Origin of the sequence: Megamonas sp. Calf98-2 (assembly GCF_900110235.1) — a bacterium.
Classification (GTDB): Bacteria; Bacillota; Negativicutes; order Selenomonadales; family Selenomonadaceae; genus Megamonas; species Megamonas funiformis.
On sequence record NZ_FOCY01000013.1, the window covers coordinates 1 to 57,671 of the forward strand.

General features: G+C 32.0%; 53 protein-coding genes, 1 tRNA gene and 2 pseudogenes (1 of these 56 running past the window's edge). 39 read left to right on the forward strand and 17 right to left on the reverse strand.

Going from position 1 to position 57,671, the window contains the following annotated elements:
* On the reverse strand, positions 1–160 hold a 160-nt coding region (locus BMX03_RS05145), incomplete at its 3' end, for a transposase (protein ID WP_177159361.1).
* Between the two features lie 137 nt (positions 161–297).
* Here BMX03_RS05145 and BMX03_RS11520 point away from each other — a divergent pair.
* The 5 genes and pseudogenes from BMX03_RS11520 to BMX03_RS05170 form a co-directional block, all read left to right on the forward strand.
* Positions 298–471, forward strand: a pseudogene (locus BMX03_RS11520) (EamA family transporter); the annotation flags it as partial.
* A 98-nt stretch (positions 472–569) separates the two neighbouring features.
* Positions 570–1,391 (forward strand): hydroxyethylthiazole kinase, encoded by an 822-nt coding sequence (gene thiM / locus BMX03_RS05155; RefSeq protein WP_091694217.1) that lies wholly within the window; start codon positions 570–572, stop codon positions 1,389–1,391.
* A 5-nt stretch (positions 1,392–1,396) separates the two neighbouring features.
* A complete protein-coding gene (gene thiD, locus BMX03_RS05160) occupies positions 1,397–2,185 on the forward strand; it encodes a bifunctional hydroxymethylpyrimidine kinase/phosphomethylpyrimidine kinase (protein WP_022227579.1) in 789 nt (262 codons plus the stop codon).
* 77 nt (positions 2,186–2,262) lie between these two features.
* The gene (locus BMX03_RS05165; protein WP_091694218.1) at positions 2,263–3,444 is read left to right on the forward strand and encodes an MFS transporter; all 1,182 of its coding nucleotides are present in this window, start codon (positions 2,263–2,265) and stop codon (positions 3,442–3,444) included.
* A gap of 83 nt (positions 3,445–3,527) precedes the next feature.
* Complete coding sequence (locus BMX03_RS05170) at positions 3,528–3,908, forward strand: YbaN family protein (RefSeq protein ID WP_225091019.1); 381 nt, start codon at positions 3,528–3,530, stop codon at positions 3,906–3,908.
* Between the two features lie 50 nt (positions 3,909–3,958).
* On the opposite strand, the pseudogene BMX03_RS05175 reads toward BMX03_RS05170, so the two are convergent.
* Positions 3,959–4,300 (reverse strand): annotated as a pseudogene (locus BMX03_RS05175) (DMT family transporter); the annotation flags it as partial.
* A gap of 15 nt (positions 4,301–4,315) precedes the next feature.
* Positions 4,316–4,837 (reverse strand): DMT family transporter, encoded by a 522-nt coding sequence (locus tag BMX03_RS05180; RefSeq protein WP_091694224.1) that lies wholly within the window; start codon positions 4,835–4,837, stop codon positions 4,316–4,318.
* Positions 4,838–4,920: 83 nt separating this feature from the next.
* Here BMX03_RS05180 and BMX03_RS05185 point away from each other — a divergent pair, with 83 nt between their 5' ends.
* Entirely contained in the window at positions 4,921–5,595 is a 675-nt protein-coding gene (locus BMX03_RS05185; RefSeq protein ID WP_019000029.1) for a uracil-DNA glycosylase, read from the forward strand.
* On the opposite strand, the gene BMX03_RS05190 is transcribed toward BMX03_RS05185, so the two are convergent.
* The gene (locus BMX03_RS05190; RefSeq protein WP_075554965.1) at positions 5,585–6,451 is read right to left on the reverse strand and encodes an RluA family pseudouridine synthase; all 867 of its coding nucleotides are present in this window, start codon (positions 6,449–6,451) and stop codon (positions 5,585–5,587) included. The two genes, BMX03_RS05185 and BMX03_RS05190, sit on opposite strands and share 11 nt — an antisense overlap.
* A gap of 9 nt (positions 6,452–6,460) precedes the next feature.
* Complete coding sequence (locus BMX03_RS05195; protein WP_091694226.1) at positions 6,461–6,673, reverse strand: AtpZ/AtpI family protein; 213 nt, start codon at positions 6,671–6,673, stop codon at positions 6,461–6,463.
* 52 nt (positions 6,674–6,725) lie between these two features.
* Here BMX03_RS05195 and BMX03_RS05200 point away from each other — a divergent pair, with 52 nt between their 5' ends.
* On the forward strand, positions 6,726–7,208 hold the full coding sequence (locus BMX03_RS05200) for a hypothetical protein (RefSeq protein WP_022227685.1): 483 nt from the start codon (positions 6,726–6,728) through the stop codon (positions 7,206–7,208).
* Between the two features lie 90 nt (positions 7,209–7,298).
* Here BMX03_RS05200 and yidA read toward each other — a convergent pair whose 3' ends face one another.
* The 3 genes from yidA to addB are packed head-to-tail and all read right to left on the reverse strand — an operon-like array spanning position 7,299 to position 15,392.
* The gene (gene yidA / locus BMX03_RS05205) at positions 7,299–8,111 is read right to left on the reverse strand and encodes a sugar-phosphatase (protein ID WP_022227684.1); all 813 of its coding nucleotides are present in this window, start codon (positions 8,109–8,111) and stop codon (positions 7,299–7,301) included.
* A 58-nt stretch (positions 8,112–8,169) separates the two neighbouring features.
* Positions 8,170–11,853, reverse strand: coding sequence for a helicase-exonuclease AddAB subunit AddA (addA, locus tag BMX03_RS05210; protein ID WP_091694229.1), 3,684 nt, complete (start codon positions 11,851–11,853; stop codon positions 8,170–8,172).
* Positions 11,820–15,392, reverse strand: a complete 3,573-nt coding sequence (addB, locus tag BMX03_RS05215) for a helicase-exonuclease AddAB subunit AddB (RefSeq protein WP_091694231.1) — start codon at positions 15,390–15,392, stop codon at positions 11,820–11,822. Before addB ends, addA begins: the two co-directional genes overlap by 34 nt.
* A gap of 192 nt (positions 15,393–15,584) precedes the next feature.
* On the opposite strand from addB, the gene nadA reads away from it, so the two are divergent.
* The 12 genes from nadA (at position 15,585) to BMX03_RS05270 (ending at position 29,998) form a co-directional block, all read left to right on the forward strand.
* Complete coding sequence (gene nadA, locus BMX03_RS05220) at positions 15,585–16,493, forward strand: quinolinate synthase NadA (RefSeq protein WP_091694234.1); 909 nt, start codon at positions 15,585–15,587, stop codon at positions 16,491–16,493.
* A 13-nt stretch (positions 16,494–16,506) separates the two neighbouring features.
* On the forward strand, positions 16,507–17,820 hold the full coding sequence (locus BMX03_RS05225; protein WP_091694237.1) for an L-aspartate oxidase: 1,314 nt from the start codon (positions 16,507–16,509) through the stop codon (positions 17,818–17,820).
* Positions 17,817–18,668, forward strand: coding sequence for a carboxylating nicotinate-nucleotide diphosphorylase (gene nadC / locus BMX03_RS05230; RefSeq protein WP_075554959.1), 852 nt, complete (start codon positions 17,817–17,819; stop codon positions 18,666–18,668). Before BMX03_RS05225 ends, nadC begins: the two co-directional genes overlap by 4 nt.
* Positions 18,669–18,691: 23 nt before the next feature.
* Positions 18,692–20,005, forward strand: a complete 1,314-nt coding sequence (locus tag BMX03_RS05235; RefSeq protein WP_015561914.1) for an MFS transporter — start codon at positions 18,692–18,694, stop codon at positions 20,003–20,005.
* A gap of 438 nt (positions 20,006–20,443) precedes the next feature.
* Entirely contained in the window at positions 20,444–22,267 is a 1,824-nt protein-coding gene (kdpA, locus tag BMX03_RS05240) for a potassium-transporting ATPase subunit KdpA (RefSeq protein WP_091694239.1), read from the forward strand.
* Positions 22,268–22,284: 17 nt separating this feature from the next.
* Positions 22,285–24,351: a potassium-transporting ATPase subunit KdpB gene (gene kdpB / locus BMX03_RS05245; RefSeq protein ID WP_091694242.1), complete on the forward strand. Its 2,067-nt coding sequence runs from the start codon at positions 22,285–22,287 to the stop codon at positions 24,349–24,351.
* Between the two features lie 16 nt (positions 24,352–24,367).
* On the forward strand, positions 24,368–24,958 hold the full coding sequence (kdpC, locus tag BMX03_RS05250; protein ID WP_091694244.1) for a potassium-transporting ATPase subunit KdpC: 591 nt from the start codon (positions 24,368–24,370) through the stop codon (positions 24,956–24,958).
* A 100-nt stretch (positions 24,959–25,058) separates the two neighbouring features.
* A complete protein-coding gene (locus BMX03_RS05255; protein ID WP_022227676.1) occupies positions 25,059–27,761 on the forward strand; it encodes a sensor histidine kinase in 2,703 nt (900 codons plus the stop codon).
* Positions 27,754–28,452: a response regulator gene (locus tag BMX03_RS05260; protein WP_015561908.1), complete on the forward strand. Its 699-nt coding sequence runs from the start codon at positions 27,754–27,756 to the stop codon at positions 28,450–28,452. Before BMX03_RS05255 ends, BMX03_RS05260 begins: the two co-directional genes overlap by 8 nt.
* A 186-nt stretch (positions 28,453–28,638) precedes the next feature.
* A complete protein-coding gene (locus tag BMX03_RS05265; protein ID WP_218138526.1) occupies positions 28,639–29,253 on the forward strand; it encodes an ATP-binding protein in 615 nt (204 codons plus the stop codon).
* A gap of 69 nt (positions 29,254–29,322) precedes the next feature.
* Complete coding sequence (locus BMX03_RS11245; RefSeq protein WP_022227674.1) at positions 29,323–29,499, forward strand: hypothetical protein; 177 nt, start codon at positions 29,323–29,325, stop codon at positions 29,497–29,499.
* Between the two features lie 31 nt (positions 29,500–29,530).
* The gene (locus BMX03_RS05270; RefSeq protein ID WP_091694248.1) at positions 29,531–29,998 is read left to right on the forward strand and encodes a low molecular weight protein-tyrosine-phosphatase; all 468 of its coding nucleotides are present in this window, start codon (positions 29,531–29,533) and stop codon (positions 29,996–29,998) included.
* 48 nt (positions 29,999–30,046) lie between these two features.
* Here the strand turns inward: BMX03_RS05270 and BMX03_RS05275 are convergent, their stop codons facing one another.
* Positions 30,047–30,418: a RidA family protein gene (locus BMX03_RS05275; protein WP_008539343.1), complete on the reverse strand. Its 372-nt coding sequence runs from the start codon at positions 30,416–30,418 to the stop codon at positions 30,047–30,049.
* Between the two features lie 209 nt (positions 30,419–30,627).
* Between BMX03_RS05275 and BMX03_RS05280 the strand changes: the two genes are divergently transcribed.
* The 3 genes from BMX03_RS05280 to BMX03_RS05290 all read left to right on the forward strand — a co-directional run bounded on the left by BMX03_RS05280 (position 30,628) and on the right by BMX03_RS05290 (position 34,677).
* Positions 30,628–32,427, forward strand: a complete 1,800-nt coding sequence (locus tag BMX03_RS05280; RefSeq protein ID WP_022227672.1) for a peptidoglycan D,D-transpeptidase FtsI family protein — start codon at positions 30,628–30,630, stop codon at positions 32,425–32,427.
* A gap of 134 nt (positions 32,428–32,561) precedes the next feature.
* Positions 32,562–33,842 carry a serine--tRNA ligase gene (gene serS, locus BMX03_RS05285; RefSeq protein WP_022227671.1) on the forward strand — a complete coding sequence of 427 codons (1,281 nt, stop codon included), beginning with the start codon at positions 32,562–32,564 and terminating at the stop codon, positions 33,840–33,842.
* Between the two features lie 82 nt (positions 33,843–33,924).
* Complete coding sequence (locus BMX03_RS05290; protein WP_015561895.1) at positions 33,925–34,677, forward strand: hypothetical protein; 753 nt, start codon at positions 33,925–33,927, stop codon at positions 34,675–34,677.
* Positions 34,678–34,744: 67 nt separating this feature from the next.
* Here BMX03_RS05290 and BMX03_RS05295 read toward each other — a convergent pair whose 3' ends face one another.
* Complete coding sequence (locus BMX03_RS05295; RefSeq protein ID WP_015561894.1) at positions 34,745–36,208, reverse strand: ATP-binding protein; 1,464 nt, start codon at positions 36,206–36,208, stop codon at positions 34,745–34,747.
* A complete protein-coding gene (locus tag BMX03_RS05300; protein ID WP_075554944.1) occupies positions 36,192–36,878 on the reverse strand; it encodes a response regulator transcription factor in 687 nt (228 codons plus the stop codon). The genes BMX03_RS05295 and BMX03_RS05300 overlap by 17 nt, the downstream gene beginning before the upstream one ends.
* 216 nt (positions 36,879–37,094) lie before the next feature.
* On the opposite strand from BMX03_RS05300, the gene BMX03_RS05305 reads away from it, so the two are divergent.
* Together BMX03_RS05305 and BMX03_RS05310 are read left to right on the forward strand one after the other, a co-directional pair.
* The gene (locus BMX03_RS05305; RefSeq protein WP_015561891.1) at positions 37,095–37,445 is read left to right on the forward strand and encodes a NirD/YgiW/YdeI family stress tolerance protein; all 351 of its coding nucleotides are present in this window, start codon (positions 37,095–37,097) and stop codon (positions 37,443–37,445) included.
* Between the two features lie 142 nt (positions 37,446–37,587).
* Complete coding sequence (locus BMX03_RS05310; protein WP_015561890.1) at positions 37,588–38,949, forward strand: NAD(P)-dependent oxidoreductase; 1,362 nt, start codon at positions 37,588–37,590, stop codon at positions 38,947–38,949.
* A gap of 77 nt (positions 38,950–39,026) precedes the next feature.
* On the opposite strand, the gene BMX03_RS05315 is transcribed toward BMX03_RS05310, so the two are convergent.
* Together BMX03_RS05315 and BMX03_RS05320 are read right to left on the reverse strand one after the other, a co-directional pair.
* Positions 39,027–39,614: a LexA family protein gene (locus BMX03_RS05315; RefSeq protein ID WP_022227666.1), complete on the reverse strand. Its 588-nt coding sequence runs from the start codon at positions 39,612–39,614 to the stop codon at positions 39,027–39,029.
* Positions 39,615–39,630: 16 nt separating this feature from the next.
* Positions 39,631–40,590, reverse strand: a complete 960-nt coding sequence (locus BMX03_RS05320; protein ID WP_015561888.1) for an NAD(P)H-dependent glycerol-3-phosphate dehydrogenase — start codon at positions 40,588–40,590, stop codon at positions 39,631–39,633.
* Between the two features lie 224 nt (positions 40,591–40,814).
* On the opposite strand from BMX03_RS05320, the gene BMX03_RS05325 reads away from it, so the two are divergent.
* From BMX03_RS05325 to BMX03_RS05350, 6 genes are all read left to right on the forward strand, one after another.
* On the forward strand, positions 40,815–41,183 hold the full coding sequence (locus BMX03_RS05325) for a VOC family protein (protein WP_018999893.1): 369 nt from the start codon (positions 40,815–40,817) through the stop codon (positions 41,181–41,183).
* A gap of 193 nt (positions 41,184–41,376) precedes the next feature.
* Positions 41,377–42,660: a hexokinase family protein gene (locus BMX03_RS05330; protein ID WP_075554942.1), complete on the forward strand. Its 1,284-nt coding sequence runs from the start codon at positions 41,377–41,379 to the stop codon at positions 42,658–42,660.
* 18 nt (positions 42,661–42,678) lie between these two features.
* A complete protein-coding gene (gene rpoN, locus BMX03_RS05335) occupies positions 42,679–44,031 on the forward strand; it encodes an RNA polymerase factor sigma-54 (protein ID WP_022227664.1) in 1,353 nt (450 codons plus the stop codon).
* A 72-nt stretch (positions 44,032–44,103) separates the two neighbouring features.
* Positions 44,104–45,609 carry an SGNH/GDSL hydrolase family protein gene (locus tag BMX03_RS05340; RefSeq protein WP_091694251.1) on the forward strand — a complete coding sequence of 502 codons (1,506 nt, stop codon included), beginning with the start codon at positions 44,104–44,106 and terminating at the stop codon, positions 45,607–45,609.
* A gap of 26 nt (positions 45,610–45,635) precedes the next feature.
* Complete coding sequence (locus tag BMX03_RS05345; RefSeq protein WP_008539362.1) at positions 45,636–45,827, forward strand: hypothetical protein; 192 nt, start codon at positions 45,636–45,638, stop codon at positions 45,825–45,827.
* A gap of 13 nt (positions 45,828–45,840) precedes the next feature.
* Positions 45,841–46,782, forward strand: coding sequence for an asparaginase (locus BMX03_RS05350; protein ID WP_015561883.1), 942 nt, complete (start codon positions 45,841–45,843; stop codon positions 46,780–46,782).
* 70 nt (positions 46,783–46,852) lie between these two features.
* On the opposite strand, the gene BMX03_RS05355 is transcribed toward BMX03_RS05350, so the two are convergent.
* Together BMX03_RS05355 and BMX03_RS05360 are read right to left on the reverse strand one after the other, a co-directional pair.
* Complete coding sequence (locus BMX03_RS05355) at positions 46,853–48,187, reverse strand: MATE family efflux transporter (protein ID WP_075554939.1); 1,335 nt, start codon at positions 48,185–48,187, stop codon at positions 46,853–46,855.
* Positions 48,188–48,477: 290 nt separating this feature from the next.
* Positions 48,478–48,566 (reverse strand) — tRNA-Ser (locus BMX03_RS05360).
* A 317-nt stretch (positions 48,567–48,883) separates the two neighbouring features.
* On the opposite strand from BMX03_RS05360, the gene BMX03_RS05365 reads away from it, so the two are divergent.
* From BMX03_RS05365 to BMX03_RS05405, 9 genes are all read left to right on the forward strand, one after another.
* Entirely contained in the window at positions 48,884–49,837 is a 954-nt protein-coding gene (locus tag BMX03_RS05365) for a magnesium transporter CorA family protein (RefSeq protein ID WP_008539365.1), read from the forward strand.
* Positions 49,838–49,852: 15 nt separating this feature from the next.
* Positions 49,853–50,083: a hypothetical protein gene (locus BMX03_RS05370; RefSeq protein WP_022228349.1), complete on the forward strand. Its 231-nt coding sequence runs from the start codon at positions 49,853–49,855 to the stop codon at positions 50,081–50,083.
* Positions 50,084–50,133: 50 nt separating this feature from the next.
* The gene (locus BMX03_RS05375; protein ID WP_008539369.1) at positions 50,134–50,322 is read left to right on the forward strand and encodes a type II toxin-antitoxin system prevent-host-death family antitoxin; all 189 of its coding nucleotides are present in this window, start codon (positions 50,134–50,136) and stop codon (positions 50,320–50,322) included.
* Positions 50,323–50,334: 12 nt separating this feature from the next.
* Entirely contained in the window at positions 50,335–50,685 is a 351-nt protein-coding gene (locus tag BMX03_RS05380; RefSeq protein ID WP_008539371.1) for a metal-sensing transcriptional repressor, read from the forward strand.
* A 198-nt stretch (positions 50,686–50,883) separates the two neighbouring features.
* The gene (ispE, locus tag BMX03_RS05385; protein WP_091694253.1) at positions 50,884–51,753 is read left to right on the forward strand and encodes a 4-(cytidine 5'-diphospho)-2-C-methyl-D-erythritol kinase; all 870 of its coding nucleotides are present in this window, start codon (positions 50,884–50,886) and stop codon (positions 51,751–51,753) included.
* Positions 51,754–51,766: 13 nt separating this feature from the next.
* Complete coding sequence (locus BMX03_RS05390; protein WP_008539373.1) at positions 51,767–52,453, forward strand: GntR family transcriptional regulator; 687 nt, start codon at positions 51,767–51,769, stop codon at positions 52,451–52,453.
* Positions 52,454–52,701: 248 nt separating this feature from the next.
* Positions 52,702–54,072 carry a bifunctional UDP-N-acetylglucosamine diphosphorylase/glucosamine-1-phosphate N-acetyltransferase GlmU gene (glmU, locus tag BMX03_RS05395; protein ID WP_091694256.1) on the forward strand — a complete coding sequence of 457 codons (1,371 nt, stop codon included), beginning with the start codon at positions 52,702–52,704 and terminating at the stop codon, positions 54,070–54,072.
* 125 nt (positions 54,073–54,197) lie between these two features.
* The gene (locus BMX03_RS05400; protein WP_008539375.1) at positions 54,198–55,172 is read left to right on the forward strand and encodes a ribose-phosphate diphosphokinase; all 975 of its coding nucleotides are present in this window, start codon (positions 54,198–54,200) and stop codon (positions 55,170–55,172) included.
* A 148-nt stretch (positions 55,173–55,320) separates the two neighbouring features.
* Positions 55,321–56,145, forward strand: a complete 825-nt coding sequence (locus BMX03_RS05405; protein WP_015561875.1) for an undecaprenyl-diphosphate phosphatase — start codon at positions 55,321–55,323, stop codon at positions 56,143–56,145.
* Positions 56,146–56,245: 100 nt separating this feature from the next.
* Here BMX03_RS05405 and BMX03_RS05410 read toward each other — a convergent pair whose 3' ends face one another.
* The gene (locus BMX03_RS05410) at positions 56,246–57,085 is read right to left on the reverse strand and encodes a YitT family protein (protein ID WP_015561874.1); all 840 of its coding nucleotides are present in this window, start codon (positions 57,083–57,085) and stop codon (positions 56,246–56,248) included.
* A gap of 136 nt (positions 57,086–57,221) precedes the next feature.
* Positions 57,222–57,671, reverse strand: partial view of a MurR/RpiR family transcriptional regulator gene (locus tag BMX03_RS05415; RefSeq protein ID WP_015561873.1) — the 3' portion only. 402 nt of this gene lie beyond the right edge of the window; 450 of the gene's 852 nt are visible here — the last part of the coding sequence; the start codon falls outside the window, past its right edge; its stop codon occupies positions 57,222–57,224.

Consider the following 57,671-nt stretch of genomic DNA (forward strand, 5'->3'; position numbering starts at 1 on the left):
ATTCTTGCAAAGTTATATTATATTTAGGAGATATATACTCAAATATTTCTTTAGCTCGTGAAGAAATGTTGTCATCAAAAACTTTTCTTCTATATTTTATGACTAATACTAAATGATAATTTAGCAAAAATACTGAATGAGCATTGTTGTCTAAATTCATTATAATCACCACATTTTTTTATATTCGACCAATAAGATTATCTCATAAAATATATATCCATTCAATCTCCTAAGGAGCAATTCATCTCACTACCTTAGAGGTAGGAGACTTCTTGCTCAGTATGGTTAAAAAAATTAGAAGCAGGAAAAGCTTCAATATTAGCTACGATTGAACCTATTGTATCAGCTATAGTGGGATTGATATTTTTTCAGGAAGTATTTGATTTAACAAAGATATTAGGTATGATATGCATTATTTCGGCAATATTAATACTTAATTTAAATTTAGTAAAAGCTAAATCTATAAATTAAGTTAATTTTAATGGAGTCAAGTTAAACAAAAAGCTTTTTCATTGCAGGCATTTTGTGAATATTGTAGAATGAAAATAATAAAAAGGAGGCTGATTATTTTGTTGAAAGAATGTTTAGAGAATGTGCGTAAAAATTCTCCATTAATACATAATATTACTAATTATGTTACTGTAAATGATTGTGCAAATATTTTATTAGCTTGTGGAGCATCACCTATTATGGCTGATGATATCAATGAAGTAGAAGAAATCACCAGCATTTGTAATGGTTTAAATATAAATATTGGTACGTTGAATTCAAGAACAATTAATTCTATGCATAAAGCAGGTTGGATGGCTAATAGATTAAGTCATGCAGTTTTATTAGACCCTGTAGGTGTAGGAGCGTCAGAACTTCGCACTCGCACTGCTGTTGAATTAGTAAAAAATATAAAATTTGATGTAATTCGCGGTAATATTTCTGAAATAAAAACTTTAGCAAATGGCAGTGGTTCAACTCGTGGTGTAGATGCTGATATAAGAGATAGCATTACTGAAGAGAATTTAACAGAATATGTAAAATTTGCTAAGCAATTATCTAAAAATATGGATGCTATTATTGCTATTAGTGGTGTCATTGATATTGTGGCTGATAGTAAAGATGCTTATGTGATTTACAATGGTCATAAAATCATGAGTAAAATTACAGGTAGTGGCTGTATGTTATCAGCATTTACTACAGCTTATTTAGCAGCAAATAAAGATAATAAATTAATAGCTACAGTAGCAGCTTTTTGTGCTATGGGTGTAGCAGGTGAAATCGCTCAAAAACGCATGGGCGAATTAGATGGCAATGCAAGCTTTAGAAATTATTTAATTGATGCTATTTATAATATGACTGGTGAACAGTTAGAAGCTATGGCTAAATATGAAAAGAGATGATAGAGATGAATGAAATGAAAAAAGTTTTGACAATAGCAGGTTCAGATTGTAGTGGTGGAGCAGGTATTCAAGCGGATATAAAAACAATTACTGCTCATAAAATGTATGCAATGAGTGCAATTACAGCACTGACAGCTCAAAATACAACTGGTGTTTATGGCATTTTAGATGCAGGGGCTGACTTTGTTGGCAGACAATTGGATTGTATTTTCCAAGATATTTATCCTGATGCAGTTAAAATCGGTATGGTAGCAAATAAAGAAATCATTGAGATGATTGCTCATAAATTAGTAGAATATAAAGCTAAAAATATCGTTGCTGACCCAGTAATGGTTTCTACAGCTGGTAGTCGTTTGATGGAAGAAGATGCGGCAAATACTTTAATTGAAAAATTATTGCCATTAGCTACAGTGATTACACCAAATTTAGCAGAAGCAGAAGTTTTATGTGGTTTTGCTATCAAGACGAAAGAAGATTGCATAAAAGCAGCACAGACTATTTCACAAAAGATACCGACAGCTATTTTAATTAAAGGTGGTCATTTGGAAGATACAGCAGATGATTTGCTTTGGGACCATGGAGAAATTCATTGGTTTGAAGGTAATCGCATAGACAATCCAAATACTCATGGTACAGGCTGTACTTTATCATCAGCGATTGCTTCTAATTTAGCTGCTGGTCATGATTTAGTTACAAGCATTAAAAATGCTAAAGATTATATCACAGGAGCATTAAAAGCTAATTTAGATTTAGGAAAAGGCAGTGGCCCTTTAAATCATATGTATAATTTATAAATAAAAAAATCGCCTTAATCTAAGGCGATTTTTATTTTAAAATTTTAATCCAAAATGAAAGGAGTAAAAGATTTTTCATGGACAAAAGTAAATTAAATTACCAGAAAAATTTGTTGTTGGTAATAGTTGTACTATTTTGGTTTGCTCAATATGTATATGTGCCTTTTCAAACACCATATTTATTAACTATGCAGGTTTCTTCTAGCATGATTGGCATAATCATAGGTATATATGGTTTTTCGCAAATGGTATTGAGAATGCCCATTGGCATTATGGCAGATAAAAATGGTCGTCATAAATTATTTATCATTTTGGGAGTTACAGCTTCAGCACTAGCTTCTGTATTTCGCATTATTTTAGAACCGCAAACAGGTTTTTTAGTGGGAAATATATTATCTGGTTTTGCTTCAGCTATGTGGATTTCTTTCATGGTTTTATATGCTAGTTATTTCACTTGTGAAAATCTACAGCGAGCAATGGGCCTTATCATGGCTGCTAATAATATAGGCGTTTTAGGTGGTTTTGTTTTAAGTACCTTGAGCTATAATCATTTAGGTATGAATTTTTTATGTTTATTGAGTATCTGTAGTGGAGTGCCAGCGATATTATTATCGTTTGGTATTAAAGAGCAAAAGACAAAAACAGTAAAAATAGTGCCGAAAACATCAGATTTAATAAAAGTTTATGCAGATAAAAGATTGATTTTCTTTTCGATATTGGCATTAGTTCAACAAGGTATCTTAATGGCTACTTGTATGAGTTTTACAACGCAGATTGCTCATGAAATAAATGCGAGTGCATTTCAAATTGGTCTACTATCCATCGTATATATTATTGTAGCAGTGCTAGCTTCTTATTTTTCAGCAAGTAATTTTGCTAGACGATTGGGGTCATCACTTTGGATACCTTTTATTTTATTCGTTTTAGCTATATATTGTTTTGCTGTACCTAATATTTTTTCACCTAATTTATTGATTGCTATTCAAATATTAGCGGGATTATCTACAGGGATTGTTTTTTCTTTTTGCACTTCAGAAGCAATGAAAAATGTCCCTATCGAAAAACGTTCTACAGCTATGGGATATTATCAAGCTATTTATGCAGTGGGAATGACGATAGTACCAATGATAGCTGGTAATATTGCGGAAATATATAATCTAAATATAGCTTTTTATCTTGAAGGTATTATAGCTGTAATAGCTACTGTAGCAAGTATGATTTATTTTAAATACGATAATAGAAAAACAATTAAAGGATAATTGCTAAATAATAGAAGATAATTCCAGTATATTATGATATAATTTTATTGAAAATTGTTATCATTTATTTAATGAGGTGCAAAGTGGAATTATCAAATAAAATTTTGATGCGATATTTTTGGATAAGCTTAGGTTGTATAAGCTTTATATTAGGAACTATAGGGATTATATTGCCATTATTACCAACAGTGCCTTTTTATTTGTTAACTCTATATTGTTTTTCTAAAGGTTCACAGAGATTACATCAATGGTTTAGGCAAACTGATTTATATAAAAAACATTTGGCAGATTTTGTGCAAAAGCGAACAATGAGCATAAAGGCAAAATTCAAAGTGCTTTTTATGGTAACAGTAATAATGAGCATAGGTTATTATTTTATGCCAGCTGAATTCTTTTGGGTACAATATGTGATGCTTACCGTTTGGATAATACATATTATTTATTTGTTTTGGGGTGGGGCATAAAAACAGAAAAATATAGATGAAAATAAAAATAAGAGGCTAAAATTAGCCTCTTATTTTGCTTTAGCTAAGATAAATACTGTACTTAAAATTAATACTGCTCCCATAAGTTCGATAGAGGAGAAAGTAACATTTAAGAAGATTAAAGAGAGAATAATAGAACAAAGTGGTTCGCCCACAGTTAATATACTGGCTTCAGTTGGACTCAAGTAATCAAGGCTTTTTAAGTAAAAGCAAAAGGCTAATACAGTACCAAATAAAATCATGCTTAAAATTGCACTTAATGTATATAAATTTATCTCTCTTGGTATATCTAGTGGATTATTAAAACAAGAAATAAATATTCCACCAAAGAGCATACTCCATCCCATTACATTTGTAGAGGAGTATTTAGATAATACTTTGCGAGGTTAAAGCGTATAAAATACACAATAAAGTGCAGAAGTGATACCAGCCATAAAGGCTATAGGGGAAAGAATAATTGAAGAAAAATCTCCTTTAGTAACTATTAAAGATGTACCTGTTATAGCGAATAAAATAGAAATGAGTTCAAGACCGGAAGGTCGTTTATGTTTTACTAATAAAGTGTAGAGCATGATGAATACAGGTAAAAGAAATACTAAAATAGTGGCAGTAGGAGCATTGCTGTGATTTATGCAGATATAAAAACCATATTGTGAACCTAATAGCCCAATTACACCTAATATTAATAAAGACATAAAATCTGTTTTTAATACTTGAAATATATTTCGTTCATAGAAAAAATAAGTGATGATTAAAAGGATTAAACCGCTGGCAAGTAAGCGTGTATTTACAAGCCACTCAGGTGTGAAATGTTCTCTACTTATTAAATATTGAACTAAAATTCCCACAAGACCCCACATCGCAGTAGAAGATAATACCATTAAAATACCTTTTAAATGATTATTCATTGAGTGCCTCCGTTGTTTTTCCTATTGTTAATATTTTGGTATAATAAAAATAATGATATTTAAATGAGAAAGAGGTGTAATTCATGGAGATTTTTCATAATGATTGGGCTGAATTTTTAAATCCAGAATTGAAGAAACCATATTATTTAGAACTTCGTAAATTTTTAGTAGATGAGTATAAAACGAGACAGATATTTCCAGACATGTATGATATTTTCAATGCTCTCCATTACACAAGTTATCATGATACAAAAGTTGTGATTTTAGGTCAAGACCCTTATCATGGTGATGGTCAGGCACATGGACTTAGTTTTTCTGTAAAACCTGGAGTAAAAGCTCCACCTTCACTTGTGAATATTTTCAAAGAGTTAAAAGAAGATTTAGGCTGTGAAATACCGAATAATGGATGCTTAAAACCATGGACACAGCAAGGTGTATTATTATTAAACACTGTACTTACAGTGAGAGCACATCAAGCGAATTCTCATCGTAATATGGGGTGGGAAAAATTCACAGATAGAATTATTGAAATCTTAAATGAACGTGAAAAACCTATAGCTTTTGTTTTATGGGGAGCACCTGCTCGCAAAAAGAAAAAAATGATTACGAATCCGAAACATTTCATCGTAGAGTCTGCACATCCAAGTCCATTATCTGCATTTAATGGATTTTTCGGCAGTAGACCATTTTCTAAAGTAAATGCCTTTTTAGAAGCTGTGGGTGAAAAACCTATAAATTGGCAAATTCCTAATCTATGATTAATTTTGCCATATCATCTGGCAGGGAACTGGAGAGACAAATTTCTTCATGGGTAAAAGGGTGAGTGAATTTTAATTTATAAGCATGAAGAGCATGGCGAGCGATTAAATTTAATTTACCACCATAGAGGTCATCTCCTAATAATGGATGACCAAGATAAGACATATGCACACGTATTTGATGTGTTCGCCCTGTTTCTAGCCATAGCTTGATTAAAGAATAATTTTCAAATTCTTTGATTACGCGATAATTGGTGATGGCATGTTTGCCTTCATCATTGACTTCATGCAGAATGATACTATCTTTTTTTCTGCCAATAGGTGCATTTATCTGCCCTTGTTTTTGTGAGAGTTTTCCATGAACTAGGGCATAGTAATATCTTTGAAATTTTTGGTGGTTATTGGCTAATTGATGTTGTAATTGTGGCATTTTAGCAAAAACGACGAGGCCAGAAGTATTTCTATCAAGGCGATAAAGTGGATGACAGCCTACATTTTGATTAGTTTTCGCAAAATGATACATCACGCCATTAGCTAGAGTTTGAGTATTTTCAAATGTCAATGGGTGAGTGAGCATACCAGCTATTTTATCCACGATTAAGAAATAATCATCTTCAAAGACAATATTTAAGGGTATTTGTATAGCTTCTACTTTGGAAGTTACAGGAAGATTGTATTCAATGATGTCATTTGGTTTTACTATTGCCTGTGTAGCACGAACTTTTTGACCATTTACGAAAAATTCATCTTGTCGCTTGATTTTTTTCCATAATGTAGAAGATATATTTTCATGGCGTTTTAAGTAATCTTTAGCTAATTGCTCTTTGACATCTGCTTTGACGATATATTTAATCATAGATACTCCTTAAGATTTATTTACATCTTTGATTTTTTTATAAGCAGTGTAAACAGCGGTGATTACACCTAAGATGATGCCAATTAAAGTGAAAATAGGTGTAGAGTTAAAGTAGATATCAGCTTTTTGCCCTAAGAAAATACAAACGCCAATAGTGATTACAAAGTGAAAACCAATGCCAGATACAAAGGTAAAAGTTTCCCAAGTTGATTTTGGTGCCATAAAATACCTCTTTTCTAAGTTAATAAATTTAAATAAAAGGTTGTGATTTTTAATGAATAAAACAATAAAAGTAATTTATTTATTGATGATGTTATTGATTGTAAATACTTGTGTAGCTTTCGCTCAAAGTGAAGAAAAAAATACACAAACATATAATTGGCAAGCCTTTGATATTGGACCTGCAGAAGATTATAATTATGATTTTGATGCAAATAGCATAAAATATGCAAGAAATGAAGACGGTTCTATCAATAAGAATATCATTATTTATCAGGAAAAGAAAATAAATAATGTGCCAATGTCTTCAGAATTTAATTATTACACAATCACTCAATGTAAGTTGAATATAGAACAGACTTCTATTTGTTTTGGTGATGAATCTTATTATACGAAAAAGGATAAATTCCGTTGGACTGATACACCAATGTATTTGACATGGATTACAGTTAGCCGTGATTCTATAGGTGGATTACGCTTTATACAAATCGTAGAATATGCTAGAGCTCATGATGATATTTTAACAAGTAGAGCATAATTATGAATTTATAATTTAATAATTAATAGAAAATAACCCTCAATAGTTGTTTTATTGATAACTGTTGAGGGTTATTTATTTGGAGCTATTTTATTTATTTAAAACAAATTTTTCAATGGCTTTAGCTACACCATCATTATCGTTTGTATCAGTTACATAATCGGCGATAGCTTTTACTTTATCAATGCCGTTTTCCATAGCAACACCAAGACCGGCAGCTTTGATCATAGTGTAGTCATTGCCTTGGTCGCCACATGCCATAGTTTCAGATTGTTTGATATTTAAATAATCAGCAAGATGTAATAATCCAGCACCTTTATCTACATCTTTATGAGTGATTTCTAAAAAGAAAGGAGCGCTTTTAAATACATTGAAATCTTCTTTAATCCATGCAGGAAGTTTTGCGATAGCCTCATCTAAAATTTCTGGTGGATCAATGAACATAACTTTGATGATATCTTCTTCATCTGTAATATCTGTTAAAGGATTGATGATGTTGATATCAATTTGATTGATACTAGCTTCATGTTCTGTATATTGGCTAGTTTCGTTAGTAATTAAGCCACGACTAGGAGAGAAGGCTTGACAATGTACGCCTAATTCTTGAGCTAATTTAAATAATTTTTTATAATCTGAGCCTTTTAAAATACATTTAGATACTGCTTCACCAGTTTTTGCATCAACGATTAAAGCACCATTAAAGCTTAAAACATATTCGCCTTCATGAATTAAATCTAATTCTTTAAGTGGTGGTTGAAGTCCAGCAAGTGGTCTACCAGAAGCAAGGACAATTTTTACACCTAAAGCTCTAGCTTGAGCTAAAGTTTCTTTTGTTCTATCAGTGATTTGCTTGTCAGAATTAAATAAAGTGCCGTCCATATCAAGGGCTATTAATTTATACATTAAAAATCTCCTTTTATACGTTTATAATTATTCGATTTAGTTAATTGTATAACTAAAGTTACATTTTTATCAAGCTAGCATCATGAAAAAGATAGAGATATTTTTCTTTAATCGGTTTTCGCATGATTTCACTGGCTGCTTGAGCATAAAGTTCTATTTGCATAGCATATTTTGCTTTAGCTTCTATTTGTGTGCAATTATCTGTTTTATAGTCTAATAAAATCAAGCCATCATCTTCTTCTACTAATAAGTCGATAATACCTTGGATAAAGATAGTATCATTATCTTCAGCTTGAGGATAATAGACTTTAGCATTAATCATGCGGTTAAAAGCCAATTCTCTTTGTAGTGATTTTGCTTTTTGAATGCGTAGACCTAGCGGTGAAAATAGAAATTCACGGATATTTTTGCGGTAGATTTTATTTATATGTTGTTTATCGATTATTTCTCTATCAGCTAAATTTTGTAGTTGGGCTAATATGCCTTTATCGGATAAATCGCCGTGGAAATCTAAATGTTGCATCACTGTATGCATTAAACTACCGTATTCTGTAGCAGTCATTTTCGTTTGTTTTTGCAAAAATTGTGGTCGTTTAAAACTGGTTTCCGCAAATAGCGTTTGAGCATTATCATCTTGAGGAGCATAATCGGTTGAAGCAAATTGCTGTTTGATTTCAGTAACGGACAATTTTGCAGGAATGGACAATGCCTCTTGATGAGGATAAGACCAATTCAATAATTTATCAATATTGTCTTTTTGCTTTGTAGCTGGCAATGGCTGTAATTTTTTTACTTTATTGATGATATCTTCATTTACAGTGGAAATTATAGTTTTATCTGTGATATCTAATGAGTTGATTAGAGAAATTTGCCACTGTGAAGGATCATCTAATAAAATAGCACTTTCATTTGTAGCTGATTGACGTCGTAAGACTAAGCCGTCTTTATGGCGAGCAATAGCAGGAGCTAGCCAATCTAAATATGATTTTGCCTGCATGATGAAATAATCAGGTAGAGTTTTTGTCGTTGTTTGCAATTGAGAACAAGTATATTGAATAAATTTTTCCATATTGCGAACAGTACCTGTGAGTATGAGTTTTTCACGAGCTCTAGTCATAGCTACATATAATATACGCATTTCTTCAGCTTTGTACTCTTTGACGATTTGCTGAATGATAGCTTGGCGAGATAAATTTTGATAGCGATAGTGATGTTTGACATCATTTACATAAAGACCTAAGCCGAGTTTTTTATGAAAGAGAACACTTTCTTGAATATCTTTGAGATTGAATTGTTTGCCGATATCAGCAAGAATTACTATAGGAAATTCAAGACCTTTGCTCTTATGAATACTCATGATACGCACTACATCTTCACTATCACTTAGATTTCTAGCTACGGCTAAATCATTTCCCATATGTTGCATTTTATGGATAAAACGCAAGAAGCGGAAAAGACCGCGGAAAGAAGTCTGCTCATAATTGAAAGCTCGATCATAGAGCGCTCTTAAATTTGCTTGGCGTACAGAGCCTTCAGGCAAGCCACCTACATAATCATAATATCCTGTATCATTGAGCAATAGCCAAATCAATTCAGGTACGCTATGACTGCGGGCATAATCTCGCCAATAGTGCAATTTAGTGAGAAAATCATTTACTTTAATCTGCAATTTAGCAAATACTTTTTTATCTATAGGGAGTAATTGTTCTTGTAGCTCATTAATAGATGTCATGAATAATAAAGTTTCATACATATTTAATTGTGGATTGATAAGACGGATATGAGCTAAATCTTCAACAGTGAAATTAAATATAGGTGAGTATAAAATCGCAGTCAGTGGTATATCTTGTTGCGGATTGTCGATTATCTGCAATAATGAAAGCATGATGCGAACTTCTGTTTCTTGGAAATATCCCGTTTCGATAGTAGCATATACAGGAATATTATCTTCGCGAAGTACATCAGCTAATATCTTAGCTTTATCTTGAACAGAACGCAGTAGGATAACGATATCTTTCCATTTTATAGGGCGATAAGTCTTTGTATGTTTATTAAAGACTAAAGGCTGTTTATTCATCAATTCTTTTATGCGAAGAGCAATATATTTAGCTTCAGCTTGAAAGCCTTGTACAGTGTCTTCGTTATCACTATCATCATTATCAGTTAAAGTTAATTTTTGCTGTTTATCCAATAATGTTAATTCAATTGGTGATTTTAAAGTCAAAAATTCACTTTGAGGATAATCAAAACCGCAGTATAAGGCTTCATCTTTGCCATAAGATAATTCTCCAGCTTTTGTAGTCATGATTTGGGAAAAGATGAAATTGACGCCATCAAGGATTTCCTTGCGACTGCGGAAGTTTTGGGCTAAATCAATGCGAAGACAATCTTCTTCATGAGGATATTGATGATATTTAGCTAAGAATAATTCTGGCTCAGCTAAACGGAATTTATAAATGCTTTGTTTTACATCGCCGACAAAAAATAAATTTGGTTTAGTGCGTGAAGCGATTAGATTTAAAATAGCTTCTTGAACTCCGTTTGTATCTTGGTATTCATCGACCATGATTTCTACATATTTTTCCTGTAATGTCTGAGCGATTGATGAAGGTATCAGCTTTTCAGCAGTGGAATTTTCTTCAGCGAGTAATTTCAAAGTGAAATGTTCAAGGTCAGAAAAATCGACTAAAGAGCGTTCGTTTTTAGCTTTACTAAAAGCTTGAGAAAATTCTATGGTTATATTACATAAGCTATTGGCTTGTTTATACAATTGAGGCATATCGGAGAGTGTATCTTCAATAGTTTGCGTAAAATAATGCTCTTTTAATTGTTTGATGATTTTCTTGGTTTCATCACGAAGAGCGGAAATGGTAGCTTTATCTTCTTCACTTACAGAGAATTTTTTAGAAATTCGCAGAGCTTTAAATTTAAATTCATTGATTAAATTAAAAAATTCTTGCCATGAAGTGTCGATTAAATTATTTAAATCATAAAGAAAAGCTAAATCTTCACTGGCAATATCTGCATAAGGTGGTAAGTTTAAATCTGTAGCTAATTGATACATCTTCTGGCTATTGTCTATGGCTATATTTAAACCATCTTTGACATTGTCTTTGATTATCTGTAGCCATGGGCAATCATTGAGTTCATCAGCATTATTGATTTGAAAATATGAAGGTAGAGCTTTCAGCCATTGTAAAGGAAAAGGCTGACTGCGAGAGTATTCATATAGCTTTAAGATGATATCATAGGTGCTATCATCGCCACGTTCATTGCCATAGGTGTCAGTAAATTCTAGAAAGTCTTCATTATCATCTTTGTCATAATTCGTTTCAAAGAGTTCTTCAAGTACATCGAGTTTTAATAATTCAATTTCTTGAGGATTAGCAAGACGAAATTTAGGATCTAAGCCTAATTGATGAAAATATTGGCGAATGATATTTTGACAAAAAGCATGAAGTGTGGAGATTGAAGAAGCGTTTAATAATATGAGTTGACGCTCTTTATCTTTATCGGATAATTTCTCTGTGATGGCACTGGCGATACGTTCACGCATTTCAGATGCAGCTGCATTAGTGAAGGTAACGACTAGTATTTGATTGATGTCGCATGTTTTATTTACAATGCGTTGAATTACACGCTCTACTAATACAGAGGTTTTCCCTGAGCCAGCAGCTGCGGCTACGAGGATATTTTTATCATAAGTATTTATAGCTTGTTGTTGCTGTGCTGACCAAGGCATGGAATTCCTTCTTTCTGTTTTAATTTTTCAATGATTTCTTCATCATTGAGTTGATTTATTTCTCGATAATTATAGCCGGAGATATATTTATCAAAACGACAGATGGCGATATATGGGCAGTATTTGCAGGCTGTTTCATCTTTTAATTTATACGGTGCGATATCAGCATTGCCCTTTAAAATTTCACTGCCAGCTTCTTTTAAAGTATTTTCGATATGTTTCATCAATAAATCGAATTCTTCTGCTGTTTTTACATAGGAACGACTTTGAGCGGAGATATCATCTTGATTTTTATTTAAACGCACTTTGATAAAATTAGAAGAGTCATCAATTTTTTTGATGATTTCTGGATCTGCCAATACCCAGCCAGGCATACGCATTTTCTTTTCAATTTCTGTTTTAATTTGTTGAACGGATAATTTATTAGTACCTGTGATGATAGGCGTTTTTAAAAAGCAATATAAAATACCAGCAGGAATGGCATTTTCCATATTATATAATTGCAAAGTAGTATTTTGAGCCACTAAAAGATAAGTCAAAAGCTGTAATTTCAAGCCATAATATACTTGTAGTAGATTAATAAAAGCATTGCCTGATTTATAGTCAATGACTAGATAGTAATTATCATTGAAATCAATGCGGTCAATCTGCCCAATGATTTCTATTTTGTGATTATCTTCATCTGTGAACAATAAAGGAGACATAGAGCTATTAGCACCGAAATCTTGCTCTAGAGCTTTAGGTGAAAATTCACTGTGTTTGGCAAATTCCACTAGACGCATCAAAGAATCAATGGATAATTGCTCAATTCTCTGCAAAAGATGTCTATAGCGATTGGAACTTAAGAGAATTTCATTTTGCAATTTAGGAGCAATCGTTTTGATGATTTGTTTGCAAATTTGTTGACATTGTTCATGAGTTACATCTTGCCATGATATTTGTCGTTTTACGAGGATTTCTCCAAATTGGTGCATGATGGCGTGGAGTAAAATCCCTAAATCTGGAGCGGCAAATTTAAATTCTTTGCGTTCTTGTAGATTTAAGGCATAATGAGCAAAATGTTTGAATGGGCAATTAAAGAATTGTTCAAAGCGTGTTACACTGCCACGAAGTGTTTTGCGTTTCGTATATAATTTACTAGCTAAATCAGATGGCAATACAGGTTTTGGTGCTTGGGCGAAAATACTTTGTAGTGCCGTAGATAAAGGCACATCAGCAGTTAAGAGATAATTATAAACATCTTGCCAAAATGACGCTAAATCTTCACCATCACGAGCTTGGCGAAGAGCTGAAGTCAAATGACTAAGCGTCTTTCTTGTTGTAGATACTTGCATGGTCTTTATTGCAAATGAGCTATCTAAAGGATTTTCTTTTAGCGTAAAATCACTTGGATAAGAGATTATTTTATCTAGAGGAATAGCTGTGAACTTTGCTTTAGGCAAAATTTTTTGCAATCTAGTTATCAAGATGGATTTATTCAGTCCAGCTCCTTCACCATCGGCTAGAGCATAAGATACCCAAAGATAATCTGTAGCTAAGGAAAAGCCTTTGTAGAGAAGATATCTTTCGGCAAAATTATCTTCCATTGTACCACTAGAGATATTTAGCCCTAGACTTGCCATCAATAAACGTTCAGCATCACTTAAGATACCTTCTGTTTTACTATGGCGAGGCATGATTTTTTCATTAGCACCTAAAATATAAATAGTTTTTTTATTGTTTAAAGTATTATGTTCAAATGGTGCAAGTGTAACATAATCATAGCCAGGTGGTATCAAAGCAATCTGTATACTATCTAAGCCATCATTAATTAATTTTAAATAATTTTCAAGATTGATATAATCCTTGCCACATATTTGCACTAATTGATCCATCAATTCAATGATATTATCCCAGATTTGATGATGTTCTTTGGCAAGGGCAATATCATTTTGTTCTTGGGCTATTTTTTCCCATAATTGCAATTGAGTCGGTATTTGTAAATCGAGCAGAAAATCATATAGGGCAAGCGTATATTCCTCGATAGTCTGCGAATTTTGGCAAGCAGTGTAGAACTTCTCTAAAGGAGCGACTAAACTGCGTCTAGTTAAATTTATAGCAGTGAAATTAGCTTCTTCTTCCAAATCTGTGCCCATAGAGTCAATCTGTTTATGGTGAGAAAAACGCCAATCATTTTCTTCACACCAGCGATTGCGACCGCGAAGACCAAAAGCTAAGACGTAATTTTCCAATTTATCAATGGCTTTACGAGCGATAGCTTTTTGTTCTGTTAAATTTAATTCTATTTTATCTGTATTTTCTTCGAGGTTTTTAAGTGATTGTAAATATTTGTCATTGAAGAAATCAGTCTTAAAAGCTCGAAATAATGGTTCGTATTGCCATGTAGAAATAGCCTCTAGGCTAGAGCGGATTAATTCAGCTAGAGGATGATGAGCAGTTTGTCGCTTGCTATCGCTGAAATAAGGAATATTAAAATCATTCAAGACTGCTTGTAATAATTCGCTATAATCTTCACTACTGCGGATTAAAATACCGATATCATAATGGCGATAATTTTCTTCGCGACATAGACGCAAAATATCGCAGGCGACAGCTTCACATTCTAAACGGCGATTAGGTGCTTCGACTATTTGAAGACCGCCAGTATAATTTCTTTTCGTTAAAGGAAATTTAAATAATTGCTCTTCAATAAAGGCTAAATCTTGTTGTTTATGGCGGTGATTTTTTGTAAGTGTAGTTATCTTTGTAGGTAGAGCTAATTTTTTAGCCATATTATTTATCTGTTGAAATACATTGAATTGGCGATGAAATAAAGCAGTAGGTGCTTCATGTTCAATATCATTTAAATTGTTGATGCATAATGTTAAATGAATATCACTAGCTAATGCTAATAATTGTTCAACTACGCGAACATGTTGAGGATTGAAAGCATCAAAACCATCTATCCAAATTTCAGCATCTTGGAGCCATGTACATTCAGGTAATTTTTTGATCGCAAGTTCCATCATATCCTCGCTATCGTGATAGCGACCAGCCATCTGTTCATCAAGACCAGCGTAAATAGAAGTTAAATCACTTAATTTTTGTTTGAGTGAATCATTATCGATAAGCGTTAGAATATCTTGCAAAGTAGTAACGCTGATACCAGAAGTTTTGAATTCTTCAATGATTTGTGATACAGAAGCTGTGAAATGATGTTGGCGAGCAGCCTTGGCTAAGATAGAGAGTTTTGTAGAACTTAAAACTCTAGATAATAATAATTCTTTGCCGATTTCATTGAGATGTGGATGGAGTATCCCACCGCAACGCATTAATACTTGATAGGCAAGTCTACTCATGCCCAAGACATAAGCTCTAGTAAAACCGCCATAATCTTTTAATTCTAAAGCTAATTGACGTTCAATCGCAAAAGTCATATGGTCAGGCAATAATATAACTAGAGGTTTCCCTGTCGGTGAATGGATTAATTTTTCTTTAATGGTATTTAAACAAGCTGTGGTTTTTCCACTTCCTGCTCTGCCAATGATGAATTCTAACATAAGATTACCTCACAAATTTATCAAAAATATATTGGCTTAATTATATCATAATCGAGTAAAATCACTGTTTCGTTTAGCAGTAAAAACGACTTCTTATTGACAATTGAAAAATATTTGTATACATTGATGTCTTGTCAGTTGTTAATATTTGATGTATAATATCAAAAAATATTCCATGAAGGAGAAATCTTGATGTTGTCTTTAAAAGAAGAAGTAGAGCAATTAAAAAAAGAAAAAAATGCTGTTATTTTGGCACATTATTATGTTCCTGATGATGTTCAAGAAGTCGCAGATTATATAGGAGATTCGTTTTATTTAAGTAAAATTGCTAAAAATATTGGTGCTGATTTAATCGTATTTGCAGGAGTATCTTTCATGGGTGAAAGTGCAAAAATTTTAAATCCTAAAAAGAAAGTATTATTGCCAGATAGATATGCAGATTGTGCTATGGCACATATGGCAAGCGTAGATAAAGTAAAAAAAATGCGTGAAGAAGTCGAAGACTTAGCAGTAGTTTGTTATATAAATTCTACAGCTGAATTAAAAGCAGTCTCTGATGTTTGTGTAACTTCTTCTAACGCAGTTGAGATTGTGAAAAAATTATCAAATAAAAATATTTTCTTCATTCCAGATGGTAACTTAGGAGCATATGTAGCGAGCAAAGTTCCTGAAAAGAATATTATCTGCAATGATGGTTATTGTCCAATACATAGAAAAATAAGTGCAAATTTAGTGATTGAAACGAAAAGAGCACATCCAAATGCGTTATTTTTAGTTCATCCAGAGTGTAGTGAAGAAGTAACGAATTTAGCTGATTTTGTAGGCAGTACATCAGAAATTATAAAGTTTGCCACTAATTCTGAGGAAAAAGAGTTCATCATTGGTACAGAAAATGGTGTTATGTATGAATTGAAACAAAAAAATCCAGATAAGTTATTTTTGCCAGCAATACCTAGACAATATTGTGATGACATGAAAAAAGTTACTTTAACGAAAGTTAAAGATAGCTTAGTGAATGAAAGATATGTGGTAGAAGTTGATGAAGAGTTAAGTATCAAAGCGATGAAACCACTTGAAAAAATGTTAGAATTAGCAAAATAATGAAGGTGTAAATATGCAAAATTATAAAACAGATATATTGATTGTAGGTACTGGTGCTAGTGGCTTATTTGCAGCACTACATTGTCCTATTGATAAAAATATATTGATGATAACAAAAGATGCTGTAGAAAATAGTGATTCTTTCTTAGCACAAGGTGGTATTTGTGTCTTAAGGGACGAAAATGATTATGATAGTTTTATGGAAGATACATTGAAAGCTGGTCATTATGAAAATAGAAGAGAGTCTGTAGATATAATGATACGTTCTTCTCGTGAAGTCATAAATGAATTGATTGGCTATGGTGTAGATTTTGCTAAACAAGCAAATGGCGAATTGAATTATACAAGAGAAGGTTGTCATTCTAAAGCTAGAATTTTATTTCATGAAGATATCACAGGTAAAGAAATCACTAGAAATTTATTAAAAGCAGTACAGAAATTACCTAATGTACATATTTTAGAATATGTCACTATGTTAGATTTAATTGAACAAGATAATACTTGTTTTGGTATTTTGGCTAAGGATAAAAATGATGAGTATTTAACTATTGAAGCAGATAATACAATTTTAGCTAGTGGAGGTATAGGTGGATTATATGAACATTCCACAAATTATCCTCATTTGACAGGTGATGCTATAGCGATAGCACTTCGCCATAATATAAAACTTGAAAATCCAGACTATGTACAAATTCATCCAACTTCATTATATACAAATAAACCAGGTAGAAGTTTTTTAATCTCTGAATCTGTAAGAGGTGAAGGAGCAAAATTATATGACAAAGATGGAAAGCGTTTTGCAAATGAAGTTTTGCCTAGAGATTTAATGACAGCAGAAATCAAAAAACAAATGGCAAAAGATAATATGCCTTATGTTTGGTTAGATATGACAGTTCTTGGTAAAGATGTGATTTTAAATCATTTTCCTCATATCTATGAAAAATGTCTTGAAGAAGGTTTTGATGTAACTAAACAATGGATACCGATTGTACCAGCACAGCATTATTATATGGGTGGTATTCATGTAGATAAATACAGCAAAACTACAATGAACAATCTATATGCCGTTGGTGAAACAAGTTGTAATGGAGTTCATGGAGCAAATAGATTAGCTAGTAATTCATTATTAGAAGGATTGGTCTTCGCCAAAAGAGCAGTTAATAAAATCCATGATGGTGAAAATGCACAACATAAAAAATACGATATAGATTTTGCTCAATTAGCAAATAATGTACAACAAAATATAGATAGAGAAAAAATAATCTTAGCTCAAGAATATAAAAAAGCTATTTTCAATGAAATGGATAAAGTGAGAAGTGCAAGATGAATGAAATAACAATGAAAATGAATGCAGATAAATTGATCTTGATGGCATTGCAAGAAGATATTACTAGCGAAGATGTAACAACTAATGCCATTATGCCAGAAAAAGTTTTGGGCGAAGTGGATTTAATCTGCAAAGGTGAAGGTGTAATAGCGGGTTTAAATGTATTTGCTAGAACCTTTGAATTATTAGATAAAGATACCGAAATTATATTTATGGCTAAAGATGGCGATAAAGTGAACAAAGGCGATTTACTTGCCAAAGTAAAAGGCGATATCAGAGTATTATTGTCAGGAGAACGCGTGGCATTAAACTATTTGCAGAGAATGAGTGGAATTGCCACATATACAAATCAAGTAGTAAATTTATTAGCAGGCAGTAAAACAAAATTATTAGATACGAGAAAGACCACACCGAATATGCGTATTTTTGAAAAATATGCTGTTACAGTAGGTGGAGGAAATAATCATCGTTATAATCTATCTGATGGTATCTTATTAAAAGATAATCATATTGGAGCTGCTGGCAGTGTAAAAAAAGCTATAGAATTAGCTAGAGCATATGCTCCATTTGTACGCAAAATAGAAGTTGAAACAGAAAATTTAGATATGGTAAAAGAAGCTCTAGAAGCCAGAGCAGATATCATCATGCTTGACAATATGAGCATAGATATGATGGAAGAAGCCATAAAACTCATAGACGGAAAAGCTCAAACTGAATGTTCTGGAAATGTAACTAAAGAAAATATACAAGCATTAGCTAAAATCGGTGTGGACTTCATTTCTAGCGGTGCATTGACTCATTCAGCACCAATTTTAGATTTATCGTTAAAACATTTGCATAGAATTTGATTATAAATTAAGGAGTGTAAATAATGTTATTACAAAGATTGGAAGCTTTGCCAGTAGGTAGTTTCCATTATAAATTATTAGTTATCACAGGTCTTGGTTGGTTATTTGATGCAATGGATACAGGGCTTATCGCCTTTGTATTACCTGTACTTGGTAAAGAATGGGGCTTGTCCGCTGGACAGATGGGGGCTATCGGCTCTATTGGTCTTGTGGGTATGGCAATAGGGGCAGTAATTGCAGGCTCTATCGCTGATAAATTCGGTCGTAAAGCTGTATTTTCCGCAACAGTAATTTTGTACAGTATAGCCACAGGACTTTGTGCAGTTTCATGGAGTTATGAATCCTTGTTGATTTTCCGCTTCTTCGTTGGTTTTGGTCTAGGCGGTGAACTTCCTGTAGCTGCAACACTTATGTCTGAATATGCACCAACAAATTTACGTGGTAGATTTATCGTCTTATTAGAAAGCTTCTGGGGCGTGGGCTGGATAGCAGCTGCTTGTATCGCTTACTTATTCATTCCTGTTTATGGTTGGCATTATGCTTTTATCATTGGTGCTTTACCTGCTATTTATGTATTTTTCATTCGTTTGCATATGCCTGAATCTGTAAGATATTTATTATCTAAAGGCAAAGTAGAAGAAGCTCAAAAAATTGTAGATGATTTGGAAATGCGTCTTGGTGTTAAATATAAAGGCGATTTAAAAGTAACAACTGATGATACACCTACAGAAAAACCAAAATTAAAAGATTTATGGTCTGGTAAATATTTAGCAAGAACAATCATGCTTTGGATTGTATGGTTTGGTATTGTTTATAGTTATTATGGAATTTTTACATGGCTGCCTGCTATCGTTTATCAGCAAGGTTTTGCCTTTGTAAAAACTTTTGAATATGTGCTTTTAATTACCTTTGCTCAGCTTCCTGGATATTTCTGTGCGGCATGGCTGGTGGATAAATTAGGCAGAAAATATACATTATCTTTATTTTTATGTATGAGTGGTGTAGCAAGTTATTTCTTCGGACAAGCTCAAAGTGCAGAATTGATTATCTTCTGGGGCTGTGTGATGTCCTTCTTTAATCTTGGTGCATGGGGTGTTGTTTATACTTATACACCAGAACTTTATCCAACAGCTATCCGTGCTATGGGCAGTGGTTGGGCAGCAGGTGTCGGTCGTATCGGTGGTATGGCTGCTCCACTTGTTGTAGGTATGATGATAGAAGCTGGAAGAGATATGCATACTGTTTTCTATATGTTTGCTAGTGTATTTATCATTATTGCTGTAGCAGTATTTGCTTTAGGTGTAGAAACTAAACAGAAAAACTTGGAAAATATTTAAATATAGTCTAAATAAAAATAGCAGGTACAAATGTATCTGCTATTTTTTTATCGGCAAATTAAAGATAATTATTAGATAAATTAGGTATTGAAGCAGAAAGTGATAAAATTGCTTATGGTATCAGCTATGAATATCAAGATAGTGATTCCACAACAGCTAATAAATGGCTTGCGAATGTAACATTTAAATTCTAAAAAAATAATTTTTATTTAAAACTGCACTTTAAAGGTAAAAAGCCTTTAAAGTGCAGTTTTTTTATCTTAATACAATCTTAATATAGTAGCTATATTTCATAACACTATTTTTATTTTTCCTGTAGTAAGATATAAAAATGCAAGGAGGAATAAAAATGGAAATTTGGATTTGGATAAGTGGCATAGTAGCTACATTGTTGCTTATCTATTATTTTTACATACTTATGAAGGGGGATGAACAATAATGAGTGCAGATATTATTATGCAATATATTGTATTTTTAGTTGTACTGGTTGTTCTTTCTATTCCATTAGGTACTTATATGGCAAAAGTTATGAATGGTGAACATGTATTTTTGTCAAAAATATTATTACCAATTGAAAATCTTATTTATAAAATTATAGGTGTAAAAAAAGATGAAGAAATGACTTGGAAAACATATTTATCATCTGTAATATGGTTTTTCTTTATTGGCTTAGGATTTTTATATATTTTTCAATGTTTCCAGGATAAATTGCCCTTCAATCCGCAAAATATTGACCCTATGAGTTGGCACTTATCTTTTAATACAGCAGCAAGTTTCGCTACAAATACAAACTGGCAATCATATAGTGGTGAAGCACAATTGAGTTATTTTTCTCAATTTATGGGACTTACTACGCAAAACTTTGTTTCAGCCGCGACTGGTATAGCTGTTTTATTTGCTTTAATTCGTGCATTTGTTAGAGCAAAATCACATACTATTGGTAACTTTTGGGTGGATTTAACGCGTTCTACAATTTATATTTTATTACCATTAAGTGTGGTAGTTACTATGGCCTTAGTTTCTCAAGGTGTAGTACAGAATTTATCTCCAGGACAAGAAGTACAATTAGTTGAACCTATTGCTGTAGATAGTGAAGGTAATATCATTGAAAATGCTACTATTGATAAAGATAATAACATAGTATTTGTTGATGGCGAAAAAGTAGAAGGTGCGACAATTGTTACAAAACAATTCGTGCCAATGGGACCTGGTGCAAGCCAGATTGCTATTAAACAATTAGGTACAAATGGTGGTGGATTCTTCGGTGTAAATTCCGCGCATCCATTAGAAAACCCTAACTCACTTACAAATATGATTGAATGTACTGCTTTATTATTAATTCCAGCAGGATTATGTTTTACATTTGGTCGTAATATAAGAGATAAAAAACAAGGTATTGCTATTTTTGCAGCTATGTATATCATGTTGATAGCATTTTTATCAATTATAGCAATAAATGAACAGAATGGTACTCCACAGCTTGCTCAAAATGGTGCTGTAGATATTGTTAGCACGGATTATCAAGCTGGTGGAAATATGGAAGGTAAAGAAGCTCGTTTTGGTATAGTTCAATCTTCTACTTGGGCAGCTTATACAACAGCTGCATCAAATGGTTCAGTAAACTCTATGCATGATAGCTATACACCACTTGGTGGTTTAGTTACAATGCTTCAAATGCAATTAGGAGAAGTTATTTTTGGCGGTGTTGGTTGTGGTTTATATGGTATGTTAGCATTTGCTATATTAACTGTATTTATTGCAGGATTAATGGTTGGTCGTACACCTGAATATCTCTGTAAAAAAATAGAGCCATTTGAAATGAAATGGGCTGTACTTGTATGTTTAGCAACACCAATTGGTATTTTAGTAGCAAGTGGTATTGCAGCTATAGTGCCTAGTGTAGCAGACAGTTTAAATAATGTAGGAGCTCATGGTTTTTCTGAGGTATTATATGCTTATTCTTCTGCTGGTGGTAACAATGGTTCTGCATTTGCTGGCTTTAATGCGAATACACCATTTTTAAATACTAGTATTGGTTTAACTATGATTTTTGCACGTTTATTACCTATTGTTGGTATTTTAGCTATAGCAGGTAGTTTAGTACAGAAGAAAAAAGTGGCAGTTACCGCAGGTACTTTATCTACAAGTAATGCAATGTTTGTGTTCTTGTTGATATTTATTGTAATTTTAGTAGGTGCGCTAAACTTTTTCCCAGCGTTATCTTTGGGACCTATTGCTGAATATTTCAGCATGATTTCATAAGGGGAGTGCTAAAAATAATGATAAAAACTAAATCAGCTCTCAGTGATAATCAAATGGTTGTAAGAGCTATTAAAGATTCATTTGTAAAATTAAGTCCAAAAGTGCAAGCTGAAAACCCTGTAATGTTATTAGTATATATTTCAGCAATTTTGACTTCTTTACTTTGGGTAGCATCACTTAGTGGTGTACAAGATGTTTCATCTGGTTATACTTTAGCAATTGCTATAATTTTATGGTTAACTTGTATTTTTGCTAATTTTGCTGAAGCCATTGCTGAAGGCAGGGGCAAGGCACAAGCTGATGCACTTCGTGCAGCTAAAAAAGATGTAGAAGCGTATAAACTTCATGATGCAAATAATAAAGAAAATTATGAGGTAGTAGTATCTTCTTCATTAAAAAAAGGAGACATTGTTATTGTTAAAGCAGGTCAACAAATTCCTGCTGATGGTGAAGTAATTGAAGGGGCAGCATCTGTTGATGAATCAGCAATAACAGGTGAATCTGCTCCAGTTATTAGAGAAAGTGGTGGCGACCGTAGTGCTGTAACAGGTGGTACGACTGTTACTTCTGATTGGCTTGTAGTTCGTGTTACTTGTGATAGTGGCGAATCTTTCTTGGACAAAATGATTTCTATGGTTGAAGGCGCTGCGAGAAAGAAAACTCCAAATGAAATGGCTTTGCAGATTTTCTTAATAGCTCTTTCTATTATTTTCATTTTAGTAACAATGTCTTTATATACTTACTCTGATTTTTCTGCTAAACAAGCAGGTATGGAAAATCCTTCTTCAATAACAACTTTAGTCGCTTTACTTGTGTGTTTAGCTCCTACGACAATTGGTGCTTTGCTTTCAGCTATTGGTATAGCTGGTATGAGTAGATTAAATCAAGCTAATGTATTAGCAATGAGCGGTCGTGCTATTGAAGCTGCTGGTGATGTTGATATTTTAATGCTTGATAAAACAGGGACAATAACACTTGGAAATCGTCAAGCTTCTGAATTTATTCCTGTAGATGGAATTGATGAAAAAACTTTGGCAAATGCTGCTCAGCTATCTTCTTTAGCTGATGAAACTCCAGAAGGTCGTAGTATTGTAATTTTAGCTAAAGAAAAATTTGGCATTCGTGGCAGAAATATTGAGGAAAATCACATGGAATTTATACCGTTCACTGCTAAAACTAGAATGAGTGGTGTAAATTATGATGGTCATGAAATTAGAAAAGGTGCTGCTGATGCAGTAAAATCTTATGTAATAGAAAATGGTGGTACTTATTCTGCTCAATGTGAAGAAGCTGTGAAACGTGTAGCTCAAATAGGTGGTACACCATTAGTTGTAGCTCAAGATTATAAAATATTAGGTGTTATTAATTTAAAAGATATTGTAAAAGATGGTGTAGCAGAAAAATTTGCTGACCTTCGTAAAATGGGTATTAAAACTATTATGATTACAGGTGATAACCCATTAACAGCAGCAGCTATAGCCGCTGAAGCAGGTGTAGATGACTTCCTAGCAGAAGCTACACCAGAAGGTAAATTAGCCATGATACGTGATTTTCAAGCTAAAGGTCATTTAGTAGCAATGACTGGTGATGGTACAAATGATGCTCCAGCACTTGCTCAAGCAGATGTAGCAGTAGCAATGAATACAGGTACTCAGGCTGCTAAAGAAGCTGGTAACATGGTAGATTTAGACTCTTCACCTACAAAATTAATTGAAGTAGTTCGCATTGGTAAACAATTATTAATGACTCGTGGTAGTTTAACTACATTTAGTATTGCTAATGATTTAGCAAAATATTTTGCGATAATACCATCATTATTTTTATCTTTATACCCTGGATTATCGGCATTAAATATCATGAATTTGCACAGTCCTCAATCTGCAGTTTTATCAGCAATAATTTATAATGCACTTATTATTGTGGCATTAATTCCTTTGGCTTTAAAAGGTGTAAAATATCGTGAAGTTCCAGCAGGAGAATTATTAAAGAGAAATCTTTTGATTTATGGTTTAGGTGGTATTATAGTACCATTTGTATGTATAAAAATTATTGATGTTATATTAGTTGGTCTGGGCCTAGCTTAAGAAAGGTGAGTTTGTAATGGATAATTTCAAAAAAGCATTGCTATCAGTAATTACTTTTACTGTTTTTTGTGGATTTATTTATACGATGGTAATGACAGGCATTTGTCAAGTATTATTCCCAAATTCTGCAAACGGTAAAATTATTGAAGTAAATGGTGTAAAATATGGTAGTGAATTATTAGGCCAACAATATACAAGTGATAGATATATGTGGGGTCGTATAACAAAAATTGATGTTAGTACTTATAAAGATACTGAGGGAAATCAGTTAGCATATGCAGCTCCATCAAATTTAAGTCCTGCAAGTGAAGATTATGAAAAATTAATAGCACAGCGTGTAGAAAAAATCAGAAAAGCTAATCCAGAAAAAGGTAATGAGCCTATTCCTGTAGATTTGGTTACTAATTCTGGTAGCGGTTTAGATCCAGATATATCTGTAGTTGCAGCTAAATACCAAGTGGATAGATTAGCTCGTGAAAATAATATGAGTAAAGAAGAAGTAAATGATATTATTGAAAAATGTACTAATCATAAAGTATTAGGATTTTTTGGTGAAGAAACTGTAAATGTTTTAAAAGTTAATCTAATGTTAGATAAAATAATTTAATATTTTTAAATTGATAACCTCCACGTCAAATATATATCAAATATATTTTGATGTGGAGGTATATTGGTTTATAACATATATGCAATTGGGAGGGGCTTATATGCCAATTATACGAAAATCGCCAGAGAAAATTTTGGAACAAATTCATATAGAAGAGCATGAATCAAAACGAGGAAAATTAAAAATATTTTTTGGCTATGCAGCAGGTGTTGGTAAAACTTATGCTATGTTAGAAGCTGCACATGAAGCCAAAAAGCAAGGAATTGATGTAGTAGCAGGCTATATAGAACCTCATGCAAGACCAGCAACTGCAGCTTTAGTTAATGGTTTAGAAGTAATTTCACCATTAGTGATTAATCATAAAGATATAACTTTAAATGAATTTAATTTAGATGCAGCTATAAAAAGAAATCCACAACTAATTTTAGTTGATGAATTAGCACATACAAATGCAGATGGTTGTCGTCATATCAAACGTTATCAGGATATTGAAGAATTATTGAAAGCAGGTATTGATGTATATACAACAATTAATGTACAACATATAGAAAGCTTAAATGATATTGTGGCTTCAATTACCAAAATAATTGTGAGAGAACGTATACCAGATAGAATTTTTGATGAAGCTGAGCAAGTGGAATTAGTAGATATAGAACCATCGGATTTAGTAACACGTTTATCAGAAGGAAAAATTTACCAAAAAGAACAAGCTGATAGGGCATTAGGCAATTTTTTTACTGTTGAAAATTTAACAGCGCTTAGAGAAATTGCACTTCGTCGCATGGCTGATAGAGTAAATAAAATATCTTTAAAGGTTAAGAATGAAAATAATAAAGATTATTATACGAATGAACATATTTTAGTATGTTTATCATCATCGCCATCAAATTCTAAGATTATTCGTACAGCGGCAAGAATGGCAAATGCTTTTAAAGCTCAATTTACAGCTTTATTTGTGCAGACATCAAGTTTTGAAAAAACTTCATTAGAAAATAAAAAAAGATTGAAGGAAAATATTCATTTAGCAGAGCAATTAGGAGCAAAAATTGAAATGGTAGTAGGAGAAGACATACCGTTTCAAATAGCAGAATTTGCAAGACTTGCTGGTGTATCAAAATTAGTCATAGGAAGAAGTATTGCTAGAAATGGATTTATGCGTTTAATGCGTAAATCTTTTACCGATAAATTAATTGAACAATTACCGAATTTAGATATACATGTAATTCCAGATAATAAAGCTTTATTTTATAAAAATTTTTGGAAGAAATCAGTAAATGAAAGAGAGATATGTAATACTTCAGATATTATAACTATATTAGTTATTTTAATAATAACTAGTATGATTGGTATGTTATTTTATTCAATGAATTTAGGCGAAGCTAATATCATGACAGTATATATCTTAGGTGTATTAATTGCTGCCTTAAAAACATCGAAGAGATTATATAGTGTAGTATTATCTGTTTTGAATGTATTAGCATTTGATTTTTTATTTATTGAACCTAGATATACTTTTACGGCATATGACCCAGTATATATTATTACGTTCTCTGTAATGTTTGTATCAGCTTTTGTTACAGGTGGTCTCACTAATAAAATAAAAAAACAAGCTATACAGTCTGCTAAATTAGCTTATCGAACTAAAATATTATTAGAGACAAATCAATTATTGCAACAAGCAGGCAGTGATGCAGCTATAGCAACCGTTACATCTCATCAACTTTTAAAATTGTTAAACAAAACAATAGTGTATTATAGTGCGGATAAAAAAGGTTTATTGCCACCTGTTGTTTATAATGTAAAAAATGATGTTCATACAGAACAATTGATAAATAGTAATGAAAGAGCTGTAGCACAATGGGTTTATAAAAATAATAAACGAGCAGGTGTAAAAACAGGTACATTAAATAATGCTAAATGTCAGTATTTGGCAATTCGTTCTAAAGATAATGTATATGGTGTTGTAGGTATAGCTATTAATAATGAAGATTTAGATGTATTTGAAAATAATTTGGTCTTATCTATTTTAGGTGAATGTGCATTAGCTTTAGAAAAAGAAATATATAGTAAAAAGCGTCAAGAAATTTATTTACAAGCAAAAAATGAACAGCTTAGGTCAAATTTGTTGCGTTCAATTTCACATGATTTAAGAACACCACTTACAAGTATTTCTGGTAATGCTGACTTTTTATTGAGTAATAGCGCTAAAATAGATGATGTTAAACGACAGGAATTATATAATAATATTTATGATGATTCAATGTGGTTGATTAATTTAGTAGAAAATATTTTATTTATTACACGTATAGAAAATAAGACGATGAAGATTAACTTACAAACTGAGTTATTAGACGATATTATAAATGAAGCTTTAAAGCATTTATATCGTCGAGGAAAAAATCATCATATAGTTTTTGAAGAAACAAAAGATATAATGATGGTAAAAGTTGATGCACGTTTATTAGTACAAGTATTTATAAATATAATAGATAATGCCATAAAATATACCCCAAAAGGTTCAACTATTACTATTAGTGCAAAAATAAAAAGTGATAAAATTGAAGTTTCTATCGCAGATAATGGTCAAGGTATTAGTAATGAAGCAAAAGATAAGCTTTTTGAAATGTTTTATACAGCAAATTCTACTGTAGCTGATAGTAGAAGAGGAATTGGTATAGGTCTTAGTTTGTGTAAATCTATTATTATGGCACATGGTGGAGAGATAAAAGTAAGAGATAATAAACCACAAGGAACAGTTTTTATATTTACGTTACCAAAAGAGGAGATTAATTTTAATGAATAAGCCAATGATATTAATTGTTGAAGATGATGCAGCAGTTAGAAATTTAATATCTACTACATTAAAAATGCAAAATTATAAATTTCACGTAGCAACTACAGGCTCACAGGCTTTATTAGAAGCAGTATCAAATCAACCAGATATTATGCTATTGGATTTGGGGCTTCCTGATATGGATGGGGTAGAAATTATAACAAAAGTTCGTTCGTGGTCAAATATGCCAATTATTGTAATTAGTGCTAGATGTGAAGATAGAGATAAAATTGAAGCTTTAGATGCTGGGGCAGATGATTATATAACAAAGCCTTTTTCTGTAGAAGAATTTTTAGCTAGACTTAGAGTTACTATTCGTAGAATAAATTATGTACAAACTCCGCATAAGGAAAATAGTATATTTGTTAATGGCGAGTTAAAGATAGATTATGTATCTGGTTGTGCATATTGTAGAGGTAAAGAATTACATTTAACACCGATTGAATATAAATTATTATGTTTATTAGCTAAAAATATAGGCAAAGTATTAACGCATACTTATATAACACGAGAAGTATGGGGTAATGCTTGGGATAATAATGTGGCTTCTTTGCGTGTGTTTATGGCTACATTGCGTAAGAAAATAGAAATAGATACAGCTAATCCAGAATATATTCAAACACATATAGGGATTGGCTATCGTATGTTAAAGCTTGATTGATAATATAATTATTGATAGTAGTTTAAAATTGGTTTTTATTTTTATCGGCAAAATAAAATTGAAAAATAATCGATATTTTGGGTTGATAACTTGCTGATAAAGGCAAAAAGTTTAGAATGAAATTATTTTTAGTATAAAATATGTAAAGGAAGCGAGTTAAAAGAGAAAAGAAATATGCCACCAAAGATGGCAAGTGTTGCTTCATCTTCAAGATTTTGTTATTTGGCTTTAAGAGATGGATATAAGCAATTTAACAATAGTGAAGATATAATTTTTGAGCATAGTTGTCGAATTAAAGGTGTTAATGCAACTGCTAATTTAGATGCTTATATCCCTAAGGCGAATATTTATTTTGAAGTGAAATGTCATGAGATTTTTAGTCAGCATTCAATTTATTTGAAGAAAAGCTATTGGAATTTGCTTTATGGACAAGAAAATGATTTTGGTTTTTCTTATGCAAAGTGTCCTGATATAGATGAGTTTAAAATAGAACTATGTAATTTTGGTATTGCAAAGACAAAGATAAGATTTGACATAAAACAGTTTTTATGTCATCTTTGGGGAATTGCTTCGCAAAAAGATAAAGATATACCAGCTAAATTAGTATATTTATTTTTTAATAAGATGGATTTGATTGAACAATGGGGAACTGGTATACAAAGAATAATAAATAGAGCTAAAGAATATGAATTACCTAAACCAGAATTTAGGGAAATAGGAAATACTTTTCGTGTTAATTTATATAGAAAAGCCGATAAAAAGCCGATAAAAGCCGATAAAAGAGCCGATAAAAACCGATAAAAAGCCGATAAAAGCTGATGGAAAATCAATAATAACAAGCAAACAGAGAAAAAATTTGATAGAGAAAACTTGATTATTAAATATGTAAAGGAATATGGCTCTATATCAAATAAGGAAGCACGGCAAATTTTAGTTTTAGCAGAATCAACTACTAAACGATTTTTAAAAGAGATGGTAAAAGAAGGCTTATTATTAGAAAAAGGAGAACGAAAAAACAGAAGATATATACTAGCTAATGAAAGATAAGGTAATATAAATTTATAAGGAGATGAGAATTTTGATAAAACTAATGTTTGTATGCCATGGTAATATTTGTCGTTCAACTATGGCTGAATTTGTGATGAAGGATTTAGTGCGAAAAGCGGATTTAGCTGATAAATTTATAATCAATTCTTCAGCTACAAGTCGTGAAGAAATTGGCTGTGATACTCACTATGGTACAAAAGCAAAACTTCGTGAGATGAATATTCCATTTAGCAAGCGAAAAGCTGTGCAGATAACAAAACAAGATTATGATATGTATGATTATATTATCGTGATGGATAATAATAATTTACGTAATCTAAGCTATATTATCGGTGAAGATACGGAGCATAAAGTATATAAGATGATGTCTTTTGTCGGTGAAAATCGTGATGTAAAAGACCCATGGTATACAGATAATTTTGATGAAACGTATGCAGATGTAGATAAAGCTTGTAGAGCGTTACTTGCTAAATTAATAAAAGAATATAATTTGGCATAAAAAAATAGGAATGATATTTTTGTATCATTCCTATTTTTAAGTTAAAGCTTATTTTTTAGCGATTACTTCTATTTCAATCAAGGCACCTTTTGGTAATTTACTTACTTCTACACAGGAGCGAGCTGGATATGGTTGTGTAAAGTAAGTGGCATAGATTTCATTTACTTTAGCAAAATCATCAATATTTGTGATGAATACAGTTGTTTTGATTACATTTTCCCATTTTGCGCCAGAAGCGTTGATTACTGCTTGAGCATTTTTTAAAGCTTGATGAGCTTGAGCTTCGATACCTTCAGCCATTTCGCCAGTAGCAGGGTCTAAAGCGATTTGACCAGAAGCGAAAACAAGGTTGTCGATTTCGATAGCTTGGGAATAAGGTCCTACAGCACCAGGTGCATTAGTTGTTTTAATTACTTTCATAAAACTCACCTCAATAGATTTTAGTAAATGTAAATATGTATACTTAGATACAATTAATATTTTATCATTAAATGGATTGTTTGCCTATGAAATAATTTTTTAGATAATTCAAGGTTAGAAATATATCTTTATAGTAAAATTTGATATAATTAGAGTTATGTTTAAGGAAAGTGAGGTATTTTATCGTAGGTCTTTAGGCTAAGAAGATTATGGATAAAAATAGTGGACAAAATAAAAAAATAGTAAAAAAAGTAAATAAAGTGCAAATGCATATAATTTATTTATTCATAGGACTGCTCATTTTTATTATTGGCGTCATGGCTAGATATGTTTGGGTGCAAATAGTTCGTGGAGATGAAATGTTATCTCGTTTAGAATCGCAAGTTCAAGAGTCATCTGTGCTTCATGTGCCTCGTGGTACTATCTATGATGCGGAAATGAAAGAGCTAGCGATAAGTACAATGGTTAGCTCTTTATATATTGACCCTAATCATGTGGAAGATCCAGAACAGACGGCAAGAGATGTAGCTCCTTTGATAGGGCTTACCGAGAAAGATATTTTAGATGATATCGCTCAAGGTGGTGGTTTCGTCTGGGTGAAAAGACAGATGGAACCAGAAGAAACGAAGGCTTTGAAAAATTTAATGAAGGAAAAACCTGAATATGTAGCTTGTCTTGGTTTTATTCAAGAAAGTAAAAGATATTATCCAAATGATATGTTAGCTGCCAATGTAATCGGTTTTGTGGGTACTGATGATAAAGGTTTAGATGGTATTGAGCAACAATTTGATGGCATGATAAAAGGTGAAGAACAAACTTCTTCTATTTTTACAGATGCTTTGGCTAGACCGATTATGGACTCTGTATTTTTGAAGAATTCACCTGTAGATGCTAATTGTAAAAATATCCAGTTGACTATCAATGCACAGTATCAATTTATCATTGAGAAAGCTTTGGATAAGGCGATGATGGATCATGGTGCTGAATCAGTAACAGCTATAGTGATGAACCCGAAAAATGGCGATATCTTGGCCATGGCATCTCGACCATCATATGACCCAAATAATTTCCATAAATACGATCCTAATGTTTGGAAAAATAGAGCTGTATCAGATATCTATGAACCAGGCTCTACATTTAAATCTATCGTAGCGGCTGCTGGTTTTCAGGAAAAATTAGTATCACCAACAGATATTTTTGTTGACCCAGGAACTATTGAAGTTTCAGGTAGAACTATTCAAAACTGGAGTGGCGATAGCTTTGGTACAGTTACATTTCTTGATGTTGTAAAAAATTCTATCAATACAGGTTTTGCTCAATTAGGTTTGGAATTAGGTGGCGAGCGCTTGATGAATTATGCTCGTAAATTTGGTTTTGGCGAACGTACAGGTATTGAGCTTCCAGGTGAAGAATCTGGGATTTTATTCAATCCGAAAGATATGGTTGCTTCTGACGTAGCGACTTCTTCTATTGGGCAAAGTATCGCGGTAACACCACTTCAGATGATCACTGCTATGTCTGCTATAGCAAATGATGGTGTATTGTTAAAACCTCATATTGTGAAGGCTATTTATAATGCTGATGGCACAGTATATCAGCAAATGGAACGCGAAGAAGTTCGCCGTTGTATTGACTCTGATGTGGATAAGACTTTGAAATCTGTATTAGAACAAGTAGTTTCCACAGGTGGTGGTTCTAAAGCAAGTATTGAAGGTTATCATATTGCTGGTAAAACAGGTACAGCACAAAAAATTGATATGGTAAATGGCGGATATTTGCCAGGACATTATATCGCTTCATTTTGTGGTTTTGGACCAGTGGAAGACCCTCAATTCACAGTGCTTGTAATCATCAATGACCCAGCGGGTGGCGAGTACTATGGTGGTCAAGTAGCAGCACCAATAGCACATGATATATTTTTACAATTATTTAGATATGCTAATGTAAAACCAATAAATGGCAATCAAAGTTTATTAGATGATATCAAGGGAACAGAAGCTAAAAACTAATAAATATTGATGGATTTTGAAATATATATCCATAGAAAATGAAATAATTATGTGGTAAACTTTTAATTTAATGGATTATGTTGTAAAATTAAGATTACTACATATTTAGTTACAAAAAAAGGTAGGTTAAAATAATGCTCGATATAAAATTTGTCAGAGATAACCCTGAATTAGTATTACAGAATTTAAAAAACAGAAATAATCCAATGAATCTTGACCGTTTCATGGAACTTGAAAAACAACGTCGTGAAATCATTGCTGAAACAGAAAATTTAAAAAGCCAGAAAAATGCTGTTTCTAAAAAAATCAGCGAAATGAAAAAGAATAAAGAAAATGCTGATGCTGTAATTTTAGAAATGCGTCAAGTTGGTGAAAAAATTAGTCAATTAGATAAACAGCTCCGTGAAGTTCAAGATGAATTACATGATATTTTACTTCGTATTCCAAATATGTGCCATGAATCTGTACCAGTAGGTAAAGATGATAGCGATAATCCAGAAGTTCGCCGTTGGGGTACTCCTCGTGAATTTGATTTTGAACCAAAAGCTCATTGGGATATCGGTGCAGACCTTGATATTTTAGATCCTGAAAGAGCTGCAAAAGTTACAGGTACACGTTTTACTTTTTATAAAGGTTTAGGCGCAAGACTTGAACGTGCTTTGATTAACTTCATGATGGATTTACATGTAGATAAACAAGGCTATACAGAAATGCTTGCACCATTTATCGCTAATAAAGACAGCATGACTGGTACAGGTCAGTTACCTAAGTTCTCTGAAGATATGTTCAAACTTGAAGGTTTAGATTATTATCTCGTACCAACAGGTGAAGTTCCAGCTACTAACTACCATAGAGATGAAATCTTAGATGGCGATAAATTACCAGAATACTACAGCGTTTACACTGCTTGCTTTAGAGCAGAAGCAGGTAGTGCTGGTCGCGATACTCGTGGTCTTATTCGTCAACATCAGTTCAACAAAGTTGAAATGATTAAATTCGTTAAACCTGAAACATCTTATGATGAATTAGAAAAAATGGTTAATAATGCAGAAGAAGTTTTGCAGCTCTTAGAAATCCCTTACCATGTAGTAAAACTTTGCACAGGTGATATTGGCTTCACAGCTGCTATGACTTATGATATCGAAGTATGGCTTCCAAGTTATAATACTTATCGTGAAATTTCTTCTTGCTCTAATGTTTGCGATTATCAGGCTCGCCGTGCAAATATTAAATTCCGTCGCAGTGCAGGTGCAAAACCTGAATTTGTACACACATTGAACGGTTCTGGTCTTGCAGTAGGGCGTACTGTAGCTGCTGTATTAGAAAACTATCAGCAAGCAGATGGTTCTGTAGTAATTCCAAAAGTACTTCGTCCATATATGGGTGGCATTGAAGTAATTAAAAAACCAGAATAATATTAGTGCTAAAATAATAAGATAAATAAAAGCTCATCAATTTTGATGAGCTTTTGTCATATTAAATATAAGAGGTGATAAAATGAAAAAATTAAAAGTATTTTTAGCAGTAGGTTTATTATGTTGTGGCTTATCTATGTCTATGGCAGAGGCAAAAACTATGACTTTAGATAAGACAAAAGTATTAGTTCCTCAAGGTTTTAGCGTGGCAAATGATGATTTGAAATTCAAAAAAGGTACAGTAGTGGAATTAAATGAGAATAATGAAGTGATAACAGGTGTATTAAATCGTGATATTGCACTTCGTCCTACTGGCTGGAGAAATGTAATCAATGATTATTATGAGGAAAGTAATAATAGCATTTTCTATCCTCGTATTTTCCATCCGTTTACAAGTGTTTCTATTCCTTTCCCAACTTATGCTCATGTACGCTATAAAGGCAATAAGCCTGTAACTTTTGCGACCGATGGTACTGTATTATCTGGTACTATTGATGAAGAGGTAACTGTAAGTGTGAATAAAGATAAATATGGTTTGATTACTTTTGAAGACCAATATGAATTAGGTTTTTATCCTGATGGTTCAGTGAAAAATGGTCGCTTGAGAGATGACGCTCTTTTAAGACCATATGGTTTTAAAACAGGTTTAGCTGGAGATGAAATGGCTGGATTTGTAGAATTTGCAGGCGGTAAAGATATAAGCTTTTCTAAGGAAGGATATGTAACTTCTGGAGTATTGAAAAAAGCTATTTCTTGGCAACAACCAGATGGTACAATGGTAACTTTGCCAGCTAAAACAATGATTTCTTTTATCAACGGGCAAGCTAGATATTGATTAAAATTTATAAATAAAATACGAAAAGGCACCTTAAGCTCATAAATTTAAGCTTAAGGTGCCTTTTTTAGTTATCTTTAGGAATGATTAAAATAATTGTGGTTCCTTTATTTAATTTGCTAGATAATCTGATTTCGATATCATGGGCATCAGCTATCCATTTGGCAATGGAAAGACCAAGACCTGTACCACCGACACCGTTTCTTGTTCTAGCACTATCTACGCGATAAAAACGCTCAAAGATTTTATCTTGTTTATCTTTAGCGATACCGATACCAGTATCTGAGATTTTTACAATCATATGTTTGACTTTATTTTCTGAGGAAATGGTGATTTTTCCGCCGTCTGGCGTGTATTTTATACTATTATCTAAAAAGATACGAAGCATTTGACGTATCACTAATTCATCAGCAAAAATATATCCATCATCATTATGAGTGCAAGTTATAGTATGTTGAGGTGCGATTAATTGCGTATCTTTGGCAATATCGGCAATTAAAGGTTTTAAATTTAATGACTCTTTATGCAATACTTGACGTTTTTGGTCTGCTCTAGCCAAGAATAAGAGCTTTTCAATCAAACGTTGCATATTGATGGCTTCAGAATGAATAGCTGTGATACATTCATCAGCAGTTTGAGGGTCATCTTTTCCCCAACGAGCAAGCATATCAGAATAACCACAGATAACAGTAGCAGGGGTACGCAACTCATGAGAGGCATCTGAAACGAATTGACGTTGTTGTTCAAAGCCCTTTTGTAAACGCTCAAGCATCAAATTAAAAGTATTTGCTAGTTCTTCTAATTCATCATGTGTTGGTTGAACTTTTATCCGTTGATTTAAATCTTGAATTTCAATATTTTTTACCGTAGAGGTGATATCTCGAAGTGGTTTTAATAATCGTCTACTGAGTAAGAAACCACAAACGATAGAAATAGATATACCTACAAGTCCAGCGTAAAAAATAGTTTTAGATAATTCCTCTAAAAAGGCTTTTTCGGCAGTGATTGTACGTAAAAAATGCAGTGTATAAGTTTCATTATTTTTGGTAATCGTTCTATGTGTATAGAAAATCCAAAAATGTTTAAAATTAACAAATTTTAAATCCGCCGGTAATAATGCATTACGAATATAATCTCCCCAATCAGGGTCTTGTTGTTGATGAACTAAGGTATCATGGACTTGATTGATAGAAATATACATGGGCAAACTATCATAGATGATATTATCATTACTATCTGTTACCCTCATGACAACGCCAGGCATTAATGCTGAACTTTTTACATCTTGTAAAAGATTACTTACATCTTCATTATTAGCCTTTTTCTCAATATAGTTTGCTGATAATGTAATTGAAACTTCGGCTTCATGATAAAGTACATAATGAATCCCAATTAAAGTACTGCTTAAAGTAATAAATAATATTAAGCAGAGCATAATACTGTAAATAAAAGCTAATTTTAAAGAAATTGGTAAATATTTTATGCGAGTGTGAATATAAAGGTCTAAATAATTTTTAAGTTTTGATAACATAACCAATACCTCTTACAGTATAAATATATTTCTCATTGAAATTGTCATCAATTTTGGCACGTAAATAACGAATATAAACATCGACTACATTGGTATCACCCATATATTCATAGCCCCAGATGGATTGGAGGATTTGCTCTCTAGATAAAACATGGTCATGATTGTGTAATAAATATAAAAGTAAATCATATTCTTTTTTAGTGAGTTCAACTAATTGGTTATGAACTTTTACTTCATGACGGTCAAGATATACATGGATATTTTTAAATTTGAACACAGAAGGTTCTTCTGCAGGTTTAGTAGTAGAATTATTATGCTTGCGAAGGGTAGCACGTATTCTAGCTAGGAGCTCTTGAATAGCAAATGGCTTAGTGATATAGTCATCAGCACCGATATCAAGACCTGTTACTTTATCATTTATTTCGTCTTTTGCTGTGAGCATGATGATAGGAATATCGGATAATTTGCGTACATTTTGACAGATGGTTAATCCGTCCATATCTGGTAGCATAATATCTAGTAAGACTAAATCATAATCTTCTTGAATAATACGCTCATATGCTCGTAGCCCATTACTCTCACTGGCAGTTGAAAAACCTTCATGCTCCAGTTCCATTTGTAAAAAACGAGCAATGCGGTGTTCATCTTCTACAATTAAAATTTTGCTCATAAAAATTCCTCCTAAAAATACTTCTTACATATATAAAACCATTTTTTTTAGTAAATAAAAAGTCCTAGCGTCTATTTTTAATCTAATTTTAATTCGGATATAATTATTCTTTAATAATAATTGTTTATTATATAAGTGTAAAATGTTGGAGTTTATTTACCTGATAAAAATAATAAATAAGGATTTTATTTTTAATAAATATATAGGAGTGATAATATGAAAAAAATGTTAGCGGTAGTATTGAGTTTAGTAGCTGTTTTTGTTTTAGGTACAGCTGTCGTATTCGCAGCTAAGCACCACAATAGTGCTCAAGTAACGACAATTGCAGATATTAAAGCTAACGGTTGGGACGAACAACGTGTATTAGTAGATGGCGAATTCACTGAACATATCTACAAAGATTTATATACATTTACTGATAATGAAGGAAATTCTATGACAGTAGAAGTTGATGATGATATATGGTATCAATTATCCATGGATACACCTGTACGCATTTATGCTGAAGTAGATAAAGATTGGCATGGCGGTATCGAATTAGAAGTTAAAAATATTGAAAAACGTTAAAAATAAAATATAAATTTCACGAAGAAAAGCTATTAGTTCTTATAACTGATGGCTTTTTTTGTTAAAATAATTGTATATTAGTTTGATTTAATGATATAATTAATATAAATAATTTAGTACTAAAACCATAGAGGTGAATTATATGTCAAATACAGCTGATGTAGGATACGAGACAAATGGCTATACGCTTAGAGAAGCTATTGTTGAAGCAAAACGTTGCTTGAACTGTAAAAAGCCAATGTGTCGTACGGGGTGCCCAATTAGTAATAATATTCCAGAATTTATAGATGCATTATCGCATGGCGATTTAGGTAAGGCTAGTATGATTATTGCTCAGCGTAGTAATTTACCAGCAGTTTGTGGTAGAGTTTGCCCGCATGAACGTCAGTGTGAAGGTTCTTGTATTTTGGGACGTAAAGGTCAAGGAATAAAAATTGGTAAATTAGAGCGATTCATTGCCGACATGGACGGAGAACTTGAATTAGTGGCTCCAAATGTAGCGAAATCTCAGCCTGGAAATATTGCAGTAATTGGTTCAGGCCCTGCTGGTCTTACAGTAGCTGGGGATTTAGCTAAAATGGGATTTAAGGTAACAGTATTTGATTCTCAGCCAGAAGCTGGTGGAGTATTGATGTACGGTATTCCTGAATTTCGCTTACCAAAACAAGTAGTTCGTCGTGAAGTAAAACGTATTAAAAAATTAGGCGTAGATTTTAAATTAAATATCATGGTAGGCACAGAAATTACAGTAGATGAATTATTTAATCAGGGCTTTGATGCTATTTTTATCGGTACTGGTAATGCTTTATCTAAATCTTTACCAATAGATGGTGCTAAATTAAAAGGTGTAATTCAAGCAACATATTTCTTGCAGATGGTGGAATTATCCAATAGCAATAGTGTTGACCCTAATGAAGTGCCAATCAAAGAAGGCGATGAAGTAGTGGTAATTGGTGGTGGTAATACTGCTATGGACGCTGCTCGTACAGCTATGCGTTGCGGTGCAAAATCTGTAAAAGTTGTAAATCGTCGTCGTGAAGAAGATATGGCAGCTTTAAAATCTGAAATAGATGCAGCTAAAGAAGAAGGCGTAGAAATACACGCTTTAAGAGGTCCTGTAGAAATCACAGGAGAAGATGCAGTAACAGGTATAAAATGTTCGGTACGTGAATTTGATGAAGCATTAGACAAAGTCGTAGATACAGATGGACGAGAATATTTCTCTGCAAATAAAATAATCATTGCTATAGGACAAAAACCTGCTAGCAGAATTGTAGACTCTACAAGCGGTATTGATGTAGATGAAAATGGATTTGTAAAAACTCGTGAAAAACCATATGGTATGACTATGCGACATGGAGTTTTCTCTGGTGGAGATGTAGTTAATGGACCAGCTACTGTAGTTGTAGCTATGAAAGATGCTCAAAAAGTAGCTCAGGGCATAGCTCAATATGTAGAAGCTAAGAAACTCATGGAAGAATGTGGCATGAAAATGGTTGATTAATATATTGTAATTTAATCTATTTTGATGAAATAAAAAAAGATGTTTTGAGATATATATTCTCAAAGCATCTTTTTTATTTAAAATTTAGTGTATAAAGCGATAGCCTTTCCTAGTATGCGGAAATTATCGCAATTATTTTTAGAGAAAATCATTGGTTTATATTTAGGATTTTCAGAGCGCAGTTGCACTGTATCATCTACGAAATAAACACGCTTTAGAGTAGCACTATCATTGACTAAGACAGCAGCGATTTCTCCATTTTCTACAGTTGATTGTTGTTTGATAAAAACGATATCACCATCATTGATGCGAGCATTAATCATGCTATCACCATGGATACGTAGACAAAAATCAGCATCATTATCATCATAAGGCAAATAACCTTCAATATTTTCTTGAGCTAAGATGGGAATACCAGCAGCGATTTTGCCTAAGATAGGAAGTCGTTTAATATTTTCTTCGCTAGAAGTATCTTCCAAGAAAATATTTGGAGATACATTTAAGACTTCAGCTATTTTTAGGATATTTTTATATTTGGGCTGATAATTTCCCGATAAGTATTCGCTGATAGAAGATTTATTAATTTTAGTTAAACGTGCTAGTTCATTTTGTTTCATATTTTTTTTTTGAAGTAATTTTTTTAAAGTAATCGCAAATGTTGACATAGCTTCACCACCTGTATTATTCAGCTTTTAAAGGTCGCATGAATAAATTTAATAATTCTTCTTTAGGATTTTTATGATTGATTACAATTTCATTGATAACAGCGCAAATTGGTAATTCTACATGATGTTTATCAGCAAGTTTTAAGAGAGCTTGCATAGTGTAAATACCTTCGGCTAATTTGCTAAATGGTTTGTTTAAGACAAAATCTTCACCGAAACAACGGTTATTGCTATATGCTGAAAATAAAGTAGCTTCATAATCTCCAAGATGGCTAAGACCATATACTGTCATATTATTTCCGCCTAAAGCTTTGATTAAATTGGATAATTCATAAGTACCACGTGCCATTAGAGCGCCTTTTAAGCTAGTGTAGTGCATACCATCGAGCATACCGGCAGCAATACCTACTACATTTTTGGCAGCAGCTCCAATCTCTGTACCGATTAAATCTTCGCTATAGTAAAAACGAATTAAATCACTGCTAAAAATATTAATAATATGTTTACTGATATCTGTATTTTTGGCTGAAATAACCATGCAATTAGGAATGCCTTTTAAGAAATCTTGAACATGACCAGGGCCTACCCAAACACCTACATTGCAATCTTCGCCAATTTCTTCAGTGAATACTTCAGATAGACGCTTTCCTGTTGAAATTTCAAGACCTTTCATACATAGAATAAATGTTTTTTGCATATATAAATCAGTCTTTTTGATTTCCTTAGCTAGGTTTCGCAATTGCTGAGAGCTGATGGAGATGATGATTGTATCAGCAAAATTTAATGCGAGTTTCAAATCATTTGTATAAGTAATATCAGGAGATAGACTAAGGTATTCATTTTGATGTGTAGTTTGTAGTTGTTCTAGATGTTTAGAGCCTTCTCTACCCCAGATTTTTACATTATGACCAATATGATTGGCATACCAAGCATGAAAGCTTGCCCAACGACCACAGCCAAGAACAGATATATTCATAAAAAAGCCTCCTAGAATTTTATTTTTTGTATTAATTAATCTTCTTAAGAATATGTTATTTTTGTGATTTATTTCATAACTATTAATTATATCATAGCAAAAAAAGTAGAAGATATATATTGGAAATAGTGATTTTATTTTTATGTAGGCAAAGCGTATTTGTTCAACTTTATGATCTATGCTAAAATAAGATATAAAAAGATCAATAGATATGGGGTGTGGGTATGAATTTCAAATTTTTGCATAGTAATATATATGTTTTAGATTTAGAAAAATCAATTGATTTTTATAATAAAGCCTTAGGCTTGAAAGAAGTAGACCGTTTAGATACACCAGAATTTACTTTAGTTTATATGGGCGATGATGAAACAACTCATCAATTAGAATTATCATGGATAAAAGGTCAAAAAGAAGCTTATAATTTAGGTGATAATACATTTCATATAGCTTTTGAAGTAGACGATTATGAAAAAGCGCATGAACTCCATGAAAAAATGGGTTGTATTTGCTATGAAAATAAAGAAATGGGTATTTATTTTATCAATGACCCAGATGGAAATTGGATGGAAGTAATTCCTAAAGGAAGATTTTAACTTAATGGGCGAAAATCGTCTAATTTATACAAAATATTGATAAATAAAATGTAAATCATTATATAAATTCAGGTTAGGGACTAGCCGTAGAGCTTGGCAGATATAGTTAGATTACTAATTATTTTCCAAGAAGCTCTCATTTACAAATGAAGAGTAGTTCACTTTTAGATAAAAAAAGGGGCAAAATAATTCGATGGATAACAAAAAATTTCAAGAAATGATTGATGAATTTACACTTGATAGCGATGCCATAAAAGATGTAGCAGCATCTTTTCGCTATGATATAGAACATGGCGTAAAAGAAACAGGAGAATCTTCTTTACGTATGTTACCATCTTATATCGGTTTACCTACTGGTAAAGAAACAGGAGAATACTTAGCACTTGATTTTGGTGGCACAAATCTTCGTGTAGTTTTAATTCGTTTAGATGGTGAAGGCAAATTCGAAGTTATTAAAAAAGTTGCTAAACCATTAGTAGTGCCAGGCGAATATGATTTTATTTGCGCTGATGCAAATGCTGATGAATTATTTGATTTTATCGCTGATATGATAGAAGAAGCTGTTGATGGCAATCGCGATAAAAAATACTTATTAGGACATACTTTCTCTTTCCCATCTTCTCAGACAAATATTTATAATGCACGTCTTATCATTTGGACTAAAGAATTTGCAACAAAAGGTGTTGAAGGTGAAGTTGTAAATGATTTATTAAAAGCAGCTTTAGCTCGTAAAAATCTTACAAATGTTGAACCAACAGCAGTTATCAATGATACAGTAGCAGTTTTATTAGCAGCTGCATACAAATTAGGTAATGTAAATATTGGTTCTATCTATGCTACAGGTCATAATACATGCTATTATGAAACATTCACTGGTATGGGCAAACCTGCAATGGTTATAAATATGGAATCTGGCGGATTTAATAAACTCGCTATCAATAAATATGATTACAAATTAGATATGGAATCTGAAAAACCATATGAACAACGTTTAGAAAAAATGGTTTCTGGTCGTTATATGGGTGAATTATTATCTTATTGCTTAGATGATGCTTGGAATATTGGCAAAGTAGAATTCACAAGTATTGATATATCCACTATTTTAGCTGATAACAGCGATAGTTTAGATGGAGTATGTGATTTATTAAAAGCAAAAATCAATGCAGATATAACTACAGATGATGCTATTTGGGTAAAAGCTTTAGCTGAAACAATCGCTAGCCGTTCTGCAAGATTAGTAGTTGCTACTTATTGCGGTATTATGTGGCATTTATATCCAAATGGTGGTATTCCAAAACAATTTGTAGCTGTAGATGGTTCTGTATATGAAAAAATGCCTACAATAAAAGACAATATGCAAAAAGCTATTTATGAAATTTTAGGCGAAGAAGCTGACAAATTAGAACTTGTATTAGAAAATGGTGGTTCTGCACTTGGTGCAGCACTCGCTGCAGCTATGGAACCTGTTGAATGCTAATTTAAAGAGGAAAAAACAATGAAGCAGTCATTATCGTTAAATTTAAAACAAAAATTGTTAATGACACCAAAACTTCAGCAATCCATAAATATTTTACAATTATCTGCCCATGAATTAGGCGAACTCATCGAAAAAGAATATATGGAAAATCCGACTTTAGAAATAGACTCAAGCTCAGAACATGAGCTTGAGCCTGCTTCTAACTTTGATAAAACTATGGATTTTTTAGAATACTTAAACAAAGATGATGAAAAACCTGAACCTGTAGCAAATGACGATGATTTTAAAGTAAAAGAGTTCACGAGAAATAATCAGACATTAGAAGAATATTTATCAGAACAAGTGGATTTTACTTTTAACGATAAAAAAGAGATAAAAGTAGCTAGATATATCATTGGATTATTAGATACAGCAGGATATTTAAGAGTGAGTACAGCCGAAATATCATCATTATTGAAAATAAATGAAAAGATAATAGAAAATGTTTTGGCAAAAATTCAAATATTAGAACCAATAGGAATTGCGGCGAGAGATTTACCAGAGTGTTTAGCTATACAGGCAAAGAAAATTAATGTATATGACGGAATTATGAAAGCTATTATAGATAAATATTTACCAAAAGTAGCTGAGGGAAAAATAAAAGAGATAGCTACATTAGAAAATGTAGAACCTATACAAGTACAAGAAGCGATAGATATAATTCGCACTTTTAACCCAAAACCAGGAGCATCTTTTGGTAAAGAAAATTTAGAATATATTGTACCTGATGTAGTAGTTAGGGATATTAACGGACAGTTAGAAGTAATTATAAATGAAACGAATGTACCTAAATTACGAGTAAACAGTCTTTGCTATAAAAGAGATATATTAGATACGCATAGTAAAAAATATATTGAGCAACATGTAAATTCTGCCATTTGGTTGATTAAAAGTATAGAACAAAGACGCATAACTTTATTGAAAGTAGTAAATGAGATTGTAAAACAACAAGAAATGGTATTTTATAAAGGTTTATCCTATATGAAGCCTTTACTTATGAAAACTGTTGCTGAAAATATTGGTGTACATGAATCAACTGTTAGTCGAACAGTTGCTAATAAATATATGGAAATGCCTTATGGTATAGTGGCTTTGAAGAAGTTTTTTGCAGGTAGTGTAAGCAAACAAAACGGAGAAGAAGACATAATCGCTGATAAGGTAAAAGCAAAAATAAAAGAACTCATTGAAAATGAAAATAAAGCAAAACCGCTTAGTGACCAACAATTAACAAATATCTTGAATGAAAATGGTATGAAAATATCACGAAGAACAGTTATGAAATATAGGGAACAATTAGGCTTTGCTTCTTCATCTAAACGCAAAAGATATTAGAACTTAAAAATATTTTAAACAGATAGAAGATTGAAGAATTTTCTATCTGTTTTATTTAGTAGGGAGAATAAAGTGAAATTAAAAAAATTTTTTATAAGAACTGTATTAGCTGTAAGCGTTTTAAATTTTATGAATGTAAATTTAACCTTTGCACAAGTTCCGTCTAAGCAAGCTTTAGTGCAAACAAAAGAGGCTAAAATAAAAACAGATAAAATGGATAATACAGGTAATATTGATAAAAATATGGATAAAAAAGGAAAAACTACAATATTAGCTAAAGAAGAAAATATCATACCAAGTAAAACTTTAGATAATGCTACTGAAAATAAAGTCGAAAATGTAGAGTTTAAGTCAGCTATTTTAAATTGGCCAGAAATCCCAAATGCTGTTATGTATGAATTAATTGTAAAAAATATAGATACGCAAGAAGTATTATTTACAAAATATAATATCTATGCATCGGGCTATCAATTAGATAATAGTGAAGTGAATTTATCACAGAATTTAAAATGGCAAGTTAGAGGTTTAGATGAAAATAAAGTGCCAGTATCAGATTATACAAAACCTAGATTACTACACAAGGGGGAAATGTATAAACTCAATTGGCAAAACAAGGGTGATGAATATAAATTAGAAGATTTTAGCAGACGTGAATATACTACATATTTGGTGACAAAAGATGTAGAAATATCACCTCTAAAAATCACTACTCATTTTGATAAAATGGATTATATGCCAGTTTATCCAGTATATTCATGGGTACCTGTAAAAAATGCAGACCATTATAAAATAGATGTATTTTATGTGCCTAAATATGATTTTAATAATATAGAAAAAATAGCATCATATACTTGCCCACAAGGTATGGATTATTATGATAATAAAGCTTATACAAAAAAAGGACTTTATTTTTTCAATGTACAGGCATATGACAAAAATAATCATAAATTAGCTGAAGCTAAAAATAGTTATTTCACTGTAAAACAAGATAATGTAAAAGTGGCAGCATTAGGCGATAGTATCACTCATGGAGGGGGAGCTGTAAGCACTCCACCTAGTGCGACTTTATATAATTGGGAAACCTATGCTAATTTGCCTGTATTAAATATTGGTTTTAGTGGAAATTTAACCTCAAATATGTTAAATCGTTTTGATAATGATGTATTATCATTTAATCCTAAGATATTAGTTATCATGGGGGGTGTGAATGATATACGTACAGGGGTGAAATCGGAAACTGTAATCAATAATTTAACATCGATAAAACAAAAATGTCAGCAACATAATATTATTCCTGTATTTTTAACAGTAACTTCTGTAAATCCATCAAGAATGAAATCTGTTATAAATTTAGATATCAGTGAAGGGTGGGATAAGGAACGTTTAAAAATAAATGAATGGATAGAAAAACAACCGTATCATGTAGATGTGGCATCAGGTTTGATGGATGAACAAGGTTATTTAGCAGATAATATGACAACTGATGGTCTGCATCCTGATTTTGAAGGTAAAAAACATATCGGAGAATTAGTAGGTGATTATTTACGAGCTAATTTTCCAGATATTGTAAATAACTGATGAGAGTTTGATTTAGGAGCAAATATATGGCAACTGTAGAACAAGTAAAAAAAGCTTTAGTAGCTGTAGAAGAATTATGCGGAAAATGTCCAGTTTGTACGCCTGATTGCCCTGTAGCAATAGCGAAAAGAGCTTTGTCTGGTCTAAAATATGATATAGAAGCGTATGAACAATATCAAAGTGAATTGGATAATGAAATGAATAATGAATTAAAATGATGGTGAGGATTTTATGAAGAGAATTTGTTGGTTAGCAACAGGCGGTACTATAGCTTCACGTCCTAGTGAAAATGGACTTGTACCAGGATTTACGGCTAAAGAAATGTTAGAGATGGTACCGAATTTAAATGATTATGGTCATATAGATTGTTATGATATCATGCAGTTAGATAGCACAAATCTACAACCAGAAGATTGGCAATATATCGCAGGTTATATTGAAAAATTATATGAACAATATGATGGTTTTGTAATAACTCATGGTACAGATACATTGAATTGGACATGTTGTGCGCTTCATTATATGTTGGAGAATTTAGCAAAACCTGTAGTGGTAATTGGTTCACAACTAACTATTGAAGAAGAAAATACTGATGCAAAATTTAATTTAAACGCAGCTTTTGCGATAGCAAGTTTAGAAAAAATAGGTGTATTTGCTGTTTGTGGTGGTCAAATAATAGAAGGTTTATGGGCTAAAAAATTATACAGTGAAGATATGCGTTCAATTCAAAGTATAAATAAAATGCCAGTAGCTACTTTTGAAGGAAATAATATAAAATGGAATGAATATGAAAATCCTCAAGTGAATGGAATTTTTAAAGTTCATAGTGATTTAGAATTAAAAGTAGCACAAATAAAAATTATGCCAGGATTAGATAGTGAACTTTTATTTAATTTAGTTAAAATGGGTTATAAAGGTATAGTCATCGAAGCATATGGTGCAGGTGGAATACCTTTTGCCAAAGATAAACAAAGAGATATTGTAGGCGCTATTGAAGAACTTAGTAAACAAGGCGTGAAAATTGTTTGTACTACACAATGTTTATTTGATGGAGTGCATATGGATAGATATGAAGTTGGTATAAAAGCTTGTAAAGCAGGCGTAATACCAGCAGGAAAATTATCAGTAGAAGCAGCTACAGTAAAATTAATGGTAGATTTAGCAAAAAAATAAGAGCTATAAAAGACAAATAAAAAAAGGAGAAATTGAATTTAAATTCAATTTCTCCTTTTTTATATGATTATTAAATAAATCGTTTTTCAATGTAACGAAGTCTAAAAAATAATAATACAGCAGAAGTAGCAACACCAAGTACCATACTTTGCCAATAAGCAAATGCTCCTTGAGTCATGAAATAATCAAGAAACATACCTAAAGGTAAGCAAATACCCCAATAAGCAAGCATACTTACATAAAAGGCAGCTTTTACATCTTTGTAACCACGCAAGATACCTTGGATTGGACAGGCAATCGCATCGAATAATTGCCATGCTGCCGTATAAATTAAGAAATGAGCAATATATGTTAATAAAGTAGTATCTGTAGCATATAAAAGTGCTATATAATCACGGAAGTAAAATACTAAGCCGACAATTGATAATACGCAAAGGAAGGATACAATCAAACCTAGATAAGCATATTTTCTAGCCTCTAAGTATCGCTTAGCCCCTACTTCAATACCAATGATGATTGTTAAAGCTAGAGAAAAGCTCAATGGCAACATATATAAAACACTAGAAAAACTCATAGCTGCTTGATGAGCTGCTATATAATTTGTACCGAATTTACTGATAAAGATGATGATAAAACCAAATAAACTAGCTTCCATAAAAATACCCATGCCATTAGGAATACCAATGCCTAAATATTCTTTGATACTTTTTAAGGAAAATTTAAAATTGAATAGAGCTAGATTTTTAAATTGAGGATTATTGATAATTATAGTGATAAAAATAAATAGTAAAATATAATAAGTGATAGCAGTTGCCACACCTGCACCGATACCACCTAATTTAGGAGCACCAAAATTACCATAGATGAAACAATAGTTTAAAAAGGCATTGATAGGTAATGCTAATAGATAAATTTTCATGGAAACAGCAGTGCCTGCTACAGTATCTGTTAAAGAACGAAGTGGGAAAGTCAATAAGCCACCACTTAAACCAATGATTAAAGCTAACATATAGTATTTAGCTATATAATATACATCAGGTTCAAGTGTTAAGATAGCTAAAATATCATCAATAAATAAGAAATAAGCTAGAAGTAAAATCAATTCGATAATAATAGATAAAATCAGTCCGGAATGAATAACGGTAGCTATGCCATCTTTTTCATTTTTACCAATCAAATGGGCGATTATAGGCGTAGCAGCCATTAAAATACCTGTAGAACTTGCAATAATAGGCATCATAAGGCTTCCACCGATAGACGAACCAGCGAGTTGTTCTGCACCAGCATGACCAGACATTGTAGCGTCAAAAAAGTTCATGCCAATGATTGCTAATTGCGTAGCTAATACAGGTAACATAACATTAATAAGTCGGCGTAATCTATACATTGTACGTAAGTTTAACATAGAAAAAACCTCGGTTTGAAATATTTTTTTCTATTATAAAGTATAGTGTCGCCCTATAGTCAATCTGTTTTTAGAAAAAGATTTTATCTATTTTTGTACAATAAGTTTAATTCTATAATTAATGATTGTATTATATAAATTTTTAAATGATAAGAGTCTGTTAAAAAAGGACAAAATTTTTAAAAGCAATAAAAAAGGGAAATACTTCAAACTACTAAAAAGCCTTTAAATATTAGATTTATCAAGACTTTGAAACACTTTGAAATATTTCCCTGTATCATTTAATTTTATGGCGGAGAGGGTGGGATTCGAACCCACGGTCCCTTTCGGAATCACTGGTTTTCAAGACCAGCTCCTTAAACCACTCGGACACCTCTCCATTAGTTGCTATATAAGTATAGCAAGTTTTTTTTATAGTTGTCAACTATTAATTTAAAAAGTTAAGTGAGAGGAAAAACTATAGTTATTGATATGCTTGATAAGTTATATCATATGAATTATACTTAATTATGCAATATCTTAAATTACAAAGGTTGGTGAATAATTATGGACGAGTATCCGGAGAGTAACAAGTTAAATTATCAAGAAAATAAATATAGAGGATACCTACCCGATTATTTATCAAAGATATTACAAAATTTTTAGTTAAATAATAAATTGTGGTAGGTTTTTTAGAGAAGGGAGAAATCTATCGCAATGTTGAAAATCTATAAATCCATGGAAACAGGTCCTTTAAAGGAATTGACATTAAAATCGTTAGAAAAAGGAGCATGGATAAATATAGTTGCGCCTACTCCTTATGAATTGAAAGTAGTAGGTAATTTAACTCAAGTAGAACCAGATTTTTTGCGTTCAGCACTAGATAATGAGGAACGTTCACATACAGATATAGAAGATAATTCGATTATGATTTTGACTAATGTGCCAGTGATGAGAACATTTGAATCTTATGATACTTTGCCATTAGCGATTATCTTGACTCCAGATTATATTATCACTGTATGCTTAGAAGATACGCCTGTGATTTCAGATTTTAATGAAAGAACATATCGTTCTTTTCGCACCTTCAAGAAAACACGTTTTTTATTTCAAATTTTGTACAAATCTGTTACATATTATTTGAAATATCTTCGTCAAATAGATAAACTTTCTGATGAAATTGAAGCTAGATTGCGTGAGTCCACTGAAAATAGAGAGATTTTACGTTTATTGGAATTACAAAAAGCACTTACGTATTTTAATGCTTCTTTGCGTTCTAATGGTGCAGTGCTTGAAAAACTCATGCGCTTGCGCTCTAATCACAGTTTGCAAAATATCATAAAGTTATATGAAGAAGATGAAGATTTACTAGAAGATGTAATTATTGAAAATAAACAGGCTCGTGAAATGGTTGAGATGTATAGTACAATTTTGGCTAGGCTTGCTGATACCTTTTCTTCGATAATGTCGAATAATTTGAACTTAGTAATGCGTTTTTTGGCTGCTATGACAATTATTTTAGCTATACCGACTGTAATCTCTAGCTTTTTTGGTATGAATGTGGAAGTGCCTATGTCAGAAAATCCATTGGCATTTTTGGATATTTGTATTTTAGCTGTGCTTTTAGCTGGTATCTGTGCGACAGTATTGTGGCGAAAGAATATGTTTTAGAGTAAAGAGGTTTTTATGAGAACTTTGATTGAAGCTAATTTATGTGATGGTGTTATCTATGGAGATAATGTCAATTTAGAGTATGTATATATGCCAGCTTCAGAGATAGGTATGAAAAATCCTATTTGTGTTTTTGAAGAAAATTCTTCACGAGAAGATATTTCTATGAGTGAGGCTTTAACGATTATTCGCAAACGCAGTTTAAAACCTGTGAAGCACCCTAGATTGGGAATTTCTTCTTGTTAATATAAATTGTGTTGTATTTTATTATTTTAATCGGAAAGGATGTGACATATATGATGGCTATATCATCTTCTGATTTACTAAATGAATTTACTATTTATGCTGATAAAGTTGTTGATGAAAAAGAAACATTGATTGTACAGCGCAGTAGTGGTAAAAACATTGTAGTAATGTCTATGGAACAATTTAACGAATTACAAAAAGAGATTTTTTTGGCGAAGAATGCTCAAGAAAAAAAGTGAGGTTTTTGCTAAATGGAAATAAATGATAATGATAAGGAAATAAATTCAGCTTGGCATGTTCATGAAGACGGAACGGTACATGCTCATCATGGACATACACACACGCATACGCAGACAAAAGCTGTATTAAATCGCTTATCAAGAGCTATTGGTCATTTAAGTGCAGTAAAACGTATGGTGGAGCAAAATAGAGACTGTAGCGATGTATTAATTCAATTATCAGCTGTTAATTCAGCGATAAAAAATGTCTCTAAGATAATTTTGCAGGACCATATAGAACATTGTTTAGTAGAAGCGGTAAAAGAAAATGACCAAGAGGCAATTGATAAATTAAAAGAAGCGATTGATAAATTTGTAAAATAAGTAAGGGCAAGTATTTATGAAGGTAAATATTTGCCTTTTGTACTTTTAGTACATTCGTGTACAAGTGGAAAAAAGATTTTTGAATTGATAGAATTAACAATAATATATGAGATAGTAGACTTTTTATTGATAGAATGATAAAATCTTTTAAGAATGAGTAATGTATTTTAAGTACAAGATATTGATAGGATGAATAAGATGGTAACAATAAATGCAAATGCGAAAATAAATCTTACTTTGGATATTTTAGGCAAAAGAACAGATGGTTATCATGAAGTTAGTATGGTTATGCAATCTATTAATTTATTTGATACATTGACTTTTACTAAACTTGATACAGAAGAAGGTATTATACTTCATGGTGATGTCAAAGGTGTAGCAAAGCCAGAAGATAATTTAATTTATAAAGCAGCAAAATTATTTTTAGATACATATAAGATAAACAGTGGTGTAGAAATTAATTTAATCAAAAGAATACCTGTAGCTGCTGGATTAGCTGGTGGTAGCACAGATGCTGCTGCTGTATTTAGAGGATTAAATGAATTATTTGAAATGAATTTAAGCATTAATGCTTTATGTAAGATGGCAGAACAATTAGGTTCAGATATATCATTTTGCTTGATGGGTGGAACAATGTTAGCGACTGGTAGAGGCGAAATTTTACAAGAAATTTCAGCTATGCCAAAGACAAATATTGTTTTAGTAAAACCAAAAGTAGATGTATCTACAGCATGGGTATATAAAAATTATCATAAAGTGCAAGATAGTGTAATTCATCCTGATAATAAAGCAATGCGCAAATCTTTAATAAAAAAAGATTTACAAGGTATTTGTAAATCTTTAGGTAATGTCTTAGAATATGTAACTATCCCAGAATATCCTGAGATAGCTAAAATAAAACAAAAACTTTCTGATTATGGAGCAATGGCTGCAATGATGTCTGGCAGTGGTCCAACAGTCTTTGCCATTGTAGAAGATAGTCAAAAAGCAAAAGATATAGTAAGTAAAATACAGTTGGATTTTGATGCAGATGTATTTGCTGTAAAAACAGCAGAAAAAAATTTTTAATGGAGGAATAAACATGAGCAATAAACTTACACCGATAAAGTTAGATAGTTATCAACCTTTACGTGAAGTAGTTTTTGAAACTTTGCGTGATGCTATAAGAAAAGGTATTTTAAAACCAGGCGAACGCTTAATGGAAATTCATTTAGCTGAACAACTAGGTGTTAGTCGTACTCCTGTTAGAGAGGCAATTCGTAAATTGGAATTAGAAGGCTATGTAATTATGATGCCTCGCCGTGGTACATATGTATCCAATTTATCCATTAAAGATATTAATGAAGTTTTTGAAATTAGAACTTCACTAGATTCTTTAGCTAGTGGACTTGCTGCTGAACGTATCACTGATGAAGAACTTGAACATTTACAAAGATTATTAGTTGTCATTGGTGAAGCTATAAAAGAAAAAAATATGGAAAAAATCGTTGAAGCTGATACGAAATTCCATGATATTTTATATCAAGCAAGCAGAAATAATCGTTTAGTAGGTATTATTTATAATTTACGCGAACAATTGACAAGTTTCCGTGCAAAATCCATGGCTTATCCTGGTCGTTTGGAAGAAACTTTAGAAGAACATCGTCGTATTGTAGATACTATTGCTCAAGGTGATGCAGTTGCTGCACAAAAAGCTTCTGAATATCACATGGAACGTTCTGAACATACTTTATTGCTTAGTATGGAAGATAAAGATGGCAATATGTAAAATAAATGCTAAAGATTTTTTTTAGATATGATTTATATATGATATAATAAACTTAGATAAGTTTTTATTTGATATACAGTATAAGATTTTTTGCTAAGATAATAGCAAAATGAATTTTATAGATAATAAACCATGGGATGCATGGGGTTTGCTTGATATGAAAACATCAAGAAGTTTCTATTTTATAATTGCAAATGAAATGAGATAGAAATACATCACATATACAATAAAGGAAAGTGAATTTTAAGGTGAAATCAGAAGGATTAATTACCATAATTTTAGCCGCAGGTAAAGGCACTCGCATGAAATCTAAATTACCAAAAGTACTCCATTGTGCAGGTGGAAAGCCAATGGTAGAACATGTACTTGATGCTGCTAAAAGTGCTGGTTCCACACGTAATATAGTTGTAGTAGGCTTTGGTCGTGAACAAGTACAAGCTGTTTTAGGCGATAAAGCTGAAATCGTTTTACAAGAAGAACAATTAGGTACAGGTCATGCTGTAATGCAGGCAGAATCATTAATCAAAGATAAAAATACTGCTATAATGGTTTTATGTGGCGATACTCCACTTGTTACAGGTGCTACATTAAAAAATTTCTATGAAGAACATGTACAATCAGGAGCTAAAGCCTCTGTACTTACAACATTTATGTCAGATCCATTTGGCTATGGACGTGTAATTCGTTTAGTAGATGGTTCTGTAGAAAAAATCGTAGAACAAAAAGATGCTAGCGAACGTGAACTTGCAATCAATGAAATCAATACAGGAATTTATTGTTTTGATGCCGAAGCTTTATTTGCTAGCTTGAAAAAAGTAAATAATAATAATGCTCAAGGCGAATATTATTTACCAGATGTTTTATCCATTTTACGTGGAGAAAAACAGAAAATAAATGCTTCTATTGCTGATAATTATGAAGAAACATTAGGTATAAATTCTCGTGAACAATTAGCAAATGCTGAAAAAATCATTCGTCAGCGTAAAAATAAAGAATTAATGGCTCAAGGGGTAACTTTAATGGACCCTAATAGCACTTATGTAGATGTTGACGTTGAAATTGGACAAGATACTATAATCTATCCATCTACTTGGATTGAAGGCAATAGTAAAATTGGTGAAGGCTGTAAACTTGGACCAAATTCACATTTCAAAAATACAGTTATGGGCGATAATGTAGAAGCTATGTTTAGTTTTACTGAAGACTGTGAAATCGCAGATGATGTAAAAATGGGACCATATGTACACATTCGTCCAAATACAAAACTTGCATATAAAGTAAAAATTGGTAACTTCGTAGAAGTTAAAAATTCTAATATTGGTGAAGGCTCTAAATTACCTCACTTGAGCTATATTGGAGATACTGATATGGGCTCTGGTGTAAATATGGGTTGTGGTACAATCACTGTAAATTATGATGGAAAAAATAAATTCCGTACTATAATAGGTGATGATTGCTTTATTGGTTGCAACTCAAATCTTGTAGCTCCAGTTAAAGTAAATAATGGTGCTTATGTAGGTGCAGGCTCTACAATTACGAAAGAAGTTCCAGAAAACGCACTTGCAATCGCACGTGAAAGACAGAAAAATATTGAAGGCTGGAAAGATAAAAGAAAATAACTAAGAAATTTAGTTAGTATAATAGTTTAATTTATATTTTATTTTGGTAGCAATGTAGCATAACTACATTTCTATATATATTATTATTATTTATTATATTTTTAACAGATTTCAGGAGGAGTAAAATGAACTTCGATACCTCAAAATTATGTATTCTCACTGGTAATGCAAATCCAAAATTAGCAGAAGAAGTAGCACAGTATATCGGTGTGGAATTATGTCATGCTTTTGTAGGTCACTTCAATAATGGTGAAACTCAAGTAATGATTAGTGACAGTATTCGTGGTAAGGATGTATTTATTATTCAGCCAACTAGCCAACCAGTAAATGACAATCTTATGGAATTACTCGTTATGGCTGATGCTTGCCGTCGTGCATCTGCACAGAGCATTAATGCGGTTGTACCATATTATGCTTATTCTCGTCAAGACCGTAAAACTCGTGGTCGCGAACCTATTTCTGCAAAATTAGTAGCTAATCTTATGACTACAGCTGGTATTGACCGTGTAATCACTGTTGATTTACATGCAGGTCAAATCCAAGGTTTCTTTGATATCCCAGTAGACCATCTTGCAGCAGCTCCACTTCTTGCAGCTTATATCCAAGCTAAAAATCTTGAAGATGTAGTAGTTGTTTCTCCTGACCTTGGTGGTGTAACACGCGCTCGTGCTTTAGCAGACCGTTTAAAAGCACCTATTGCTATTATTGAAAAACGCCGTCCAATGCCAGGTTGCGCTAAAGTTATGAATTTAATTGGTGAAGTAAAAGATAAGAATTGCGTTATCATTGATGATATCGTAGATACAGCAGGTTCTTTATGTGAAGGTGCTAAAGCACTTGTTAAACATGGTGCAAAATCTGTTTATGCTTGTTGTACTCATGGTATCTTAAGTGATCCAGCAGTTCAGCGTATTGAAGATTCTCCAATGGAAGAGTTAATTATTACAAATACTATTCCATTACCTGAAGAAAAACATTCTAGCAAAATTGTTTCTGTATCTATGGCTCCACCTATAGGTGAAGTAATTTCCCGTATTTATCAGAAAAAATCTGTAAGTAAACTTTTCGATGCAATTGATATCGTAAAAGGTAAAGGCTGATAATCAAATAAAAATATAAAAGAGGTCTCTATAAAGAGACCTCTTTTGCGAATTAGAATAAATTTTTTTATTAATTGTTTCAGCTTAAATTCAGTTTTAAATTTTATATTGGAAAAATAATAAACAAATAGGAGGGATTTTATAATTTATGTTTACCCTAGAAATTATAAAAGCTATTGTTTTAGGGATTGTTGAAGGTCTAACAGAATGGTTACCTGTAAGTAGTACAGGTCATATGATTTTAGTTGATGAATTTATGTCTTTAAATGTAAGTAAAGCATTTATGGATATGTTCTTAGTAGTTATTCAGTTAGGTGCAATTTTAGCTGTAGTTGCTTTAAATTTTGATAGACTAAATCCATTTTCAAAAAGAAAAACATATTTGAAAAAAAGACAAACCATTTCTTTATGGGGAAAAGTAATCGTTGGCTGTATTCCTGCTGCTGTAATTGGTTTAGCTTTTAATGATTATATGGAAGAGCATTTTATGAATGCACAAGTAGTAGCATTCACTTTGATTTTATATGGGGTATTATTTATTATAGTTGAAAATTATAATAAACATAGAACACCAAGCATCAAAGATATTGACTATTTAGATTATAAAACAGCATTGATAATAGGTTTCTTTCAGGTATTGTCTTTAGTGCCAGGTACATCTCGTTCTGGTTCCACTATTTTAGGTGGTATTTTATTTGGAACTTCTCGTGTGGTAGCTACAGAATATACATTCTTTTTAGCTATTCCTGTTATGTTTGGTGCTAGTGCGTTAAAACTATTTAAATTCGGTTTTAATTATACTTTTGAAGAAGTTATTCTATTATTAGTGGGTATGGTAGTAGCCTTTATAGTTTCTATTATTTCTATTAAATTCTTACTTCGTTATGTAAGAACAAATGACTTTAAAGCGTTTGGTTGGTATCGTATAATTTTAGGTCTAATCGTATTTGTATATTTTTATTTCCAAGGATAAAAGGATAATTTCTTTTTAAGCATAAGAGTGAATATAAATAAAAGGATAAGAGTTGAAATAAATCAATTCTTATCCTTTTTATTTTGTCATTATTTATTATTTAATGGTAAGAGAAGCCTTTACCATTTACTTCAGAAGCATTAGAGATAATAAAGAAGGCTTTTTTATCTATATTTAAAGCTATTTCTTTAATTTTACTTAATTGCGTAAGATTTACTACGATATAAAGTATTTTCTTTTTAGTATGTGTATAGCCACCTTCACCATTGATTAAGGTAACACCACGTCCTAATTCAAGCATGATAAGCCCTGCAATTTGTTCAGACTTATCGGAAATAATCATGATGGATTTTCGTTTATTGAAACCAGTAACAATGCGGTTATCAACTTCACCCATGATGTACATGTAGATTAAAGTGTAAATAGCTACTTCAAAATTGAATAGACAAAGACCACAAAGTACGATGATACAATTTAAAGCGAAAATCATTGTACCGATATTATAAGAATAAAGTTTCTTGATTAAAGCTGCAATTACATCGGCACCACCAGTATTAGCATTAGCACGTAAGATAAGACCAAAGCCAATACCAGAAACTACACCAGCAACGATAGCTGACAACATAGGATTATTATGTAGTGGAGTATATGGTGTTAAGAATGATGTTAAATCAATGAAGAATGAATATAGACCTGTACCTAATATTGTGTTGAAAAAATATAGTCTTCCAAAAAAATGATAGGCAATATATAAAATTGGAATGTTGAAGATGATATTTTGAATACCGATAGGTAAATCAAATAAATAGTGAAGAATAATGGCAATCCCTGTAAGTCCGCCAGAGAGAAAATGATTAGGAATTAAGAACAAATTACATGATATGGCAGAAATAAGAGCACCAATGACGATCATTGCATACTGGATAATATATTTTTTCATAAAATACCTCTAAAATAATATAAAATCTAAATCAATATTCAACATTATATAGCAAATTAGGTATTTAGCAAGTAGTTTTTTTATTATTTTACATATTTTATAAAATTTTTTAGAAAAAAGTGTAAGTAAATGTACATTACAATCTGCGTTTAGCTATAGCATTACGCATTTTTTTGATATTAGTGAAGTTTTTTGTAACATTTTTTTGATATACACCCATATATAGAATATCTACTATGGCCATGTGTATTAATCGTGAAGCGACAGCTTCAGATTTATAGGCAATTTCGCGACCCATACCATGCAAAACAACATCAGCTAATTTACAAAGAGGAGAATTCATATAACTTGTTATGGCAATTATAGGAACATTATTATTGTGAGCTAATTCTATAGCTTGTAGAAGGTCAATGTTGGCTCCTGTATGAGATACGCAGATAATTAAATCTTTTTCTGTGAGTAGAGAAGAAGCTGTAACTTGCATATGCAAATCATTATAGGCTTTTATAGGAATGCCAAAACGCATAAAACGTGTTTCGATATCTTGGCAGACTGTAAAAGAATTGCCAAAGCCATATACACAGAT

Bases quoted from the DNA above. Each gene is read 5' to 3' on its own strand.
- thiD (WP_022227579.1), top strand. From the start codon at position 1,397: ATGAATGAAATGAAAAAAGTTTTGACAATAGCAGGTTCAGATTGTAGT.
- BMX03_RS05165 (WP_091694218.1), top strand. From the start codon at position 2,263: ATGGACAAAAGTAAATTAAATTACCAGAAAAATTTGTTGTTGGTAATA.
- BMX03_RS05180 (WP_091694224.1), bottom strand. From the start codon at position 4,837: ATGAATAATCATTTAAAAGGTATTTTAATGGTATTATCTTCTACTGCG.
- BMX03_RS05185 (WP_019000029.1), top strand. From the start codon at position 4,921: ATGGAGATTTTTCATAATGATTGGGCTGAATTTTTAAATCCAGAATTG.
- BMX03_RS05190 (WP_075554965.1), bottom strand. From the start codon at position 6,451: ATGATTAAATATATCGTCAAAGCAGATGTCAAAGAGCAATTAGCTAAA.
- BMX03_RS05195 (WP_091694226.1), bottom strand. From the start codon at position 6,673: ATGGCACCAAAATCAACTTGGGAAACTTTTACCTTTGTATCTGGCATT.
- BMX03_RS05200 (WP_022227685.1), top strand. From the start codon at position 6,726: ATGAATAAAACAATAAAAGTAATTTATTTATTGATGATGTTATTGATT.
- yidA (WP_022227684.1), bottom strand. From the start codon at position 8,111: ATGTATAAATTAATAGCCCTTGATATGGACGGCACTTTATTTAATTCT.
- addA (WP_091694229.1), bottom strand. From the start codon at position 11,853: ATGCCTTGGTCAGCACAGCAACAACAAGCTATAAATACTTATGATAAA.
- addB (WP_091694231.1), bottom strand. From the start codon at position 15,392: ATGTTAGAATTCATCATTGGCAGAGCAGGAAGTGGAAAAACCACAGCT.
- nadA (WP_091694234.1), top strand. From the start codon at position 15,585: ATGTTGTCTTTAAAAGAAGAAGTAGAGCAATTAAAAAAAGAAAAAAAT.
- BMX03_RS05225 (WP_091694237.1), top strand. From the start codon at position 16,507: ATGCAAAATTATAAAACAGATATATTGATTGTAGGTACTGGTGCTAGT.
- nadC (WP_075554959.1), top strand. From the start codon at position 17,817: ATGAATGAAATAACAATGAAAATGAATGCAGATAAATTGATCTTGATG.
- BMX03_RS05235 (WP_015561914.1), top strand. From the start codon at position 18,692: ATGTTATTACAAAGATTGGAAGCTTTGCCAGTAGGTAGTTTCCATTAT.
- kdpA (WP_091694239.1), top strand. From the start codon at position 20,444: ATGAGTGCAGATATTATTATGCAATATATTGTATTTTTAGTTGTACTG.
- kdpB (WP_091694242.1), top strand. From the start codon at position 22,285: ATGATAAAAACTAAATCAGCTCTCAGTGATAATCAAATGGTTGTAAGA.
- kdpC (WP_091694244.1), top strand. From the start codon at position 24,368: ATGGATAATTTCAAAAAAGCATTGCTATCAGTAATTACTTTTACTGTT.
- BMX03_RS05255 (WP_022227676.1), top strand. From the start codon at position 25,059: ATGCCAATTATACGAAAATCGCCAGAGAAAATTTTGGAACAAATTCAT.
- BMX03_RS05260 (WP_015561908.1), top strand. From the start codon at position 27,754: ATGAATAAGCCAATGATATTAATTGTTGAAGATGATGCAGCAGTTAGA.
- BMX03_RS05265 (WP_218138526.1), top strand. From the start codon at position 28,639: ATGGCAAGTGTTGCTTCATCTTCAAGATTTTGTTATTTGGCTTTAAGA.
- BMX03_RS05275 (WP_008539343.1), bottom strand. From the start codon at position 30,418: ATGAAAGTAATTAAAACAACTAATGCACCTGGTGCTGTAGGACCTTAT.
- BMX03_RS05280 (WP_022227672.1), top strand. From the start codon at position 30,628: ATGGATAAAAATAGTGGACAAAATAAAAAAATAGTAAAAAAAGTAAAT.
- serS (WP_022227671.1), top strand. From the start codon at position 32,562: ATGCTCGATATAAAATTTGTCAGAGATAACCCTGAATTAGTATTACAG.
- BMX03_RS05290 (WP_015561895.1), top strand. From the start codon at position 33,925: ATGAAAAAATTAAAAGTATTTTTAGCAGTAGGTTTATTATGTTGTGGC.
- BMX03_RS05295 (WP_015561894.1), bottom strand. From the start codon at position 36,208: ATGTTATCAAAACTTAAAAATTATTTAGACCTTTATATTCACACTCGC.
- BMX03_RS05300 (WP_075554944.1), bottom strand. From the start codon at position 36,878: ATGAGCAAAATTTTAATTGTAGAAGATGAACACCGCATTGCTCGTTTT.
- BMX03_RS05305 (WP_015561891.1), top strand. From the start codon at position 37,095: ATGAAAAAAATGTTAGCGGTAGTATTGAGTTTAGTAGCTGTTTTTGTT.
- BMX03_RS05310 (WP_015561890.1), top strand. From the start codon at position 37,588: ATGTCAAATACAGCTGATGTAGGATACGAGACAAATGGCTATACGCTT.
- BMX03_RS05315 (WP_022227666.1), bottom strand. From the start codon at position 39,614: ATGTCAACATTTGCGATTACTTTAAAAAAATTACTTCAAAAAAAAAAT.
- BMX03_RS05320 (WP_015561888.1), bottom strand. From the start codon at position 40,590: ATGAATATATCTGTTCTTGGCTGTGGTCGTTGGGCAAGCTTTCATGCT.
- BMX03_RS05325 (WP_018999893.1), top strand. From the start codon at position 40,815: ATGAATTTCAAATTTTTGCATAGTAATATATATGTTTTAGATTTAGAA.
- BMX03_RS05330 (WP_075554942.1), top strand. From the start codon at position 41,377: ATGGATAACAAAAAATTTCAAGAAATGATTGATGAATTTACACTTGAT.
- rpoN (WP_022227664.1), top strand. From the start codon at position 42,679: ATGAAGCAGTCATTATCGTTAAATTTAAAACAAAAATTGTTAATGACA.
- BMX03_RS05345 (WP_008539362.1), top strand. From the start codon at position 45,636: ATGGCAACTGTAGAACAAGTAAAAAAAGCTTTAGTAGCTGTAGAAGAA.
- BMX03_RS05350 (WP_015561883.1), top strand. From the start codon at position 45,841: ATGAAGAGAATTTGTTGGTTAGCAACAGGCGGTACTATAGCTTCACGT.
- BMX03_RS05355 (WP_075554939.1), bottom strand. From the start codon at position 48,187: ATGTTAAACTTACGTACAATGTATAGATTACGCCGACTTATTAATGTT.
- BMX03_RS05365 (WP_008539365.1), top strand. From the start codon at position 48,884: ATGTTGAAAATCTATAAATCCATGGAAACAGGTCCTTTAAAGGAATTG.
- BMX03_RS05370 (WP_022228349.1), top strand. From the start codon at position 49,853: ATGAGAACTTTGATTGAAGCTAATTTATGTGATGGTGTTATCTATGGA.
- BMX03_RS05375 (WP_008539369.1), top strand. From the start codon at position 50,134: ATGATGGCTATATCATCTTCTGATTTACTAAATGAATTTACTATTTAT.
- BMX03_RS05380 (WP_008539371.1), top strand. From the start codon at position 50,335: ATGGAAATAAATGATAATGATAAGGAAATAAATTCAGCTTGGCATGTT.
- ispE (WP_091694253.1), top strand. From the start codon at position 50,884: ATGGTAACAATAAATGCAAATGCGAAAATAAATCTTACTTTGGATATT.
- BMX03_RS05390 (WP_008539373.1), top strand. From the start codon at position 51,767: ATGAGCAATAAACTTACACCGATAAAGTTAGATAGTTATCAACCTTTA.
- BMX03_RS05400 (WP_008539375.1), top strand. From the start codon at position 54,198: ATGAACTTCGATACCTCAAAATTATGTATTCTCACTGGTAATGCAAAT.
- BMX03_RS05405 (WP_015561875.1), top strand. From the start codon at position 55,321: ATGTTTACCCTAGAAATTATAAAAGCTATTGTTTTAGGGATTGTTGAA.
- BMX03_RS05410 (WP_015561874.1), bottom strand. From the start codon at position 57,085: ATGAAAAAATATATTATCCAGTATGCAATGATCGTCATTGGTGCTCTT.